This window comes from Nocardiopsis sp. N85, assembly GCF_028882275.1.
Classification (GTDB): Bacteria; Actinomycetota; Actinomycetes; order Streptosporangiales; family Streptosporangiaceae; genus Nocardiopsis; species Nocardiopsis lambiniae.
The window spans coordinates 1-56817 of record NZ_JARBUT010000016.1 but is presented as its reverse complement, the minus strand read 5'-3'; the positions used below and the strand labels follow the sequence as shown (position 1 = coordinate 56817).

Genomic DNA, 56817 nt, shown 5'->3' with positions numbered 1-56817 from the left:
CCGATCTGGGTGGTGGCGGCGATGGCCACCTCGTCGATGCGCTCCGGGGGCAGATCCGGGTTGCGGCGCATCAGTTCGCGAATGACGCGGACGACCATGTCGTCGGCGCGCGTCTCGGCGTAGAGGCCCTTGCCTGACTTGCCGAACGGGGTACGGACCCCGTCGACGAATACGACATCGCGGGCGGTTCGCGGCACGATGGCCCCTCCTTCTCCAAAGCGTGGGATGGACTGTCAAGCCCATGCTACTCGTCAGTAACAAATTGTGCGAGCGCCGGGCCCGGCGTTGTCGCGCGGATTTCCCGGGGGTGTCGGTCCTCGCTGCCGTCCCCGGTCCCCGGTGGGCGTCACCACCGGTGCGACGTGCGCGAACGCGAGGCGCTCCCGCCCCGGCGGACACCGGGGCGGGTTCGAGTATGTAACGGACGCCGCCCCGGACGGGGGAGGGCGCGGTCCTCGCCGGGCGGGCGTCGACGTCCGGGGCGCGTCCCGCTCCGGCCGCTCCCACGACTCCCGCCCTTCGGCGCGTCCTCGCCCGTCGTCCCGCCCCGGCCGCACCGCGCGGTACGGGCGCACGACACGCCTCCGGGCCGGGACCCGAGGGGGTCCCGGCCCGGAGCGGCGGACGGTGCGGTGCGATCGAAGGCCCGGAGGGCGACGACCGGTCAGAACAGCGCGTCGGCCTCGCGGTGCCGGCCCGCCGCGCTGTAGGCGCCCGCCAGGTCGCGGCGCAGCCGCAGGGTCAGCCGGCGCACCTCGGGGTCGCCCGAGGAGTTGAGCGCGGACCGGTAGGCCTCGCGCAGCGTCTCCACGGCCTCCTCCGTGCGGCCCGCCTGGGTGTAGGCGCGGCCCAGCCGGTGGTGCACGGTCAGGGTGTCCAGGTGACCCTTGCCGATCCGACGGCGTCGGGCGGACAGCACCATGCGCAACTGGCGGACGGCGTCGTCGTAGCGGCCCGCCATGCTCTGCGCCGCGCTCAGCCCCAGCCGCAGGTCCTCGCAGCGCTCCGCGCCGGTCACGTCCTCCAGGGCCCGCTCGTAGTGGGCCATGGCCGCGTCCAGTCGGCCGCTGCGCCGGTAGCACACGGCCAGCCGGGTGCGCGCCTCCACGGTGTCCTCGTCGGAGGGGCCGAAGGCGCCCTCCCGGTCGCGCAGCAGGACCTCCCACTGCGAGGCGGCGTCGGCGGGCCGCCCGGCGTCCTCATAGGCCCAGGCCAGGTTCTCGCGGATGATCTCGGTCCGGGGGTGCTCGGTGCCGAAGACCGCGATGGCCTCGGCCAGCGTCAGCTCGAACTGCTGCACGGCGGCCTGGCGGCGGCCCATCTGCGCGTACTTGGTCGCCAGATTGTTGCGGGCGGTGATGGTGTCGGGGTGTTCGGTGCCCAGCCGCTCCACGAGGGACCGCAGGGTGCGCTCCAGTGAGGCCGCTCGCATCCCCGCGGTGGACGCGGGCGGGGAGGAGTCGAACACCGGCGCGAGCGCCGCCACGGGGATCGGATCGCTCATCACGCCCGCCGTGGCCGGGACCCGCGAAGGGAGGGGAACGGAGGGTTCCACCACGACCCGGTCGGGTGTCTCGGGCACGGGCACGGACTCGTCGAGCGAGGGGACGACCTCGTCGGCGGCACGCGCCCGGTTCACGCGCGCCCGCCCGGTTCCGCCCAGCAGCGAACGCCAGAACGACAGCAGACTCACCCTATTTCCCTGATCGCATCCTCGTCGCACCCCGGATCGGACCACCGGTGCTCCCGGTGTGCACTCACACCGTCGCAATGTTCCCTCTCACCCGTCAAGAGGTCACGGAACCTGGAAGTTCCAGGGCACGTTTCCATAACTTAATCGGACACGAGGTGATGGAACAGGCGGTTTGACCTCTGGATGCATAGTGACTTCGGACACATGGGATTCGGGACGTTTGAAGTGGGTAAAGGTTTACCCCTCTTCTGCTGATTTCAGGGACCTCGCCAGGGGTTCCGCGGTCAGTCCGATCTGCCACTCCCGGGCCCCGCGCTCGCGCAGGAACACCCCGATGGAGTCCGGGTCCACCGTCGCGGGCGGCGCCCACGCCAGCCTGCGCACGGTGTCGGGCAACAGCAGGTTCTCGGTCGGCATCACCACGTCCTCCGCGATGCCCGTCACCGTCGCCCGTGCCGCCTCCAGTCGGCGCGCCGCCTCCGGGGCGCGGTCGGCCCACCGGTTGACCGGCGGCGGACCGTCTCCGGGGGCGTTGGGGCGGGGCAGGTCCGACTGCTCCAACTCCCGGACCCGGTCGATCGCCTGCATCCACGTGCTCACGTACCGCCGCGCCAGCTTGATCCCGAACTGGCGGATCCTGGTCAGGTCGGTCGTGGTGCGCGGCATGGTGGCCGCGGCCTCCACGATCGCGGCGTCCGGCAGCACCCGCCCGGGCGAGATGTCCCGCTCCTGCGCGATGCGGTCGCGCTCGTACCACAGCTCCCGCACTGCGGCCAGGGAACGCTGATTGCGCACCCGGTGGATGCCCGAGGTACGACGCCACGGATCCGGACGCGGCTCCTTGGGCGGGGCGGCCAGCACCGAGGAGAACTCCTCCAGGGCCCACTCCAGTTTCCCCGCCTCCTCCAGCTCCACCTCCAGGGCGTCTCGGAGCTCGATGAGGATCTCCACGTCCAACGCCGCGTACCGCAACCAGTCCTCGGGCAGGGGACGCTGCGACCAGTCGACGGCCGAGTGCTCCTTGGCCAGGCGCACGTTGAGCATCCGCTCCACCATGAAACCCAGCCCCACGCGCTGGTAGCCCAGCAGCCTGCCGGCCAGCTCGGTGTCGAACAACCGGCGCGGTCGCAGGTTGACCTCGGTCAGGCACGGCAGGTCCTGGTGGGCCGCGTGCAGCACCACCTCGATGTCCCGCACGGCGTCGTCCAGCCCGCTCAGGTCCGGGCAGGCGATCGGGTCGATCAACGCCGACCCCGCCCCCTCCCGGCGCAACTGGACCAGGTAGGCGCGTTGCCCGTAGCGGTACCCCGACGCGCGCTCGGCATCGACCGCGATCGGTCCGCTGCCGGCGGCGAGGGCGGCGATCACTCCGGCCAGGGCGTCATCGTCGGAGGTGACCTCCGGCAGGCCTTCGCGCGGTTCCCGCAACAGGGGCGCCTTCTCGGCGTCGTCGTCACCTGGATCGCGGGGTTCTGTCTTCGAGTTCAACGCGTTCGCCACACCACTACGGTATGCGCTGCCGACACCGTACGCGGATTCGGTCCGGTCACGAACGAGGTCCCCGGACCCGCGCGGGCCGGGCACCTCAGGGCCGTGAACGCTGTCGTGCGATGTCGGCGACATCGGCGGGCGGCAGCCCCGCGGCCGCCGCCAACAGGGTCTGCCAGGCCGCGCTGTGCGGGAGCAGGTCGTCCTCCTCCGGGGTCCACGAGGCGCGCATCTCCACCTCCGTCGTCGACCCCTCGCCGGCCTTGGTACCGAACCCCTCGGTGGTGGCACGGGTGACCGTGCCGCTCAACGTGTGGTGGGAGGCCCCGCACGCGGCCAGGGCATCGGTCAGCCAGCTCCAGGCGACCCGCCCGAGCAGCGGGTCGGTGGCGATGTCCGACTCCAACTCGGAGTTGATCTGACAGACGACCCTGAAGGGCCCGGGCCACTCCCGGGTCCCCTCGGGGTCGTACAGGACGATGAGGCGCCCCCAGGCGATCTCTTCGCCGTGTACGGTGACCTGCGCCGACACGGCGGCGGTATGGGGGGCCAGACGGGCCGGGGCGGGGATCTCCCGGACGGTGATCTCGGACCTGAGGGAAGGGCTGTTCAGGGCTTCGATCGCTCGTCGGAACGTTTCGCCGGCGTCCGCGGCGCTACCGACATCGGGCATGGTGGAAACGTCAGCCTTCATTGTGTGTGATCGCGCGCTGGCGGGGTGTCGCTCGGAAGGGGACGGCTCTCCCCATCGCGGGCAGGAGGGTGGGCACGGAACCGACCGTGGCACGAGTCACGGCCCCGTGGTCGTAGATCCCCCGGCGTGTCGGGGTTTTGTGATGATCTTGGGACCGCTCCGCCACCGGACGGCGCCCTTGCGAGCCTTTGTGCGCCTTTGTGGGCCCTCCCGGGCCGGGGCCCGGCGACGGCCGATCCCGCCATCCGCGTGAGAGCACCGGGCGGGGCATGGCACGATCGGAGGGTGACGCTGCAAGAATCTCCATTCCTTCGCGCCTGCCGGCGCCTGCCCGTGTCCCACACCCCGGTGTGGTTCATGCGCCAGGCCGGGCGCTCCCTGCCCGAGTACCGACGGGTCCGCGCCGACGTGCCGATGCTGGAGGCCTGCGCCCGTCCCGACATGATCACCGAGATCACGATGCAACCGGTCCGCCGGTACGACGTCGACGCCGCCATCTTCTTCAGCGACATCGTCGTTCCGCTCAAGGCCATCGGCATCGACCTGGACATCAAACCCGGTGTCGGCCCCGTGGTGGCCGACCCGATCCGCGACGCCGACGGCGTCAAGCGGCTGCGGGACATCGAGCCCGACGACCTGTCGTACGTGACCGAGGCCGTGGGCATGCTCACCGGAGAGCTCGGCGACAGGCCGCTCATCGGCTTCGCGGGCGCCCCGTTCACGCTGGCCTCCTACCTCATCGAGGGCGGGCCCTCCAAGAACCATGAGCACACCAAGGCGCTCATGTACGGCGAGCCCGAACTGTGGGACGAGCTGATGCGCCGGCTCTCCGCCATCACGCTCGGTTTCCTGCGCACCCAGATCGAAGCGGGCGCCAGCGCGATCCAGCTGTTCGACTCCTGGGTCGGCGCGCTCGGCGCCGAGGACTACCGCGCCTCCGTGCTGCCCTACACCTCGTGGATCTTCGGCCAGCTCAGCGAGTACGAGGTGCCCCGCATCCACTTCGGCGTGGGCACCGGTGAGCTGCTCGGCCTGCTCAGCGAGGCCGGGGCCGACGTGGTGGGCGTGGACTGGCGGGTGCCCCTGGACAAGGCCGTCCAGCGGGTCCAGCCGGGCACGGCGCTTCAGGGCAACCTGGACCCGGCCACCCTGTTCGCACCCTGGGAGGTCGTGGCCGAGCGCACCCGCGACATCCTGTCCCGGGGCCGGACCGCCGACGGCCACATCTTCAACCTGGGCCACGGCGTGCTTCCGGAGACCGACCCGGACATGCTCCAGCGCCTCACCGCGTTCGTCCACGAGGAGACCGCGGTCTGATCCGCGCCTCCCCTGATCGCCGACGGCGCCCGGTCCCCGGTGGGGGCGGGCGCCGTCGGCGTCACGGTGTCAGCGGCCGCCGGTCGGCGGCCCGTCCGTGTCGGTGTCCCGGCCGTCCTCGGGCACCTCGCCGGTCCCGGCGGCCTCGGGCGTCCCCTCGCGCTCGGGCGTGACGGCGCCCCCCTCCGGGACGGGCGTCCCGTCGGCCCCCGCGGTCCCGGGGCCCGCGGCGCCGGTGTGGACCGGTACCCCCGGGTGCGGGTGCGGGTGCGGCGCGGCGGCGCGGCGGCGCCGGACAAGGGAGCGCAGCCACCACGCCAGCGCGGTCACCGGCACGGCCAGGACGGCGAGGAACGGCAGCAGCCAGCCCAGCGCGACGGCGAACCCCTCGAAGACCGAGACCAGCGCCAGCCAGCCGCGCTCCAGGCCGCCCAGGAACCCGATGCTCTCCTCGGAGGGCTCCTCGATGTAGGTCTGCGGCGGCATCAGCACGAGGTGGACCGTCGAGTACGAGATCTCGTTCTCCAGGGCCTTCTGCCGCGCCTGGAGCGCCTCCAGCTCCGCCTGGCGGTCCTGGATCTCCCGCTCGACCCGCAGCAGGTCGTCGACGTCCTCGGCCTCCTCCAGGTACCCGCGCAGGGTCTCCAGGGCCGTCTCGGACGACGCGATGCGGCTCTCGACGTCGGCGACCTCCTCGGTGACGTCCTGCACCGATCGGTGCAGGTCGGACCGGTCGCCCAGGTCCGCCAGCTCCTCCAGCGCGCCCTCGTAGTCGTCGTTGGGGATGCGCAGCGTCAGGTACGCCTCGGGAGTGCCGCCCTTGGGCGTGGACAGCGACTCCGAGGAGACGTAGCCGTCGGCGGCCAGGGTCAGCTCCTTGGCGCGCTCGGAGGCCTCGGAGACGTCGTCCACCCGCACGGTGAGTTCGGCGGTGTGGATGAGCTCGCGATCGGAGATCACGACGTCGGAGTCGATGCCCGACGCGCCCCCCTCCTGTTCGACCGCACCGTCCTCGGCCCGGCCCGCCTCCTCGGAGAACCCCCCGTCCTCGACGGTGCCCGGGACGGCGTACTCCGCGGAGGACCCGGCGGAGGAGTCGGAGGAATGGAGGGTCGCCCCGCACGAGGTGACCATGAGGGCCGTCAGGCCCGCGCACATCACCCCGGCGAAACGCCGCACCGGGGTCGAACCTGAGATAACCATGCTCCTTCGACGTGGCCCGCACCACACCCGTTTCGACCCATTGGTAACGAGCCGACAACGGTCCGAATCGGGTCGAAAGGCTCTACGGGACGTTCCCGACGCCCCTCCGGCACCGGATGTCCGATCCTGGAGGGGGAGGGTCGCGACCCCGGTCGCCAACGGGGGCGGCGGGACGCTGTGATCCACGGCATCTGGGAAGCTGGGAGCATGCCTGAAGCACCGCACGTCGTCGTGGTCGGGGGCGGCGTCTCCGGACTCACCGCCGCGCACCGTCTCACCGGGCTCGGCGTCGCCGTCACCGTGATCGAGGCCGCCGACGCGCCCGGCGGCAAGCTGCGGGCCTCCCCCGTGGCGGGTGTGGAGGTCGACGCCGGTGCCGAATCCGTGCTGGCGCGCCGCCCCGAGGCGCTCGATCTCATCGCCGAACTCGGGATGACCGACCGCGTCGTCCACCCCGGTCCCGGCACGGCCGCCGTCTACAGTCGCGGTCGCGTCCGCCCCCTGCCCCGGGGACAGCTCATGGGAGTCCCCGGTGACCTGCGGGCGCTGGCCCGCAGCGGCGTGCTCTCCCCCCTGGGGACCGCCCGCGCCGCCCTGGACCTGGTGCGCCCGCGCACCCCGGTGCGCGGCGACCTCCCGGTGGCCTCCTACATCGGGGTGCGCCTGGGCCGCGAGGTCGTCGAGCGCCTCGTGGAACCGCTGCTGGGCGGCGTCTACGCGGGCAACGCCGACCTCCTCTCCCTGGAGGCCACCGTGCCGCGGATCGCGGCCATGGCCCGCGACGGGGGATCCCTGATCCGCGGCGTCCACGACGCCCTGGGCGGCGCCGGGGCCGCGTCGGGACCGGTCTTCGCCTCCCTGCGCGGCGGCATCGCCGGTCTCACCGGGGAACTCGCCGAACGCCACGGCGGGGACCTGCGCACCGGAACCCGTGTCCGTTCCCTGGAACGCCTCCCCGAGGGCTGGCGCGTCCACCTCGACGGCGGCGACCGGGTCGAGGCCTCCGCCGTCCTGCTGGCCTGCCCGGCCCCGGAGGCGGCCCGCCTCCTCACCGACCACGTCCCCGAGGCCGCCCGGGACCTGCGCGGCATCGAGTACGCGAGCATGGCCCTGATCACCCTGGCCCTTCCGGCGTCGGCGCTGCCCGCCCCGCTCACCGGGACCGGCTTCCTCGTCCCGGTGGGGGAGGGCGGCCTCACCATCAAGGCGGCCACCTTTTCGAGCAACAAGTGGCCCTGGATCGCCGAGGAGCTCGCCGCGACCGGCGAGGACCTGGTCATGGTGCGCTGCTCCATCGGCCGCTTCGGCGAGACCGGTGTCCTGGACCGCTCCGACGAGGAGCTCGTCGCCACCGCCGTGACCGACCTGTCCGAGGTGCTCGGCCCGATCGGCCGCCCCGCCCAGACCCGGGTGACCCGCTGGGACGACGGTCTGCCCCAGTACGCGGTCGGGCACACCGCGCGCGTCGCCCGCGTCCGCGAGGCCCTCGCCCGCCACCATGGACTGTCGGTGTGCGGAGCGGCCTACGGCGGGGTGGGCGTACCGGCGTGCATCGCCGACGCGGATCGCCAGGCCCGGGACCTGGTCTCCGCCCTCCAGACCGACAGTCGCACCAGCCGCGGCGACGGAGCCGACGGCACCAACCAGCAAGGAGTCAACCCGTGACGGGCCAGCACAACGACGCCACCGGCCAGGGCGGCACCGACCTCAACGCCCTCATCCGCTACACCATGTGGTCGGTCTTCAAGGTCGACACCCTCGAAGGCGTCGACCGGGCCGCCGCAGCGGACGAACTCCAGGGCCTGCTCGACAAGGCGGCCGAGCAGGGCGTCACCACCCGCGGCGGCTACGACGTGCAGGGCTTCCGCGCCGACGCCGACATCATGTTCTGGTGGGTGGCCGACACCCACGAGCGGCTCCAGGACGTCTACGCCGCGTTCCGCCGCACCGCGGTCGGCCGCGCGGCCACCCCGGTGTGGTCGGTGATGGGCCTGCACCGGCCCGCCGAGTTCAACCGAGGCCACGTGCCGGCGTTCCTGGCGGGCGAGGAGCCCCGCGACAACCTCTGCGTGTACCCCTTCGTGCGCTCCTACGAGTGGTACCTGCTGCCCGACGACGAGCGTCGGGCGATGCTGGCCGAGCACGGCCGGATGGCCGCCCCCTACCCGGACGTGCGCGCCAACACCGTCTCCTCGTTCGGTCTGAGCGACTACGAGTGGCTGCTGGCCTTCGAGGCCGACGAGCTGCACCGCATCGTCGACCTCATGCGCCACCTGCGCGGCGCCAAGGCCCGGCTGCACACCCGCGAGGAGATCCCGTTCTACACGGGTCGTCGCAAGAGCGTCGCCGAGCTGGTCGAGTCCCTGCCGTAACCGGCCCCGGACGGCGAACGGCGCCCCGGCGGATCTCCGCCGGGGCGCCGTCGCGCGTTCGTCCCGCCTACTCCTCGACGGGGTCGGCCGGTCGGGCCGGCTCCTCGACCGCGTGCCGGGTGGCCAGGACGTAGAAGGGCACCGTCACGATGAAGGCCAGGACCAGGGCGCTCATCAGGTAGACCAGCCACTGTCCGGCGGGCAGGCCCAGACCCCAGGACACGATGAGGGCCACACCGGTGCCGAGCACGCCCAGGACCGCGTACGCCTTGCGGCCGCGCGGTTTGGGGTACTCGACGCGGCTCACCATCAGCCAGGAGATGAACAGCACCGCCACCGCGGCGATGGCCGGCGGCGGGTTCAGCAACACCACGGTGACCACGGCCATCGCGCCGAACGGGCACGGCAGACCGGTGAAGTACCCCGTGCCCGGGGCCTGGAGGGAGAAGCGCGCCAGACGCACGATCACCGCGAGCAGCACCGCGCCGCCCGCCATGATCGTCAGTGTCCCGGCTCCGCCGCTCTGGGTGCCCCAGACGACGAACAGGAACGCGGGGGTGAACCCGAAGCTGATGACGTCGGCGAGGTTGTCGAGTTCGGCGCCCATGCCGCTGCCGCCGAGTTTGCGGGCCACCCGCCCGTCGAGCACGTCCAGCGCGGCGGCCACCAGCATCAGCCCCACGACCATGGCCATGGCGCTGCGGGGCAGGGGCCCCGTCGCGCCGGTGGCGATGTGCGTCGACAGGGCGGAGACCAGCGCCAACACGGCGAGGAACCCGCACAGGGCGTTGCCCAGCGTCAAGTAGTCGGCCAGGGCCAGACGAAGCCGGGGGGTACCGTCGGTGACGGGTGAGGCGAGGGGGCCCTCAGTCGGCGTCAAGGCGGGTTTCCCCGGCGCGGACCCGCTGGCCGACCTCCACCGCCGGGGTGACACCGGCCGGAAGGTAGACGTCGACGCGGGAGCCGAACCGGATGAGCCCGATCCTCTCGCCTTGTTCGACCTTCTGCCCCGCAGCGAGATACGGGATGATACGCCTGACCATCGCGCCGGCGATTTGAACGACCGTGATCTCACCGATCTCGGTTTCAAGGGTCCAGATGACGCGTTCATTACGCTCGCTGTCCTTGTCGAATGCGGGGCGAAAGCCCCCGGGGCGGTGTTCGACACCGGTCACCACACCGGCGAGGGGGGCACGATTGACGTGCACGTTGAGGGGGTTCATGAACACCGCGATCCGGGTGCGGCCATCGGATCGGACATCGATGCTCTGCACGACGCCGTCTGCCGCGGACAACACCCGACCGGTCGCCGGACCCCGCTCGGGGTCGCGGAAGAACCACGTCATCCCGGCGGCCAGGGCCACCACCGGCACGGCCACCGCCGTGCGTGCTCGGGAACCGCGGGCGGCCAGGGCCGCGACGCCGGCGGCGCCGAGCGCCGGCAGCAGCCACGGGGCGGAACCCTGGGCCATGCCGAACCGAGGGCGTGCCGGTGGCCGGTGGGAGACGGATGTGGAAGGTGAGTCGTCGGTCATCGAGCGCTTTCGTCGCGGGTGATTCGGTGTGTCGCGGGCCGGCGGGGGAGCAGGCCTTCGGCACACCGCATGCGATTATCCCTGATCCGCCGAGGGCGGTGATCAGGTGAACACCGGGTCGCCCTCGGGCGACCCGCAGGCGTACGCCCGGAACCAGGATGGTACGCCAACCTACTCCGTCGGCTCCAGGGTAAGGGCGACCGAATTGATGCAATAACGGTCGTCAGTGGGCGTGGCGTACCCCTCACCGTGGAAGACGTGCCCCAGATGGGAGTCGCAGGTGGCGCACCGTACCTCGGTCCGCACCGTGCCCAGGGACCGGTCCTCGTGCAGGACGACGGCGTCGGAGTCGGTCGGGTCGTAGAAGCTGGGCCAGCCGCAGTGGGAGTCGAACTTCTCGTCGGAACGGAACAGTTCGCTCCCACAACCCCTGCAACGATAGACGCCCCGGGTCTTCGTCTCCACATAGGCCCCGGTCCACGGGCGTTCTGTGCCGGCCAGGCGCAGTACCGCGTACTCCTGGTCGTCGAGCCGCTCGCGCCACTCCCGGTCGGTCTTCGGGATGTCGGTCCCGCCGGGCGGGGTCCGGTCCGCTGTGTCAGCCATACCTTCGACGTTATCCGGAAACGGATGCCGGTGTCGCCCCCGGGCGGACTCGGGGCGCGTTCACTCTCCGGCGTGGTAAATCCTCCTTGGCCGTGACATACCCCTAACTTCACCCTCGGTGGCGTTCGGTGGTCACCCGTGCGGGTAGGGCAGCGGGCAGGGTTCGAAGATCGAGGGCGCACGAGGCGGGTGACATGGCCGTTGCAGCGGAACAGTCACTGAAAGTGACTAAAAGAACACGAAGAGTGGGAAGGGTGCGGTACGGGCTGTGGCGGGTCGAACGGGCCACCGCCGGCGCGCGCGGCGGGATCCACGCCTTCACCCGGGTGGCGGCTCGGGAGATACGGGGGGCCGCGGACGCGACCCTGCGCCTCCTCCCGGCCAGGGCGGGCCGTTCCACCGCGTCCGAACCCTGGGACGACCGGACGCTGTTCACCGGGTTGACGGTGTTCTCCGTGGTGGCGGTGGCCGTCTCCCTCCTCCTGGGATTCGGCGTGGCCGAATGGATGCGGACCGAGCCCGAGGCGCTGCTCATCGCCGGGTTGGGCGCCGTGGTGGTCGGGGCGGTGCTGCTGCCCCTGGGCCACCTGGTGTTCACCTCCAAACGGAGGCGTCGCGCCGTGGCGGAGGAACGGGAGTGAACATCCCGGTGGGGCGCCCACGCGGGCGCCCCACCGGGATGTTCGACGCTCAGGCCTCGAAGTCGTACTGCAGCACGTAGGCCGAGCCGTCCATCGTGATCTCGTTGAACTCCACGGGCCGGTGATCGGCGGTCAGCGCGGTCCGCGCCACCTCCAGCACCGGGGTCCCCGGGGCCAGTCCCAAGGCCTCGGTCTCCTCCGGGGTCGGCATGCGGCCGCGGATCTCCTCGGTGAAGCGCGCCGGGGCCAGCCCTCGTTCGGCCAGGCGCGCGTAGATCCCACCGGGTCCGGTGTCGCCGTCGCGGAAGCGCGGTTCGTCGCCGACCAGGGCCAGGGGCAGGTGGGAGAGGGCCGTCTGGACGGGCCGGCCGTCCACCAGGTAGCGCCGGGAACGCAGCAGCACCCCCTCGCCCTCGGTCAATCCCAGGACGCGGGCCACGTGATCGCGCGCCGTGCCCTCCTCCACCCGCAGGCGGTCCACCTCGTAGCCGCGATCCTCACCATCGGTGTCGGTCTGCCAGATGGCCCGTCCGTTGCCCCACAGCTCTCTGGACAGGCGTCGGGCACCGTGTCTTCGTATCGGGCGGAACAGGCGCACGTAGACGCCGGACCCCCGCACGGCCACGGCCAGCCCCTCGTTGATGAGCACGGACAGCGCCTGCCGTGCGGTCGCCCGCGCGACACCATGGCGCTCCATGATGACGTTCTCCCCGGGAAGGCGGTCGCCGTCGGCGTACCGTCCGGAGCGGATCTGCTCGCGTAGTTCCTCGGCTATCTCCCTGTAGACCGGCGGAGGGGATCCGTTTTCGGACGTCGGCACCACGTTCTTCCTCTCGGCCGGGGGCCAGGCCCGGTCAGTCCCGTCGATGCGGTGTGTCCACTGGATGGCACATCTCGGGTATGTCCGATTGCGGGAGGGTTCATGCGTGATTGAGTGGTGGCCGAAATCGACCGGTTATGGTCAGGGTTCGCGGGTGTGCGCCATCACCGCACGTAGCGCGCGAACAGGGCACCTTCCGCCGCCAACAGGTGCGCCATCCGCACGGGTGTGCTTTGCGTCGAGACGTGTTCGCGCGTCCCGGGGGTGCCCGGACCGCCGGAGACGATGCGCGGCGCCCCGGCGCCCAACAGGCGCGGGCTCAGGGTCAGGCACAGTTCGTCCAGCAGCCCGGCGGCGGTGAACTCGGCCAGCAGGTGCGGGCCGCCCTCGGTGAGGATCCGGTGCAGCCCCCGGCCGGCGAGCGCGTTGACCACGTGAGCGGGCGTGACCGATTCCCCCTCGACCACCACCAGGTCGGCGTGGCGGGCCGCGTGCGCCCTGCGGTCGGCCGGAGCGCCGGCCGTGGTGAACACGATGGTGCGCGCGTGCCCGGGCGCCTCGGCGAGGAGCCGCTCGGGCAGGTCCAGCGTGCGTGAGACGACGGCGACGGGAGGGGTCGAGGGGCGCCCGGCCCGCAGCGCGGCCCAGGAGGTCCGGGCCTTGACGGGGCCGTAGCCCTCCACCCGGGCGGTGTGCGCGCCCACCAGCACGACGTCGCACAGTCCGCGCAGGACCCCCATCACCCGGCGGTCGGCGGATGATGACAGGTCGCGGCTGCGCCCGGAGGGACCGATGGCCCCGCCGTCGACGCTGGCCACCATGTTGGCCCTCACCCAGGGGCGGTCGAGGCCGACCGGATGGGCGTAGGCGGCGACCAGGTCCACCTCCACGTCAGGGGAGGGGAGGAGCGCACGGAAGGTCACGTTCACATCGTTGCCGGACATGGTGCACCAGCGTAGGGCCTTGCCGTGGCGGGGCCCCTCCACACCCGGCCCGTGTCGCCCCGCCCGACCCGGCGGCGCGGTCGTCGCGCCGCCGGGTCGGTGCCGATCAGCCCTCGCCCTCCATCAGTCCTCGCCACCGGTGCGGTGGGACACCCGGCGCAGTACGACCAGCGCCCGGTCGATGACCCGGATCGGGCCGCCCGCCGCCACGAAGGGCCGGTCCGCCACGTCCGGTTCGGCGGTGTCCAGCACCGTCTCCCACGCCATGCCGTACTCGGTTCCCGGCACGGTGAAGTCCACCGCGTCCGCGCCGCTGTTGAGCAGCAGCAGGAAGGAGCTGTCTCGGATGCGCCGCCCCCGCGGATCGGGCTCGGTGATGGCGTCCCCGTTGAGGAACACCCCCAAGGCCCGGCCGGGGCGGTTCCAGTCGCCCCCGTCCATCGGCCGACCGTCCGGGCGCAACCAGGCGATGTCGGGCAGCCCCTCCCGGTCGCCCGCCTTCGTGGTCCCCCCGCCCTCCACCGGGCTGCCCCGGAAGAAGCGCCGACGCCGGAACACCGGGTGCTCCCGGCGCAACCGCGCCAGCTCGCGGACGTAGTCCAGCAGGTCGTTCTCGGGTTCCTCCCCCTCTTCGAGACCGGCCGCCTTCCAGTCGATCCAGGAGATCTCGTTGTCCTGGCAGTAGGCGTTGTTGTTGCCTCCCTGAGTGCGTCCCACCTCGTCGCCGTGGGACAGCATCACCACCCCCTGGGACAGGTACAGGGTGGTGAGGAAGTTGCGGACCTGGCGGCGTCGCAACGTGATGATCGCCGGATCCTCGGTCGGCCCCTCCGTCCCGTGGTTCCAGGACCGGTTGTCGTCGGTGCCGTCCCGGTTGTCCTCACCGTTGGCCTCGTTGTGCTTGTGGTCGTAGGCGACCAGGTCGGCCAGGGTGAAACCGTCGTGGCAGGTGATGAAGTTGATCGAGGCCACCGGACGGCGACCGTCGTCCTGGTACAGGTCGCTGGAGCCCGACAGCCGCGACGCCAACTCGCCCATCACGGGCTCGCCCCGCCAGTAGTCGCGCACGGTGTCCCGGTACTTGCCGTTCCACTCCGTCCACAACGGCGGGAAGTTGCCCACCTGGTAGCCGCCCGGACCCACGTCCCAGGGTTCGGCGATCAGTTTGACCTGGGAGATCACCGGATCCTGCTGGACGATGTCGAAGAACGTGCTCAGCCGGTCGACGTCGTGGAACTCCCGGGCCAGCGCCGACGCCAGGTCGAACCGGAACCCGTCCACGTGCATCTCCAGGACCCAGTACCGCAGCGAGTCCATGATGAGCTGCAACGAGTGCGGATGCCGGACGTTGAGGCTGTTGCCGCACCCGGTGTAGTCGAGGTAGTAGCGCTGGTCCTGATCGCTGACCCGGTAGTAGCTGAGGTTGTCGATGCCCCGCAGGGACAGCGTCGGTCCCATGTGGTCGCCCTCGGCGGTGTGGTTGTACACCACGTCGAGCAGCACCTCGATGCCCGCCTCGTGCAGCGACTTCACCATCGCCTTGAACTCCTGGACCTGTTGACCGCGCGAACCGCGCGCCGCGTACCCGCTGTGCGGGGCCAGGAAGGAGAGGGTGTTGTACCCCCAGTAGTTGGTCAGCCCGCGCGCCACCATGGCGTGCTCGGGCACGAAGTGGTGCACCGGCATGATCTCGACCGCCGTCACCCCCAGCGAGGTGAGGTAGTCGATCATGGCCGGGTGCGCCAACCCCGAGTAGGTGCCCCGTTGATGCTCGGGGATGCCGGGATGGCGCATGGTCAGGCCGCGCACGTGCGCCTCGTAGATCACCGTCTGGTGGTACGGGGTGCGCGGTCTGGACTCGTTGCCCCAGTCGAAGAACGGGCTCACCACGACGCACTTGGGCACGTAGGGCGCGCTGTCGGCGGTGTTCTTGCGACCGGGATCGGCGAAGTGGTAGCTGAACAGCGATTCGTGCCAGGTGAGAGTGCCGTTCAGCGCCTTGGCGTAGGGATCGGTGAGCAGTTTGTTCGGATTGCAGCGCAGTCCGTGCTCTGGTGCGTAGGGACCATGGACGCGGTACCCGTACTGCTGACCCGGACCGATGCCCGGAAGATATCCGTGCCAGACGAATCCGTCGTATTCGGTCAGAGGTATGCGGGTCTCCTCGCCGTCGTCGTCGAACAGGCACAGATCGACCCGTTCGGCGGCCTCGGAGAAGAGGGAGAAATTGGTACCGGACCCGTCGTAGGTCGCACCCAGAGGATAGGAACTACCTGGCCAGACTTCCACCATGGACGTTATCGGTCTCTTGATCTCGGGGCCTTCGGAGGGTATCGTCCGGGCCGTCCGTGAGCGCTCCCATTGCGGTCGGGTGCGCGGACGGTCCTGCGATGGTCCGAAAGCGGGCGGTCGTGTTCATGACGACTTCTTCCTTCCGCTCTGACCGTAGAAGTATGCAGAACTGGGCCGATGATCATTCATCGGCCACCCCGGATCGAGGATCGCGACCCCGAAAATGATGATTTCCAGGGATATACGAGGCGCGCGGATGAGACGAACTTCGACCGCGCTTCCCGCATTCGGTCCACGCAAATGACCACAAGAGTCACACCGGCCCCTCCCGCCACAGGAGGGACCGGCCGGGAGCTCACTGCCGGGGCCGGGCCCGGTCCAGGATCAGACCGGTGTCCACACCCCGGGGCAGGGTGCCGAACACGTGCCCCCACTCACCGCCCAACCGGGACGCGGTGAACGCCTCGGCCACGGGCGTGGGCGAGTGGCGCAGCAACACCGACGCCTGGAGGGTGAGCGCCATCAGCTCCACCACCGAACGCGCCCGGTACTGGATCTCCTCCGGGTCGCTCAGGACCTGCTCCAGCCGTTTGAGCGCAGTGTCGTAGTGGTCGTCCACCCCCCGGGCGGTGTCCAGTTCGGCGAAGAACGCCTCCACGGTCTCGGGGCCGCGGCCCATCGCGCGCAGCACGTCCAGGGCCGCCACGTTGCCCGACCCCTCCCAGATGGAGTTGAGCGGGGAGTCCCGGAACAGCCGGGGCATGCCCGACTCCTCCACGTACCCGTTGCCGCCCAGGCACTCCAGGGCCTCGGCGGCGTGCGCGGGCTGGCGCTTGGTCACCCAGAACTTGCTCACGGCCACCGCCAGCCGGCGGAAGGCCGTCTCGGCCTCGTCACCGCGCACCGACCGGTCCACCGCCCCGGCCAGCCGCGTCATCAGCGCGGTGGCCGCCTCCGACTCCAACGCCAGGTCGGCCAGTACGTTGCGCATGAGCGGCTGGTCCACCAGGACCTTGCCGAACGCGGACCGGTGCTCCGCGTGGTGCAGGGCGTGGGTGAGCGCCGCGCGCATGCCCGCCGCCGAACCGATGACGCAGTCCAACCGGGTGCTGTTGACCATCTCGATGATGGTCGGCACGCCCCGGCCCGCCTCGCCCACCAGGTGGGCGACCGCGCCGTCGTACTCCAGTTCCGCCGAGGCGTTGGACCTGTTGCCGAGCTTGTCCTTGAGCCGTTGGACGTGCAGCCGGTTGCGGGTGCCGTCCTCCAGCACCCGGGGCACGAGGAAGCAGCTCAACCCCTCGGGCGCCTGGGCCAGGGTGAGGAAGAAGTCGCTCATCGGCGCGGACGTGAACCACTTGTGCCCGGTGAGCAGGTGATGCCCGTCGTCGGTGGGCACCGCGCGGGTGGTGTTCGCGCGCACGTCCGACCCGCCCTGCTTCTCGGTCATGGACATGCCCGCGAGCAGGCCGCGCTTGGTGTGCGGCGCGCGCAGCCCGAAGTCGTAGGTGCGGGAGGTCAGGAGGGGTTCGTACCGCCGCGCCAGTTCCGGGGCGTGGCGCAGCGCGGGGACCACCGCGTAGGTCATCGAGATCGGACAGCCGTGCCCGGCCTCGGGCTGGGACCACAGGTAGAACTTGGCGGCGCGGGCCACGTGGGCGCCGGGCCGCTCGTCGCCCCAGGGCGCGGCGTGCAGTCCGAACTCCACCGCCTGGTCCATGAGCACGTGGTAGGCGGGCTGGTAGTCGACCTCGTCGATGCGGTGGCCGTAGCGGTCGTGCGTGCGCAGCACGGGCGGATGGGCGTTGGCGGACTCACCCCAGGAGCGGACCCGTTCCGTGCCGGCGGCGTCACCGACCTCGCGCACCTCCGCCTCGGCCCAGCCGGCGTCCTCGCGCCGTACGCCCTCCAGGAGGGCCGGGTCGTCGGCGGCGTTGTGGTCGCCGAGCGGGGCGGCCTGGTTGAACACCTCGTGTGTCGGGGGCATGGCGTGCTTTCCGTTCCTGTTCGCAGGCGGCCGGGGTGCCGCGCATCCTACTCCCGTACCGAGCCACGACACTAGAACCGGGTTCTGTTCCGATCCTGCCCCGCCGAGGCGTCCACCCGGGTCCTCAGGCGGCTCCGTGAGGAAACGGCCGCCCGTGCCCAGGAGCGGACCGGCGTGACCGCCCCGTGGGGACCTCGTCCGTGACGGCGCGCCTTCCGTCCGTGTGGGTGGCCGGAGCCGTCCGTCGTGATCGTGCGCGGGCCTCCCGGGTCGGCGTGAACGTCCCCGTGGGGGCCTGGTCCGTGAGGGCGCGGCCCCCGCCCGTCGTGCTCTCCCGGGGCCTCCCCGGATCAGCCGCCGGTGCCCAACGAGAAGCCGCCGTCGGTGCTGATGACCTGACCGGTGATCCAGCGACCCTCGTCGGTGGACAGCCACCCCACGAGCCGGGCCGGGTCGTCCGGGCGCCCGAACCTCCCGAAGGGGGTGGCGGCCAGCACCCGTGCGATGGTCTCCGGGGCGCGGTCGGTGGACTCCGGGTCCAGGTAGCCGGTGTTCACCGGACCGGGGTCGATCGTGTTGAGGACGATGCCGTACGGCAGGAGTTCGGCGGCGACGGTCGGGGTCAGCCCGGCCAGCGCCGCCTTGCTCGCGGCGTAGGCCACCTCGCCCACCATGGGGCCGTGGATCTGCCCGGAGGTCGTCCAGAACACCCGGCCGGTGGCGTGCTCGTCCAGCGGCGCGGAGAACGCCCGCCGGTCCCCGGGGCGGGCCGCCGGCGCCTCCCGCACCCCGGCGAACGCCCTGGCGAAGTGCGAGGTCAACAAGAGGGTGGAGCGGGTGTTGACCGACCAGTGGCCGTCGAGCCTCTCGGCGGTCATGTCCAGGATGGAGCCGTCCCCGCCCGAACGCGCGTGGTTGCACACGAGGACGTCGAGCGAGCCGGTCAGGCCCCGGGCGGCCGTGATGAGCCGTTCGGGGGCGTCCGGGGCGGCCAGGTCCAGACCCATGTCCCCGAACGCGGCACCGGGGCGCAGGGCCGCCCTGACCCCGTCGCGCACCGGCCCCAGGTCGTCGGCGCCCCAGGGCTGGTCCGCGTCGTGCGCCCGGTGGTGGTGGACGAACAGGTCGGCGCCCAGCCCGGCCAGGCGGACGGCGATCGCGTACCCGATGCCCTTGCGCCGGGAGACCCCGGTGACCAGCGCGGTCCTGCCCTGCAACGGAAGGTGTGCGGAGTTCGTCATCCGGCGATCCTAGGAAGCGGGATCCGGGCGCGCACGGGCTTTTCCCGCACGGTGCGGCCGCCTGGGCATCCGGCGGGCCCGGTGAGAGCAGGACCCGCCCCGGTCGGGGGCGAACCGGCGCTCCGGCCACCGGACCTCCGCCGCCCGGGGTTCCACACCCGCCTCCGAGAGGTCGGGGGGTCCCGTGTCAGGGCCAGAGCAGGCCGCGCTCCCAAGGCCCCTCGGGCTTCTCGCGCAGGTACCGCAGGCGTACGTGGCGACGGTCGGGGGAACCCTGCCAGAACTCCACCTCGGCCGGGCGCACCAGGTACAGGCCCCAGTCGTCGGGCACCAGGGACGGATCGGCGATCAGTCGGGCGCGGTTCTCCTCCGCCGCCCGCCCGACCTCGGCGGGGTCGGCCAACGGGGAGCTCTGCCGGCCCTGGAATCCGGCGACCCGCGACTCCAGCGGCCGGTGCAGGAAGTCGGCGGCGCACCGCTCGGGCGAGGCGAGCCCGGCGGTCCCGCGCACCCGCACCTGACGCCCCTGCTCGCGCCAGTGGAACAGCAGCGCCGCCCGCGGCTCCACGGCCAGCTCCCGCCCCTTGCGCGAGGTCGTCGTGGTCGCGAACCACCAGCCCTCGGGGGTGAGGTCCTTGAGGATCACCACCCGGGCCGACGGCGCGCCGCTCTCGTCGGCGGTCGCGACCGTCATGGCGTGCGGCTCGGACACCCCGCTCGTCACGGCCTCCTCGAACCAGGCGACGAACAGCGCGATCGGGTCGTCGGGCGCGGTGGACGGATCGAACTCGGGCAGATCTCCCGCGAACACGGGCAGACCGCGCAGCAGGTCCCGGATGGACATGGGGCTCCTCTCGGATCGGCGGAGCCCACGATACGGGCCGGACTCCGACCCGGTCGGAGGAAGGGCGCGCCAAGAATCCCCAAAACTCCCGGGACACGGGTGTTCCACCGGCCCGTCCCGGGCAGTGGCACCACGCGATGGCCCGATGGAGAGGAGACACGGTGGAGATCGGATTCAAGCTCATGGCCGAGAGGTACGAGGCCCCCGAACTGGTGCGCCAGGCGGTGCGCGCCGAAGAACTCGGGTTCGACTTCGTGGAGATCAGCGACCACTACCACCCGTGGCTGTTCAGCCACGGCCATTCGCCGTTCGCGTGGTCGGTGATGGCGGCCATCGCCCAGGCCACCGAGCGCATCCGCATCGGTCCGGGGGTGACGTGCCCGTCGATGCGGTACCACCCGGCGATCGTCGCCCAGATGTCGGCCACCACGGCGGTGCTGTCCGGCGGACGGCACTTCCTCGGAGTGGGATCGGGGGAGCGGCTCAACGAGCACGTCGTCGGTGACGCGTGGCCGTCGGTCACCGTGCGGCACGCCATGCTCAGGGAGTCGCTGGAGATCATCCGGACGCTCTGGACCGAGGGCTACCACTCCTACGAGGGCGAGTACCTGACCCTGGACGACGCGCGGGTGTTCGACCTGCCCGAGACCGCGCCCGAGATCATCGTCGCGGCCGGCGGGGAGCGGGCCGCCGCCCTGGCGGCCGAACTCGGTGACGGGCTGTTCGCCACCGAGCCCAAGCCGGAACTCGTGGAGGCCTACACGGCCGCCGGAGGTGACGGGCCACGGTACGTGGAGGTGCCGCTGGCCATCGCCGACGACGTGGACACCGCCCTCCAGAACGCCTGGGAGGGGTTCCGGTTCGGCCTCAGCGGGTGGAAGGTGATGTCGGAGCTGCCCAACCCGATCAACTTCGAGGCCGCCACCGCCCTCACCAGGGCGGAGGACATGCGACAGATGGCGTCCGTCGGCCCGGACCCGCAGGAGCACCTGAAGCAGGTACGGACCTTCTCGGAGGCCGGGTTCGACCACCTGGTCCTGATGAACGCCGGGGCCGACGTGGAGGACTTCTTCGCCTACGCGGAGGAGAACCTGCTCCCGGAGCTGCGGTCGGACGCCTGATCCCGGTCGGGTGCGCCGGGGCGGGCGACCGCTGCCCGGGGGCGTCCCGCCCTCCGGCGGTCCATCAGCACTCCAGGGGGTGGCCGGTGGTGGCGTCGACGTGGTCGGGGATCTCCTCGTGGCGCTCGCCCACCGTCAGTGTCCCGGTGGGCTCGAACAGCAGGATCGAGGCGCCGCCGTCCGACTCGGGCCGGTGCTCGACCCCGCGCGGCACCACGAACACCGAGCCCGGTCGCAGGGTCACGGTGCGCTCGGGGGCGTCGGCGTCGTCGCGCAGTCTGATGCGCAGATCCCCGTCGAGCAGCAGGAAGAACTCGTCGGTGTGTTCGTGGGCGTGCCAGACGTAATCGCCGCGGACCTTGGCCACCCGGACGTCGTAGTCGTTGACCCGGGTGACGACGCGCGGGCTCCACAACTGCTCGAAGGAGGCCAGCGCGGTCGCCAGGTCGATGGGTTCCTCGCTCATGGACGCCATCCTCTCGGTGGTGCGCGGGCCACGGAAGTGCTAGGAATCGCACATGCCGCAAGATTCCTCGCACCGGGTGGCGCTGATCGTCGACTCCGGGTCCAACCCTTTCGAGATGGGGGTCGCCACCGAACTGTTCGGGCTGCGCCGACCCGAGATCGATCGGGCGTGGTACACCCTCGCCGTCTGCTCGGCCACCCCGTCGGCGCCCGTCCACCTGGGCCTGTTCACCCTGTCCGACCTGGCGGGGCTGGACGCGGCGGCGGAGGAGGCGGACACGGTGATCGTGCCCAACCGGCCCGATCCGTGGGTGCCGCCCCGGCCGGAGGTCATCGAGGCGGTGCGCGCCGCGTCCGGGCGCGGGGCCCGGCTGGTGAGCTTCTGCACGGGTGCCTTCACCCTGGCCGCGGCGGGGGTGCTGGACGGCCGCCGGGCGGCCACCCACTGGCGGCACGAGGAGCTGTTCGCCCGTCTGTACCCGAGGGTGCGGCTGGAGCGCGACGTGCTGTTCGTGGACGAGGGGGACGTGCTCACGGCGGCGGGCAGCGCAGCCGCCCTGGACCTGGGGCTGCATCTGATCCGGCGCGACCACGGGGCGGAGGCGGCGGCGTCGGTGAGCAGGCGTCTGGTGTTCACCGCGCACCGGGAGGGCGGGCAGCGCCAGTTCGTGCCCGTCCCGGTCCCGGAGAGCACCGACGTGTCCCTGGCCCCGCTCCTGGAATGGGCCCGCGAGCGTCTGGGCGACCCAATCACCGTGGCCGACCTGGCCGTCCGGATCGCGGTGAGCCAAGCGACCCTGCACCGCCGCTTCCGCGCCGAACTGGGCACCACCCCGCTGGCGTGGCTGCGCGCCGAGCGGGTGCTCGCGGCCCGGCGCCTGCTGGAGGGCACGGAGCTGGACCTGGCCGCCGTGGCCCGGGCCAGCGGTCTGGGCACGACGGCGAACCTGCGCCAGGCGGTCCGCGCCCACACCGGCCTCAGTCCGTCGGCCTACCGGTCCGGGTTCCGACTCACCCGACCCACCGCGCCGTCACCGACTCCACGCGCGGGAGACCGGGGCCCAACGGGTCACCCGCGCGTGTGATACCCAGGTTCCGTGACGAGTGGGAGAAGAGGTCGTTCGGCCGTGATCGCGGTGATGGTCGTCGTCATCCTGGTCCTGATCCCGGCGGGACTCCTGTGGGCCGGGCAGCGATCGGTGATCTACCTGCCCTCGGGCGGTGTCCCCCCGGCCGCCGCCGGGGTCCTTCCGGGAGCCGAGGACGTACGCCTGACCACGGAGGACGGCCTCGAACCGGGCGGCTGGTTCGTTCCGCCCCTGGGCCGGGACCGTGAGGCCGCCGTGCTGGTCGCCAACGGCAACGCCGGGAACCGGGAGAGCCGGGCGGCCCTGGCCCGCGCGCTGGCCGCCGAGGGTTTCTCGGTGCTGCTGTTCGACTACCGCGGCTATGGAGGCAACGAGGGCTCGCCCTCGGAGCGGGGGCTGGCCGCCGACGCCCGCGCCGCCGCCGACCATCTCGCCGAACGCGGCTTCGGCGCCGACCGCACGATCTACTTCGGGGAGAGCCTCGGCGCCGCCGTGGCGACCGGTCTGGCCGCCGAACGCCCGCCCGCGGCGCTGTTCCTGCGCTCCCCGTTCAGCTCCCTGGCGGACATGGGGGAGCGGCACTACCCGTTCCTGCCGGTACGGATGCTGTTGTGGGACCGCTACCCGGTGGCCGAGCGGGCGGCGGAGGTGGACGTCCCGACCACGGTGGTGATCGGGGACGCCGACCGTGTCGTGCCGCCGGAACAGAGCCGCGCGGTGGCCGGGGCGAGCGCGCACCTCTTCGAGGAGGTGGTCCTGCCGGGGGCCGACCACAACGACGCCGAGCTGGTGCACGGCCCCGAGGTGGTGGAGGCGTTCGTCCGACTGGCCGACCACGTCCTCTGAGCGGTCCGCCCGGCCGGCGGTGTCGTCAGCCGTGCGCGGTGGCGGTGCGCAGGAGGGCGGCCCACTCGGCGGCGGGGATTTCGAGGTGCCCGAGGTGCCTGTTCTGGGTGTCGCGGACACCGATCCGGGAGTGGGCCGCCATGCTCCGCGCCTCGACGCAGTCCCCGCCCTCACCGTTGCTGTAACCGGACTTGGTCCAGTGCTCGCTGATCATGGAGCCTCTCCTCGAATCTCTTCCAACCGGGCACGGGAGGCGGGGAGGGGGAGAGCGGCGCTCCGCAGCTCTCCGAAGACTCGCTCGTAGCCCTGGACGATCTCGGGCTCCTTGATCGTCAGACCCGCTCCACGCCCCTCGATGTAGGCGAAATCGCCGCTGTCGGGGACTGCGAGCAGTTTAAAGGAGCCGTCCAGGCCGGGATGTTGCTCGGTCAGCATCGGGACCAGCTGGATGGTGATCCGCGGGCGGTACGAGAGTTCGAGCAGCCGGTTGATCTGGGCGTACATGATGTCCGGGTCGCTGAACGCGCGCATGACCGTGCTCTCGTCCAAGAGGATGACGCACATCGGCGGATGCTCGCGGTCCAGGATCGACTGCCGGTGCCGGCGGGCCTTGACCATGGCCTCGATCTTCTCCGGTGAGGCGTGCGGGGATCCCATCCGGCTGATCACCCGGGCGTAGCCCTCCGTCTGGACCAGCCCTGGAACGACGCCGAAGCCGTACTGCCGGATCTCCGTGGCCGTCTGCTCCGCTTCGGCCACCTCGCGAAAGTAGTCGATCATCCCGTGTGGCGCGAAGTGGGCGTCCCAGGAGTTCACGAGTGTGCCATTGGCGGTGAGGGCCGCGTCCAGCCGTTCCACCTGCTCCCTTTTCGTCCCTTTTTCTCCGCTCTCCAGGGAGCTGACCGTGCTCTGGGAGAGAAACGCGGCCCGCGCCATCTCCTGTTGCGTCATCCCCGCCCTGAGTCGGTGATTGCGCAACAGGAGTCCGAACCTCCTCCTTGAGGAATCGCTTGCCACCACCATTTTACCGCCTTTATCGCTGACGAACCGCCGGCTACCGCAAGCCATGGGAATAAGACCGTATTGCGGAATGAGTGTAGAGCGGGGCGGAGAGAAAGGGCAGGCTTTTCCACAACGACCCTCCCGCCTGCGAAAACGCGGACGGACCTGGCCACCCGGTCGTTCCGGTGCCTGTCGGCGACAGCTCCGGGGCGCGGCCTCCGACCCCATGTCATCGGTGGGACACCAACACACGAGGTGAGAGATATGCAGGCCACAACACCCGCACCGGCCCTGCCCCGGCGCATTCCCTTCCCCGACGCCGCCACGACCGGCCTCCTGTGCGGCAGCGATCCCCGGCACGTCGCCGTCGCGCGGCGGTGGATCGAACGCTCTTCCCAAAGCGGGCCCTCGGTGAGTTCCGCCCTGGTGTCGGCGCTCAGCGAACTCCACACCAACTGTTTGCGTCACACTCTTTCCGGAAAACCCGGCGGTACCGTTCGCATCGTTCTCGAACGCCAGGAATTCGTGCACATCCTCTACGTCACCGACAACGGCCCCGACACTTCCGTGCCTTTCGGTGTTCCCCTCGCCCTCCCGCCCGCCCCCGACGGCGAGCTCCCCGCCGTCGGCGGACACGGACTGCGCCTGCTCGAATCCCTCTCCCTGTACTGGGACTGGACGGGTGAGGCCGGAGGCCCCCTCACCGTGCGCGCGGTCTTCAGCCGCGCCGCCGACCACCGGATCCGCCGCCCCCGGTGACCGCGTACAGCCGGGACGGTCGGCTCAACGCGCCTCGTCGCCCGTCCCCCCGGCCGTCTCGGCCATGAGCTCGATCAGACGCTTCAGCACGCGCAGCTGCGCCGGGTTGTACAGTTCCGCCGCCGCGTCGGCCATCGCCCGCGCCGCCTGCCGAGACCCCTGCGGGGAGTCCGAGGTCGGATCCCTCGACCAGGGACTCCTCTCGCGCGCACGGAGGGTTCCCGGCACCAGGCGCTCGGCGAGGTCGGCGATCGAGGCGTCGTCCGCGTCCGGGGGAAGCGCCTCGAATTCCTGCTCCGTTGCGTCCGGCTCGCTGATGAGCGCGCGGAGCTCCTCGGTGGACTTCTCGCTGAGGACGGTCGAGTAGACCGCCAGCAGCGACCGCTGCCGCTCGGACAGGTCACCGTAGACCGAGGCGAATCCGGGCGGGGCGTGCGCCGGGGCGCGGTGGCGCAGGATGTCGGCGAGCTCCTCCCGTACCCGGGTCAGCCGGTCGATCTTCGCCTCCAGTTCCGCGTCGAGCACGCGGATCGCCTCATCCGGCTCCCGGTCCCCGTGCTCCATCGCCGCGATCTCCGACAGCGGGACCCCCAGTTCGCTCAGGCGCCTGATCTGTACCAGCCGGATCAGGTGTGAGACCCCGTACTGCTTGTAGCCGTTCGCCGTCCGTTCCGGTACGTCCAGCAACCCGATCTCGTGGTAGTGCCGCACGGCCTTCAACGTCGTTCCGGCGAGTTCGGCGACCTGCCGGGTACTCCACGCCATGTGCCCCTCCTCCGCTTCCGCGCACAGCCCACATCCTGACCCCGGCACCGGGTCAAGCGTTCCCACGGTCGAACCCGCGCCGGGCTTGACCATGCCCCGAGGGCATGGTCTGAAGTGGTGATGACCGTCCGGACCCCACCATGGAAGAAGACACATGCGCCGCCTTCACGAGCCCTTCCGGATCATCCGCGCGAACCTCCGCGCCTACCTCGCCATGAACGCGATCGTATTCGGCCTGTTCTTCATCGGTGTCGCGGCGGCGCTGGTCTTCCCCGACCTGCACACGGCGCAGACCGCGTCCCTGGAAGAGGACGGTACGGCGGACCTGGTGGGGATACTGCTCGGGAACGTCTGGCTGTTCGGCCTGACCATCCTCGCGGTGAACGTGCTGACGGTCGCCCTGCCGATGATCCTGCTTCCCTCGATGGTCGTGCCGTTCGCGGGCATCGTCCTCTTCTCGTACAAGGCGTTCACCTTCGGGGTGGTCCTGGCCCCGGTCGACGCGACCATGGCGAAGATCCTGATCCCGCACTCGGTGACGATCCTCATCGAGTTCCAGGCCTACATCCTCGTGATGCTCGCCGCCCACGTCCTGGGCCGGGCCTGGCTGCGCCCCGCGACGGTCGGCGCCGACAGCCGCCGCCAGGCGTACGTCCACGGACTGAAGCAGGTCGGGTGGCTGAGCCTGCCCGCGCTGGCGCTGTTCGTCATCGGCGCGCTCTACGAGGCCTTCGAACTCGTCTACCTCGTGCCCCGTCTGGTCGCGGGCTGATGCCGCTCCCTTCCCCCGCGTCGGGCAGAATGCGGGACATGCTGAACATCGGATCCGTCGTGCTGGGCGTCTCCGACGTGGCCCGCGCGACGACCTTCTGGGCCGCGGCCCTGGGTTACGTCCCCCGTGAGCCCGGCACCGACCGCTGGGTCGTCCTGGTGCCCGCCCGAGGGCCCGGCGTGCAGGTCGCGCTCGGCCTCAGCGACGTCCCCCTCCAGGAACACCCCCGAGTCCACCCGGACCTCTACGCCCGCGACGCCGCCGACCAGGCCGCCGAGGTGGAACGCCTGGTCGCCCTGGGCGCCGAGCGCGTCGACTGGGACCTCTACCCCGAGGACCCCGACTTCGTCGTCCTCGCCGACACCGAGGGCAACCGCTTCTGCGTCATCGACGCGAGCCGCTCCTGACCCGCCCGGTTTCGCCCCTCGTGTCCTCGATACGATGCCCCTGCCGCTCGACGCCGCCGGTAATCCGGTGATCCCGCGACGGGACCCCACCCGGGGCGTCGCGGCGGGGGCACGGTGGGAGGGGGAGGACCATGGCGGAGACGGAGCCTCCGGAGCGCACGCGCCGGCTCTGGGCCCTCCTCGGCAGCGTGGTGCTCACCCACACCGCACTCAACCTCATCCGTCCCCTCATCTCCTACCGGACCATCGCCGTGGGCGGCGACGCCGTCGAGGTCGGTCTCATCACCGCGGCCTACGCGCTCCTCCCACTCGCGATCGCCGTCCCCCTGGGCCGCTTCACCGACCGTTCGGCGCGCATCGCCTGGATCGTCGGCCTGGGCTCGGCGATCCTGGCCGTGGGCGGCCTGCTCCTGGCGGGCGCGGACGGCCTCGTCGGACTGGCCCTGGCCGGCACCGTCGTCGGTGTCGGCCACCTGCTGTGCATGGTCGCCGGGCAGGGCATCATCGCGCGGTACTCGCGCCCGGGGAACCTCGATCGCGACTTCGGCTGGTTCGCCGCCGCCGCCTCCCTCGGCCAGCTCGCCGGCCCCCTGATCTCCGGCGCGATCCTCGCCGACGCCTCCGGCGCGGCCCTGCTCCCGGCCACCTCCACCGCGCTGATCGTCGCGGGCCTCGTCGCCGCCTCGGGCGCGCTCCCCCTGATCCCGCTGCTGCGGCTGCGCCCGGTCCGGCGCACGGCCGAACAGAGGGCCGCCCCGCCGGTACCGGCCCGGGACCTGCTGCGCCGCCGTCGGATGCCCTCCGCACTGCTCAGCAGTCTGGCGCTGCTGTCCGCGGTGGACATCCTCACCGCCTACCTCCCCCTCATCGCCGAGAGCCGGGGGATCTCCCCGATGCTCGTCGGCGTGCTGCTGAGCCTGCGCGCCGGCTCCTCCCTGCTCTCGCGGCTGACCCTGCCGTGGATGCTGCGCCGCTGGTCCCGCACGAGCCTCATCGTCACCAGCACCGCCGTCGCGGGCCTGTCGCTGACCCTGGTCGCCCTGCCCCTGGGCGGTTTCGCGGTGCTGGCCGTGGTCCTGGGCGTCGGCGGCTTCCTGCTCGGCCTCGGCCAGCCCCTCACGATGGCCCAGGTGACCACCCTGGCCCCCGAGGGCGCCCGGGGCGCCGCCCTGGCCCTGCGGATCTGGGGCAACCGGCTGGGCCAGGTCGCCATCCCCGCGGCCGCCGCCGGGGTGGCCGGCGCGGTGGGCGCCCCCGGGGCCCTGTTGTTCTCCGCCGCCGTCCTGCTCGCGGCGGCCGTCACCGCCGGTTGACCGGATCCGTCGGACCCGGCCGGCAGGATGTGCGCGGATCCGTCATCGAGGAGGACCCCGTGCCCACCACCGAGCCCGCCTACCTGGCGGGCATGTACCGGGACGCCTACTTCCCCGACCACCTCGTGGACAAGGGCAGGGCGATCCTGGTGGCCCTGCGCGAGCGCATCGAGACCGAACGCCCGGCCGACCTGCCCGCCCTCCACGTCCTCACCAACGCGGCGGTCGAGGAGTTCAACGCCCTCCAGGAGGAGTTCTGGGCGGCCGACAGTGAGATCGAGACCGTCGCCCGCGACGACATCGCCCTCTCCTTCGAGTACGTGATGGCCGCCTGTGGATTCGCCGACGCCGATCTGGAGGAGGCGCTCGCCGAGCGCGACTGGTGACACGCGAAAAGGGGCCGCTCGCGCGGCCCCCACGGCACAGGGTACGGGCGCCCCCGTCAGACCTCGATCGAGGTCTGCTCGCGCCCGGCGTCGTGGCCGACCGCGATCTTGCGGGCCTTGGAATGCTCGGACACCGGAATGCGCAGGGTGAGCACGCCGTCCGCGTGGTGCGCGGTGACGCGCTCGGTGTCCAGGGTGTCCCCGAGGAGGACCTGGCGGGTGAACGTGCCGCTCGGCCGTTCGTTCACGATCGGTTCCAAACCGTCGCGGCGTGGTGCGGGACGCTCCGCCTTGACGGTGAGCACGTTGCGCTCGACTTCGAGGTCGATGCTCTCGGGGGAGACCCCGGGAAGGTCGAAGTGGGCCACGAAGTCGTCGCCCTCACGGTAGGCGTCCATCGGCATGACGGTCGGCCTGCCGTTCTCCAGCAGTCGCTGGGTGAACCGGTCGAACTCCCGGAACGGATCGGTGCGCATCAGCATCGCTCGTCACCTCCACGTATCTTCGACATAATCGTCGATGACTTGATGCGGTTAAGCTCAACTTTATTGATCGCTTCGAGCTTGTCAAGTCTCGGACCGGTGGAGGGCCGGGCTCTCCGGAGGGACTCCGCCCACCCCGTGGCCCGCCCGATCGGCGCTTCCGGGGGCCCGCCCCCGTGAAAGGTGCCGGGCCCCGTGACGTTTGGCGCAACGTCACGGGGCCCGGGGTCCGATGGACGGTGCCCTCACCAAAGGTGTTCGGGCACCAGTCTCCGTATCTCCGGCGAGGCGGCGTTCAGGACCGTCTCGAACCACACGGAGAACTCCGTCTCCTTCTGGAGCCCGCGCAACCCGTCGGGGGTCACCAGGGTCGTCTCGGCGACCTCCTCGGGGTCGGGCCGAGGGGTGTCGGCGACCCGGCCCACGAACAGGTGGTTGAACTCCCGTTCCACCAGCCCCGAGCGCGGGTCCTCCAGGTCGTAGCGGACGGTGCCCGCCGGCCGCAGCGACCAGGGCGCGACCCCCAGCTCCTCGACGGTGCGCCGGGTCGCCGCCAGGAACGGCGGCTCCTCCGGCAGGGGGTGGCCGCAACAGGTGTTCGACCACACGCCGGGGGAGTGGTACTTGCCCTCGGCGCGGCGCTGCAACAGCATCCGTCCGTCAGAGGAGAACAGGAACACCGAGAACGCCCGGTGCGGTTCGCCCGGCGGCCGGTGCGCCGCGAGTTTCTCCCGTGTGCCGATCGTCGCCCCGCCGCCATCGACCAGTTCGACCAGGACCGTGGACTGCCGGGTCTCCCGCCCGGCGCTCTGGGACACGGCCGCTCAGCCGGAGAACGTGCCCACGAGCGGGTACTTGTCCCCGACGATGAGGTCGCCGGGGCCGAACCCCAGGTCCTCCTCGGAGAAGCCCGCGTCGGGGTCGAACCGGGTCTCGGCGTCGATGTACACCGTGCCCAGCGACAACCGGTCGGAGCCGCTCAGGTTGGCCCCGGCCATGTGCACGACCCGCTCGTTGTGGAAGGTGCAACCGCCGGCCCGCAGCGGCACCGTCACCCGGGGCCGCCACGTCAGCTCCGGGTACTTGGAGAAGATGTCCCAGTCACCGGGTCCGGGCGGCGGGATCTTGTTCGAACCGGGGACGAACGACATGCACCCCCGCTCCACGGGCACGTCCACCAGGGCCACCCACGCGGTCATCGTGACCCCGCCCTGCCACGGCCAGTAGGGCTCGTCGATGTGCGGCGGGGTGGCCGCCGAGTTGTCGCTGGGCTTGCGCAGGATCTCGGAGCGGAACATCCGCAACGGTCGGCCGGTGATCATCTCGGCGATGGTGGTGACCCGGGGGTGCAGGGCCAGGCGGCGCAGGGCCTCACTGCGGGTCTCGGCCTCCTCCAGCCACTGCATGACGGTCGCGCCCTTGTCCTTGACCATCTCGTCCACCGAGTCGTCCCACACACCCCCCTTCTCCTCCTCGATGAGCTTCTTCGCGTCCGCGTAGCACTCGGCGACCTCCTCGTCCGTCAGGACCCGGGGAATGTGGAGGTACCCCTCTTCCTGGTACTTGCGGATCGCCTCCTCCGGCAGGTTCTCCGGAGTCGTCAGTTCCGTGTCGTCGATCACGGCCGTTCTCCCTTCCAGGCGTCAACCCCGTTCTAACGCCCGGTGCCCGCGGCCACGGAAACGCGGCGATCACTATGTCATGTCGTGATTTCCGGGGGACGGGACGACATGACAAACCGGATTCGGGCCCCTTGTCGGCCCCTTCGGCCGGGGCCACCCTTGGCTGCGTTCTCATCTGCCGCAGAAAAGTGAATTCCCATGCGCATTCTCTTCATTCCCGGGAACAGTCCCTCGCCGATCTTCTCGCACGCGGCCCTCGCCTACGCCGCGCGCGGCGCCGGGCACGAGGTCGTGGTCGGCGGCATCGAATGGGTCGTCCCCGACATCGCCGCCATCGGCCTGACCCCCCTCACGATCGCCCCCGTCACCGGGGCCGACGTCGCCGAGTTCATGGGCAACGCGCCCGCCGACCCGGCCGAACAGGCCGTGGCCGTCGGCCGCATCTACGCCGACATCGCCCTGCGGAGCCAGCCGGCCCTGCTCGACCTGGCCGCGCAGTGGCGGCCCGACCTGGTGGTCGGCGGCTCCATGTTCTACTCCGCCCCGCTGCTGGCCCACACGCTGGGCGTGCCGTCCGTGCGGCTGGAGTGGGACCGCACGGACTCCGCCATCTACGCCCCCGGCGCCCGGGACGTCCTCGCCCCCGAACTGGAACGGCGCGGCCTGGACGCCGTCCCCGACCCCGACCTGTGGATCGACATCTGCCCGCCGGACCTGCGCACCCCCGGCCAGGAGGCCGGGCGGCAGCCGATGCGCTGGCTCCCGGTGAACCCCCAGCGCCCCCTGGAACCGTGGATGTACACCAAGGGCGACCGCCCCCGCGTCTACATCACCGCGGGGGCGCGGGTGCCCGACCCCCGGGCCCTGGTCCACATGGCCCGCGGCGTCGCCGACCTCGGCGTCGAGGTGGTGATCGGGGTCGCCGAGCACGTCGCCGCCGAGGTGCGCGGCGACCTGCCCGAAGCCCACGTGGGCTGGGCCCCCCTCGACGTGGTCGCCCCCACCTGCGACGTGATCCTGCACCACGGCGGTGGCGTGACCGACATGGCCTCCCTGCGCGCCGGGGTCCCCCAGCTCATCGTCGAGCAGGACGTCTCGGCCGACGCCATGCGCCGCCTGGCCGACTACGGGGCGGGGCTGCTGCTCGAACCGGGCGCACAGCGGACCGAGGACATCGCCGCGGCCTGCGGCCGGATCCTCGCCGACCCCGCCTACGGCGACCGTGCCCGTGCGCTGTCGGAGCAGATGGCCGCGCTGCCCTCGCCGGCGGAGGTCGTCGGCCTGCTGGAGAAACTCGCCCGGTGACCTCGGCTCCCCCCTCCGGTCGAGGCCGGAAGGGGGAGCGCCACCGTGCCCGGCGAAGGAGGAAACAGGAGTGAGGACGACATGACCATCCGCGTATGGGACTACCTGCCCGAGTACGAGAAGGAGCGCGACGACGTCCTGGACGCGGTGCGCACCGTCTTCGCCTCGGGAAGGCTCATCCTCGGCGAGAGCGTGCTCGGCTTCGAGCGGGAGTTCGCCGCCCGCCACGGACTCGCCCACTGCGTCGGCGTCGACAACGGCACCAACGCGGTCGCCCTCGGCCTCCAGGCCCTGGGCGTGGGTCCCGGTGACGAGGTCGTCACCGTGTCCAACACGGCCGCCCCCACCGTGATCGCCATCGACGCCGTCGGCGCGACCCCGGTGTTCGTGGACGTCCACGAGAGCGACCACCTCATGGACACCGGGCTGCTGGAGGCCGCGGTCACCGAACGCACCAAGGCCCTGCTGCCGGTCCACCTGTACGGCCAGTGCGTGGACATGGCCGCGGTCCGGTCCGTCGCCGACCGCCACGGCCTGGTGGTCCTGGAGGACTGCGCACAGGCGCACGGGGCCCGTCACCACGGCCGACCGGCCGGGACCATGGGCGACGCCGCCGCGTTCTCCTTCTACCCCACCAAGGTGCTCGGGGCCTACGGGGACGCGGGGGCCGTGGTGACCGACGACCCCGAGGTCGAACGGGCGCTGCGCCGCCTGCGCTACTACGGCATGGAGGAGGTCTACTACGTCGTTCGCACACCCGGGCACAACAGCCGTCTGGACGAGGTCCAGGCCGAGATCCTGCGGCGCAAGCTGACCCGCCTGGACGCCTACGTCGAGGGCCGCCGCGACGTGGCCCGCCGCTACGTCGAGGGCCTGGGCGACCTCGTCTCCCCCGACGGCCTGCGGCTGCCCGTCACCACCGAGGGCAACGAGCACGTCCATTACGTCTACGTGGTCCGTCACCCCGAGCGCGACACGATCATCGAGCGCCTGCGGGAACACGACATCCACCTCAACATCAGCTACCCCTGGCCGGTCCACACCATGTCCGGCTTCGCCCACCTGGGGATCGAGCGAGGGTCGTTGCCGGTGACCGAGGCCCTCGCGGGGGAGATCTTCTCCCTGCCCATGTACCCCCACCTGCCCCGGGAGCACCAGGAGCGGGTCATCACCGTGCTGCGCAAGGTCCTGGACGAACTCTAAGGAGAACAATGACCGAGACCCATGAGGACCGCCTCACCGCGATCTACCGTCGCGCCGAGATCTACGAGGCCGTCTACCGAGGCCGGGGCAAGGACTACGAGGCCGAGGCGGCCCAGATCACGGCCCTGGTGCGCGAGCGTCGGCCGGACGCCTCCTCCCTGCTGGACGTCGCCTGCGGTCCCGGCACCCACCTGGGCCACCTCTCCGGATCCTTCGAGCGGGTCGAGGGAGTGGACCTGGCCGAGGACATGGTGCGACTCGCCGCCGCCAACCTGCCCGGCACGCCCGTCCACCAGGGCGACATGCGCTCCTTCGACCTGGGCCGCCGCTTCGACGCGGTCATCTGCATGTTCAGCTCCATCGCCCACCTGTCCGAGGCGGCCGAGGTCGAGGCGACCCTGGCCCGCCTCGCCGCCCACACGGAGCCCGGCGGCGTGATCGTGCTGGAACCCTGGTACTTCCCCGAGAGGGCCACCGAACGCCACGTGTCCAGCGCGCTCGTCACCGTCGAGGGCCGCACCATCGCGCGCGTGTCCCACAGCCTGTACCGGGACGGCGCCCACCACATGGACGTGCACTACACCGTCGCCTCCCCTGAGGAGGGCGTCGAGCACTTCATCGACGTGCACGTGCTGGCCGTCCACCGGCGCGAGGTCTACGAGAAGGCGTTCGCCGCCGCCGGATGCTCGGTGGAGTACATCCCCGGCCCCGGCCCCGGCCTGTTCGTCGGTGTGGCGGGAGGCCCGGCGTGACCCTCCGGGCCCGCCCCCTCGGCATCGAGGGGGCCTACCTGCTGCCCTACGAGGTCTTCGACGACGAACGCGGCCTGTTCGCCACACCCCTCCAAGGCGCGGAGCTGCGCCGTGTCTCGGGCCACGGGCTCTTCCCCGTGGTGCAGACCAGTTACAGCGTCTCCCGCCGGGGCGTCGTGCGGGGCGTGCACTACACCCAGGCCCCGCCCGGGATGGCCAAGTACGTGCACTGCCCGCGCGGTCGGGCGCTGGACATCGCCGTCGACCTGCGCGTCGGCTCGCCCACCTTCCGCCGGCACGAGAGCGTCGTGCTGGAGCCGACGGCCCCGGTGGCGCTCTACCTGCCCGTGGGGGTCGGCCACCTGTTCGTCTCGCTGGAGGACGACACCATCGTCACCTACTCCCTGTCGGTGGAGTACGACCCCCGCAACGAGCGGGCCCTGCACCCGCTGGACCCGGACCTGGGGCTGCCCCTGCCCGAGGACGTGACCCCGATCCTGTCCGAACGGGACCGGGCCGCCCCCGGCCTCGCGCAGGTCATGGAGGAGGGCGGGCTACCGGACCACCGCACCTGTGTCGAGCTGGAGGAGGCGTTGTGGCGGCAGGGGACGCCGGTATGACCGGGGAGGGGACCGGGACGGTGGTGGTGCTCGGCGCCACCGGGTGGATCGGCCGTCACGTACTGGCCGCCCACGCCCGCACCGGCCGCCCGGCCGTGGCGGTGGCACGGGAGCCGGCCCCGCACCTCGGAGGGCACCCCTTCCACCGCCTCGACCTGGCCGAGGCCGGCCCGGAGGAGGTGGCGCGGCTGCTGGAGGCGCACGATGCCCGGGTGGTGGTCAACGCCACCGACGCCGCCAACTCCCGCGACGGCTGGCACCGGCCCGAGAGCGAGCTGGAGAAGGGCAACGTCGGGGCGGTCGCCACCCTGGTCGATGCCGTCGAGGCCGTGGAGCGCCCGCCCCGGCTGGTGCACCTGGGCACCCTCCACGAGTACGGTCCGGTCCCCGACGGGACGGCCGTGCACGAGGACACCCCGCCCCGCCCGGCCAACGCCTACGCCCGCACCAAGCGCGCGGGGTCGGACACGGTCGTCCGAGCCGCCCGGGAGGGACGCGTCGACGCCGTGGTGCTGCGCGTGGCCAACGTCTGCGGGCCGCACCCCTCCCCGGCGTCCTTCCCCGGCGTCCTCCTGGAGCGGTTCCGACGGGCCGTCGCGGGAGAACGGGTCTCCCTGCGGGTGACGGGGGACCGCCGCGACTTCGTCGACGTGCGCGATGTGGCCCGCGCCGTGGTGCTCGCCGGAGACCGGCCCGGTGTTTCGGGGCGGATCCTCAACGTCGGCGGCGGCCGGGCGGTGGGCATCGGGGAGATGGTCGCCTGGTTGCGCCGGGCGTCCGGTGTCGCCCCGGACCGGGTGCAAGAGGTGCTCGAACCCGTCGCGGGGATGGGCGGTGGCTGGATGCTCGCCGACATCGCGGCCGCCGAACGCCTGCTGGGCTGGCGTCCCGTGGTCCCGGTCAGCGACTCCCTGCACGACATGTGGTACGCCTGAGCCCGGTGATCGTCGGCGGACGACGATCACCGGGCCCGTCCGTGTCCCGGCGCCCCGGCCGGGCGGCCGTCGATCGCGCACGACCGCCGACCGGGGCGCCCGGCCGGAACACCTACGAGGCGCCCAGGATGCTGCGGGCGGCCCGGATGCCCGAGCGCATCGCGGCCTCGGTGGTGGGGGAGCTGAAGTGGTCGCCCGCGAACACCACGGGCGGCCGTTGGCCCCGGGTGGCGGCCACCGAGGCCCGGTAGCGGCCCGGCGAGGGGATGGGGAACCCGTAGGGCCGCTCGGCCACCTGGAAGGGTTCGGGGTCGCGGGGGAAGTCCGGCCACAGCCTGCTCAGCAGCGGGGTGACGGTGGCGTACTGCTCCTCGGGGCCGCGCCCCAGGAGACGACGGGTGACGGCCCGTCCCGGGTAGGCGAACACCAGCAGCCGGTCGCGGACGGTGCCGTCGGCGCCGCGCACCCGGCGCGGGTAGGTGATCATGTTCCGGATCGGCGGGTCCTGCGCGCCGCCGGCCATGATGTGCGTCTCCGGCGGCAGGGCGTCCGCGTCCACCAGGTAGGACATCGACAGCGCCGGCTCGTACTCCTGGCCCTCCAGGTAGTCGCGCATCCGGTCGCCCACCGCCTCGCGGGGCAGCGACGCGATGACCTTGGCCGCGATCGGCGCGGGCACCGCCACCACCACGGCGTCGAACTCCCCGCCGGCCTCTCCCCCCTCCCCCTGGGAGGAGACGACCACCCGGCCGTGCTCCAGACGCACCTCCGACACCTCATGGCGCAGCAGCACCCGGGCGTCCGCGGCGTTGCGCTCGGCCAGGACCTGCATGCCCTCCCGGAACACGAAGAACTCGGCCCCGCCCATCGTCGCGAGCATCGCCCGGGCGTGCGAGACGGAGATCCCGTCGCAGTCGAAGTTCCAGAACCCCTCGATCTGCGATCGCAGCATGTAGTCGAAGCCCCGGTGCGACATCAGGCTCCGGCCGTACTCCGTGGCCGTGGTGCCGTCGTCGAAGTCGGCCAGACGCTCGGGGTCGAACAGGTCGATCCGGCCCGTGCGCCCGTTCACCAGCATCTCCCGCATCGAGGAGTACAGGAACGCCAGCCGGTCGCGCAGCCGCACGTGCCGGTAGCGCAGGAGCGCCGGAATGGAGTCGGAGGGCAGCGGGGCCACGACGCCGCCGTCGGAGACCAGCAGGTTGCTGGAGATCTTCTCCAGTTCCCCCTCCAGGCCGTACTCGCGGATCATCCCCCACATGGTCGAGTACATGCTGGCGCACATCAGGTTGATCCCGACCTCGGGCTCGATCTCCGGCCGACGCCAGGAGCGGGCCCGCCCTCCCAGGCCGTCGGCCGACTCGAAGAGCACGACCTCCTTCCCCGCCGCGGTCAGTTCCCTGGCGGCGGCGCATCCCGCCATTCCTCCGCCGATAACGGCGATCCTCGTGTGCTCCGGCATGCGTCAGGCCTCCGAAAAGAATGGGAAGGGCGGAGATTTCCCCCGCCCTTCCCATTTTATTTTTCATCGGCGTCCCGATGAATAGCAGGATATTGTCGTCAGCTCTCCTGCGGCTGCTCCTCCCGCTGCTCCTCCTCGGCCTCCTCGGGGACGTCGCGCAGGAACAGGAAGGTGATGAGGGCGACGCCGAGCACGATGGCCACCCCGGTGTAGCCCACCACGGACAGGCCGGTCATGAACGCCTGCTCCGCGGCCTCCGACACCTGCGCCGCCAGGGACGGCTCCAAGTCCTCGGTCGCCGCCATGGCGCCGGGCAGGCTGTCGCGGACCGCGGCGGCCTCCTCGGCGGGGACTCCGGTGGGCACGGAGTCGACCATCAGGTAGCGGTAGACGGCGGTCCCCAGCGCACCCAGGGTGGCGATGCCCATGGCCATGCCGATCTCGCTGCACGTCTCGGACATGGACGAGGCCGAACCGCTCTTCTCCTTGGGCGCGGAGGCGATGACCAGGTCGATGACCAGCACCATCAGCGGGCTCAGTCCGAAGGTGACGAGCATGCTGCCCAGCACCGCCGGGAGCGGGCCCGAGTCAGCCCCGCTCAGGGTGAACACGATCAGGCCCACCGCCGCCACCAGCAGACCCAGGGCGATCGTGTTGGCCGCCCGGAGCCGTGCGGCGACGAGCGGGGCGAGCATCGCGCCGGCGATGTTGGCCACCGCGTAGGGGACCATCCACAGGCCGGCGGCGGCCGGCGACAACTCCAGGACCAGCTGGAGGTACTGGGCGAACAGCAGGACGAACGCGCCCAGCACCACGGTGCCCAGCAGCAGCCCGCCCAGCCCCACCGTGAACGGCGGCAGCCGGAACAGGGCCAGGTCCATCAGCGGGCTCTCCAGCCTGCGCTGGCGTCGCACGAACAGCCAACCGAAGACCACACCGGCCACGAGCATGGCGATCACGATCGGGTTCCATCCCTCGGCCGCGGCCTCCTTGATCGCGTAGACGACCGGGAGGATGGCCGCGAGGGACAGGGCGACGCTGAACAGGTCCAGCCGCCCGGGGGTGGGGTCGCGGAACTCCGGCAGGAGCAACGGCGCGGCGATCAGCAGCAGCACCATCACCGGCACGCCCATCAGGAACACCGAACCCCACCAGAACCACTGGAGCATGACGCCGCCGACCATCGGGCCGATGGCCCCGCCCGCGGAGAAGCAGCTCAGCCACACCGCCACCGCCACACCCCGCTGCTTGGGGTCGTGGAACATGTTGGTGATCAGGGACAGGGTGGAGGGCATCAGCGTGGCGCCCGCCACACCCAGGAGGGCGCGGGCGGCGATGAGCATCTCGGCGCTGGTGGAGTAGGCCGCCAGCAGGGAGGCCGCGCCGAAGGCCACGGCACCGATCATCAGCAGCCGACGTCGGCCGATGCGGTCCCCCAGCGTGCCCATCGTGATGAGGAACCCGGCGATCATGAAGCCGTAGATGTCCAGGATCCACAGTTGCTGCGCGCTGGTGGGCGCCAGGTCCGCCGCCAGGTGCGGCAACGCCAGGTGCAGGACCGTGAAGTCCAGGGCGAGCAGAATGGTCGGCAGTGCCAGGACGGCCAGTCCGAGCCATTCGCGCAGCCCCGCCTTCGCGGCGGGGGCGGAGGTCGTTTCGTCCGGGGACATGGGTGGTGTCCGTCCTTCCAGGGTCGTTGTGCCGTGACGCGAGCATGACTCGACCACCACCATCGCCCCCCGGCGTTCCGAAAAGGCTCCGATCGTGATCCGACCACGCTCCGGACCCTCCCCTTGCACTACGGTGATCCCATGCGCTTCGGGATTCTCGGCCCGCTGGAGGTGTGGGGCGACGGCGAACCGGTCCGCGTCCCCGAAGCCAAGGTGCGCGTGCTGCTGGCCGCACTGCTCCTGGACGAGGGACGGCCGGTCACCGCCGACACCCTCATCGACGACCTGTGGGGCGAACACCTGCCCGCCCACCCCACACGGGTCCTGCGCGCCAAGCTGTCCCAGCTCCGGGGCGTCCTGGACAAGGCCGAACCCGGAGCCCGCGACCGGGTGCTGCGCACCCCCGGCGGCTATCGGCTGCGGGTGGAACCCGACGAGGTGGACTCCACCCGGTTCCGCGCCCTGGTCGAGCGGGCGCGCGGCACCGACGACCGGCGCGCGGCGGCGGTCGCCCTCAACGACGGGCTGGCCCTGTGGCGCGGGGACGCCCTCGCGGGCCTCACCGACACCCCCCGCCTGGCCCGCGCCGCGCTCCGCCTGGACGAGGAACGCCTGTCGGCGTTCGAGGAGCTCGCCCTGGCCCGGTTGGACCTGGGCGAACACCACCTGTGGGTGGAGGAACTCGGCGAGCTGGTCGACCTGCACCCGCTCCGCGAGCGCCTGTGCGCCGCCTACATGAGGGCGCTGTACCGTTCCGGCCGCCAGGCCGAGGCGCTGGGCGTCTTCGACCGGCTGCGCCACCGCCTCAAAGAGGAGCTGGGGGCCTCGCCCGGCCCCGAGACCGCCGAGCTGCACGCCCGGATCCTGCGCCAGGACACCACCCTGGACCCGGCGGACCCCGGTCCGCTCCGGGCGGTCCTGCGCCCGCGCACCAACCTCCCCGCCCCGGTGGACGACACCATCGGCCGCGAGGCGGACGTCGAGCGGATCCGCGCCCTCATGGAGCGCGCCCGCCTGATCACCCTCACCGGCGCGGGCGGTGTCGGCAAGACCCGGCTCTCCCTGGAGGTGGCCGCGGGCCTGGACGACCGTCACCCCGACGGACTGTGGTTCGTGGAGCTGGGCACGGTCCCCCCGGAGCAGGGGGAGGACCCGGGCGCGGCCGCCCGGGTGGCCGAAGCGGTCGTGGCCGTCACCGGCGCCCGCGATCTCGTCCAGGCGTTGAGCGCCACCCGCACCCTCCTGATCCTGGACAACTGTGAGCACGTCGTCGAGTCCGTGGCCGCGCTCTCCCGGGAGCTGCTGCGCGCCGCCCCGCACCTGCGCCTGCTGGTGACCAGCCGTGAACCCCTGGGGATCGACGGCGAGCACCTGTACGAGGTCCGCCCGCTCGGCTTCCCCGATCCGGCCGACCCCGCCGACGCGCGGTCCTACCCCGCGGTGCGCCTGTTCGCCTCCCGCGCCTCGGCGGGCGCCCCCGGTTTCACCCTGGGGGAGGACACCGCCTCGACCGTGGCGTCGATCTGCCGCCGCCTCGACGGCCTGCCGCTGGCCCTGGAACTGGCCGCCAACCGGGTGCGCGCCCTGGGCGTGCGCCGCCTCGCCGACGGACTGGACGACCGCTTCCGTTTGCTGGCGGTGGGCAGCCGGGGCGCTCCGGGACGCCAGCGCACCCTGCGCGCCGTCATCGACTGGAGCTGGGACCTGCTCGGCGAGCCCGAGCGGACCGTGCTGCGCCGCCTGTCCGTGCACGCCGAGGGCTGCACCCCCGAGGGCGCCGAGGCGGTGGTGGGCGGTGACGGCATCGAACCCGACGAGGTCGTGGAGATCCTGGCGCGTCTGGTGGAGCGCTCCCTGGTCATCGCGGTCGAGGGCTCCGACGGGATCCGCTACCGACTGCTGGAGACCATCGCCGCCTACGCCCGGGAGCGTCTGGAGGCGGCGGGCGAGGCCGACACGGTGCGCCTGCGCCACCTGCGCCACCTGGCGTCGCTGGCCGCCACGGCCGATCCCCTCCTGCGCGGTCGTCGGCAGCACCTCTGGTTGCGCCGTCTGGACGAGGAGAACGCCGACCTGCGCGCGGCCGAGGACACCGCGGCCCGTGCCGGTGACGCCGACACCGCCCTGCGGCTGGCCTTGGACCTGGTCTGGTACCGCTACCTGCGGGGCCGCCCCGGCGAGGCGCACCGCTCCCTGTCCCGGGCGCTGGAGCTGCCGGGCGGCACCCCCGCCCTGCGCGCCCTCGCCGGGGCATGGCGGGTGGGCATGGCCCTGATGGTCAACGAACCCGAGGACCCGGTGGCGCTGGTGCGGGCCGCCCTGGCGGACCGCGCGGACCCGGTCCCCGAACGCGAATGGGCCAGGGTCGAGTGGTTCCTGGGCACCGCCCTGCTGGACTTCGGCGAGCTTCAGGTGAGCGGCGACCTCGTCGAGCGCTCCCTCGCCGTGTTCCGCCGCGAGGACGACCGCTGGGGGACCGCGGCCGCCCTGTGCACCCGCGCGTGGCTGCTCAAGGCCCGGGGCCGGATGGCCGGGTTCGAGGCCGACGGCAGGCTCTCCTTGGAGCTCTTCGGTGAGATCGGGGACCGCTGGGGCCGGTTGCAGGCCATGCCGGCCCTGGGCAGCCGTGCCGAGATCGACGGCGACTACCCGGAGGCGGCCCGGCTGCACCGGGAGGGTCTGCGTCTGGCGGAGGACCTCGGATTGTGGTCGGAGGTGTCCTACCGGCTCTCCGAGCTGGGACGCAACGCCCTGCTGCGCGGCGAGCACCGCCAGGCCGAGGACTTCCACGAGCGCGCCCGCCGCCTGGCGGTGGAGCAGGGCGACCGGTTCGGCGAGCGCTTCGCCGAGTTCGGCCTGGGCCTGGGCGCCCGCCGCGAGGGCAGGCTCGACCGGGCCGAACGGTACCTGTCGGGTTGGCTGGACCGGGTCCGGGGGATCAACGCCCCGGCGGCGGGGGCCACCGTGCTGGCCGAACTCGGGTTCGTCGCCGAGCAGCGCGGCGACGCCGACACCGCACTGCGCCTGCACGACGAGGGGCTCACCGCCGCGTTCACCACCGGCAGCCCCCGCAAGATCGCCTTGGCCCTGGAGGGCCTGGCCGGTGCCTGGGCCCTGGCGGGGCTGCCGCTGCGGGCCGCCCGCCTGCTGGGCGCGGCCTCGTCCGCGCGCGCCTCGGTGCACACCCCTCTGCCGCCCGCCGAGCGCTGGGACGTCGAGCGGGTGCGGGTGGCGTCGGTGGCCGCGCTGGGGGAGGAGGCGTTCGCCCGTGGATGGGAGCGCGGTGCCCGGGAGCCGCTGGAGGAGACGGTGGAGCGCGCCCGACGCTGGTACGCGCTCCGTCCGGCCCCCGCCGGTCAGCCCGTGCTGTGATCCGGTCCCACCTGGGGGAACTCGTAGTCGCCCTCGGGGAAGCGCTCGGTCGGCATCCGGTCGGGCATCGCCGACTCCCGGCGCGGCGGCGACCAGCGCACGTAGACCGAACGGGCGCGCAGGGCCGACCGCACGGCCCGGGTCAGCAGCGGTGACGCCGGCCGCAGCCCGAAGGCCCGGCACAGGTCGGGGCCCAGCAGCGCGGGCAGGACCGGACCCACGGCGCGGCCCGCCACCCCGTGCAGACGCGGCGGCAACCAGCCCACCAGCACCTCCACGAACAGCCCCCGGGTGGCCCGCCACAGCGCCGCGCCCTCGGGGGAGTAGGCGAACTCGGCGCGCACGTACTCGTCGTGGAAGCGCTCGAACCCCTCGTAGGTGTCGGGGAGGTCCCTGATCCCCATGTGCTCGCCCATCGAACGGAAGTGCAGGTAGGCCGCCCGGCGCTCGGCGTCCCCGAAGGGCCGCCACCCGTGCCGGTCCACCGCCCGGACCATGTTGACCATGACGGCCGCCAGCACGAACATGTACTCCTCGTTCGTGATCGACCACCGGCCCTCACCGTCGAGCCCGTTGACGTGCCGCACCGCGTTGCGGTGGATGCGGTTCATCTGGCGGACCGCCTCCCGGCCCCGGTGCCCGGCGAACCCGTTCCGGAACATCTCCCACATGAGGATGTTGGTGTCGTCCAACCGCCGCTGCGTGTTGTCGGTGAGCTCGCCGGTACGCGCCAGCAGCCGGGCCATCCGGGGCGGGGCCAGGCTGTGGTAGAAGCCCACGCTTCCGCCGACCTGCATGTCCCAGGGGAACTCGTAGGCCATGTCGAGCAGCCAGATCCCGCTGTGGTCCCGCTCGACGTCCATGGCCTCGATCTCGCGCAGACGCGCGTAGCGGCGTGCCCTCCTGCGTGCCCCGAGCATGGTCGGCCCTTCTTCTCGGCGGTCCGTGCACACCGATCATGCGCGACCCCGACGCCGTCCCGGCACCGACCGTCGGCACTGTGTCAAGTCGTCTGACCTGACAGATTTCCGCGATCGCCGTTGCCCGGCACCCGCGAACACACGATGCTTCCGGTGTCCTTGGTCGCGGGATCAGCGTGGATCGGCTCCGAAGGGATAACGACGATGAAGGCTCTGGTTCTGTCCGGAGGGATGGGAACCCGACTCCGTCCTTTCACCCACTCCATGCCCAAACAACTGATGCCCATCGCCAACCGCCCCGTCGTGGAACACGTCCTGGACGACGTCCGCCGGGCCGGAGCGGTCGATGTCGGCGTCGTGGTCGGTGACCACGCGGAGGAGATCGAGCGGGCGGTCGGCGACGGGTCCCGGTTGGGGCTGCGTCTGACCTACCTGCGTCAGGACGCGCCGCTGGGACTGGCCCACTGCGTCCTGCTCGCCCGGGACTTCCTCGGCGACGACGACTTCCTCATGTATCTGGGCGACAACATCCTCTCCGACGGGGTCGCGGGGATGGCGCGCACTTTCGCCGCCGACCGCCCCGACGTGCAACTGGCCGTGCACCGGGTCCCCGATCCCCGTGAGTTCGGGGTGGCGGTGGTCGGTGACGACGGCACCGTGCTCCGACTGGAGGAGAAACCCCAGGACCCGCCCGGTGACCTGGCCGTCATGGGCGCCTACTTCTTCACCTCCGCCATCCACGAGGCCGTGGCCGCCATCCGGCCGAGCCCTCGCGGGGAACTGGAGATCACCGACGCCATCCAGTGGCTGGTCTCGGCCGGACGCCCGGTCCGGGCCGTGGAGCACACCGGGTTCTGGCAGGACGCGGGGGACATCCCGGGCGTCCTGCGCTGCAACCGCTGGGCCCTGGACGGGACGCGGAGAGAGATCCGGGGGTGGGTGGACGAGTCCAGCGTGCTGAACGGCCCCGTGGTGGTGGAGCCCGGAGCGCGGATCGTGCGTTCGCGCATCGACGGTCCGGTGATCGTGGGCGCCCGCACCGTCATCGAGGACGGCCACGTGGGACCGCACACCTCCGTGGGCAGGGACTGCGTCATCCGACGGTCCGGGATCGGCGACTCCATCGTCCTGGACGACGCCGAACTGGTCGGAGTGCCCGGCCTGCACAGTTCCATCATCGGCAGATCCGCCTCGGTCCGGCCCACGGACACCTCGGCCCTCGGCCCCAGCCTCGTGATCGGCGACCACGGCCGGGCGGAGGTCCGGATATGAGGATCCTGGTCACCGGCGCCGCCGGGTTCATCGGATCGCACTACGTCCGGTCCCTGCTGGCGGACGCCGACGCGCCCCGGGTCACCGCCCTGGACCTGCTCACCTACGCGGGCAACCGGGACAACCTGCCGCCCTCCCACCCGCGCATGGAGTTCGTCCGGGCCGACGTCTGCGACGCCCGGGCCCTGGCCGACGTGCTCCCCGGACACGACGCCGTGGTGCACTTCGCGGCCGAGAGCCACGTGGACCGCTCCGTCGCCGACGGGTCGGTGTTCGTCCGCACCAACGTCGTCGGCACCCAGACCCTGTTGGCGGCGGCGGTGGCGGCCGGTGTCGAACGGGTCGTGCACGTGTCCACCGACGAGGTCTACGGTTCCCTGGAACGGGGTGCGGCGCGCGAGGACCACCCGCTCGCCCCCAACTCCCCGTACGCGGCCTCCAAAGCGGGGTCGGACCTCATCGCCCGCGCCTACTGGCGCACCCACGGCCTCGACGTCTCCGTCACCCGGTGCTCCAACAACTACGGGCCGCGCCAGCACCCCGAGAAGCTCATCCCCAGGTTCGTCACCGCCCTGGTGTCGGGCGGTCGCGTCCCCCTCTACGGCGACGGCCGCAACGTCCGCGAGTGGCTGCACGTGGAGGACCACTGCCGGGCCGTCCACCTGGTGCTGACCCGGGGTCGGGCGGGCGGGGTCTACAACGTCGGCGGCGGCGACGGTCTGACCAACCTGGAGATGACCCGGCGCCTGCTGGAGCTGTGCGGCGCCGACGAGACGGCCATCGAACGGGTTCCCGATCGGCTCGGGCACGATCTGCGCTACTGCATCGACGACACCACGATCCGTGAGGAGTTGGGGTATGAACCCCGCGTCCCCTTCGCCCGAGGCCTGCGCGACACGGTCGCCTGGTACCGCGACAACCCCGGCTGGTGGAAACCCCTCGCGGCCTGACCCCTCCGGCCGGCACGACGCCGAGCGGCTGGCGCTCTCCGCCGACGTGCCGTCGGTGCGGGGCCCCGACGGCGCCCCCACCTCCGACGGCCCGGCCGACGTCGTCGCCTGGGCCGCCGAACGCGCCGCCGCCGGCGGGTTCTCCGTCACCCGGGTGCCCTTCGCCGAGATGGACTCCTGGGGCTTTCGGCCCGACACCGGCGACCTCGTCCACGACAGCGGACGGTTCTTCTCCATCACCGGCCTGCGCAGCGTCGTGGACGGCGATCCCGGCACCCTCCGCCACCAGCCCGTCATCCACCAGCCCGAGGTGGGCGTCCTGGGCCTGCTCGCGAAGGAGTTCGACGGGGTCCTGCACTTCCTGGTGCAGGCCAAGATGGAGCCCGGCAACCCGGGCATCGTCCAGCTCTCACCGACCGTCCAGGCCACCCGCAGCAACTACACCCGCGCGCACCGGGGGCGCCCGGTGCGCCACATCGAGCACTTCGTCGGGTCGGGTCGGGGCCGCGTGCTCACCGACGTCCTCCAGTCCGAGCACGGCTGGTGGTTCCACCACAAGAGCAACCGGAACATGATCGTGGAGACCGACCGCGAGGTCGAGCCCCACGAGGACTTCCGCTGGGTCACGCTGGGCACCCTCGGCGCGTTGATGCACGTCGACGAGACCGTCAACATGGACACCCGCACGGTTCTGGCCTGCGCCCCGGTGTCCTTCGGCGCCGACGGATCCGCCCACTCCGACACCGGACTCCTGTCGTGGTTCACCGAGCAACGCGCGTCGAGGACCCTGAGCGCCGAACGGGTCCCCCTGGGCTCCCTGCCCGGCTGGGTGCGCACCCCCGACCGGCTGCACCACGAACAGGACCGCGACTTCGACGTGGTGGCCGTGGCGGTCCGGGCCCGGGCCCGCGAGGTCGCCTCCTGGTCCCAGCCCCTGCTGGCCCCGCGCGGGCCGGGCGTGGCGGCCTTCCTGACCCGTCGGGTGGCCGGGGTCCCGCACCTGCTCGTCCACGCCCGGGTCGAGCCGGGCTTCCTGGACACGGTCGAGCTGGGGCCGACCGTGCAGTGCACCCACGACGAGGCGACCGCGCCCCCGGGGCTGCGGCCGCCCTTCCTGGACACGGTGCTGTCCGCCCCGCCCGAACTGGTGCGCTACCGTGCCGTCCACTCCGAGGAGGGCGGCCGGTTCCTGCACGCCCGCACCCGTTGCCTGGTGGTCGAGGACCCCCGCCCCGCCGGGGCGCCCGAGCCCCCGGGGTACCTGTGGGCCACCCCCGACCAGCTCGTGGCGCTGGCCCGTCACGGCCACTACCTGGACGTCCAGGCCCGCACCCTGCTGGCCGCGCTCACCACCGGGGCGCTGCGCCCGTGAGGACGGCCGCGGCGGCCCCGGTGGGCCTCAGCGCCCCGCCACCTCGGTGATCAGGCGGGTGATGACCCCCACCCCGTCGCGGGTGAGCACCGACTCGGTGTGGAACTGCACCGAGGCGAACCACGGTCCGCGCAGCGCGTGCACCTCCCCGGTGCCGGGGTCGCGGCTCACCTCGACCGCCCCCAGGCCCTCGCAGTGGATCTTGTCCTCCTCGCAGTGGGTCGAGAAGGTGTTGTAGAAGCCCACCAGCTCCTGGTGGCCGAACAGGTCGATCAGGTGCTGCGCCCCCTGGTTGGGGTGCTCCCGGCGCAGTACCGGCAGGCCCAGTTCCAGGCTGAGGGCCTGATGGCTCAGGCACACGGCGAGGAACGGCGACCGTCGTGCCAGCAGGGTCCGCACCCCCGCCCGGACCCGGGCGATCTTGGGGTGGTCCAGGTCGCGCGGATCACCCGGGCCCGGCCCCATGATCACCAGGTCGTACCCGTCCGGGGCGAACTCCTCGGCGAACCCGCGCACCCGCACCGACGCCCCGCACGAGCGCAGCTGGTGGGCGAGCATGGCGGTGAACGTGTCCTCGGCGTCGACGACCAGGATGTCCATCCCGTCCAGGGTCACCTGGGGGGTGGGGCAGGGCCGGCCCAGCCAGAAACCCGACAGGCGCGCGTTGCGCGCGGCCAGCGCGTCCAGCACCGTGGGGTCGCCGGCCAGGGCCTTCGAACGGTCGGCGTTCAGCGCGCTCAGCAGCCCGGCCGCCTTCGCCCGGGTCTCCACCACCTCCGACTCCGGGACGGAGTGGCGGACCAGGGTCGCCCCCACCGACAGGCGCAGATGACCCCCCCGGTCGATCTCCGCGGTGCGGATGAGGATCGCCGAATCCAGGGCGGCGGCCCCGCGGGCGTCGCGGCCGATGAGCGCCAGCGCCCCGCTGTAGTGGCCCCGCCCCAGGGTCTCGTAACGCGCGATCACCCGGCAGGCGTTCTCCAGCGGGCTGCCGGTGACGGTGGGCGCGAACATCGTCTCGCGCAGGATCTCGCGCGGGTCCCGGTCGCATTCCCCCTGGATCAGGTATTCGGTGTGCGCCAGCCGGGCCATCTCCTTGAGCCGGGGACCCACCACGCGCAGCCCGGAGTCGCAGATCCGGGCCATCATCTTCAGTTCCTCGTCCACCACCATGTACAGCTCGTCGGCCTCCTTGCGGTCGGCCAGGAAGTCCACCATCCCGTTCAGGGTGGGGCCTCCCGCCGGGTACCGGTAGGTGCCGCTGATGGGGTTCATCACCGCCGTCCCGCCTTCGAGGCTGACGTGCCGCTCGGGGGTGGCGCCCACCAGGGTGTACTCGGGGGTGAACAGCACGAACGTCCAGTAGGTCCCCGACTCCTGCTCCAGGAGGCGACGGAACAGGCTCAGGGCGCTGCCGTGGCCGAACCCCTCGATCCGCGCGGTGAACGAACGGCGCAGCACGAAGTTGGAGCCCTCGCCGCGGCCGATCTCCTCGGTGATGACCCGCCGCACGGTGTCGGAATAGGTGTCGTCGTCGATGTCGAAGTCGCCGCCGTTCACCGTCAGCCCGGTGTCGGGGACCCGCTCCAACACCCGCTCCACGGTCTCCTCGCGGCACTCGGAGACCTTCAGCGAGATGATCGGCGCGCCGTCGTCGACGCTCGCGAACCCCCGCTCCGAGATCTGCCGGTACGGTACGGCCACCAGTACGTCCCACCCGGGGGGACCGGGCGCGTCGCCGCCCTCCTCCAGCGGGATGTCGGCGAGGGAGTCGTGCAGGGACACCGTCCCGGTCAGCACCTCGATCGCCCCCGGGCCGGACTCGGGACGGTGCACCAGTGCGAACGCGGGCACCGCGCCGGTGACGATCCGGTCGAGCAGGTTCCCGGAATCCGTGTCGTGGGGGTGTGCGGTCATCGTTCCTCCTCCACTTCGACCGGGCTCCGGTCGGCCCCGGGGACGGTCATGCGGTCGAGCAGTCTCTCGGTGGGCGCCACCACGGCGCACCGCGTCGCGGCGTACTCCAGCGCGAGACGGTGGTGTTCGGCGTCGAAGTCGGCGACCGCGTCGGCCGCCAGGAACACGCGGATGTCATGGCTGAAGGCGTCCACCCCCGTCATCAACACGCCCACGTGCGCGTACACGCCACAGAGCACCAACTGGTCGCGCCCCTCGGCGCGCATGCGCTCCAGCAGGTCGGACCGGTGGAAGGCGCTGTAACGCCACTTGGTGAACATCCAGTCGTCCGGTCCCGGGGTGAGCGGTTCCACCACCTCGCGGTCCTCGACGGAAGTGGTCATGCCCGGTCCCCAGAAATCGCGGAGCAGGCCGCGTTCGCCGGGGGTCATCCGTCCCGGCTGGGCGGTGTACGCGACCCGTGCGCCCGCACGCACGGCGTGCTCGCGCAACAGGGCACAGTTCTTCAGCAGCGTTCCGTACGGCTCCTCGGTGGTGGCGAAGGGCCGGAGGAAGAACCGCTGCATGTCATGGACGAGCAGGACCGCTCGGTCGGGATCGAGGTCCCACCGCGCGACGTTGTCGGGCAGTGCGTCGGCGGTCGGCATGGGGTAGTTCCGGATGGGCGGGATGCCTGGCATGGTCGTCCTCCTCCTGCTGGTCGTCCGGTGCGGTCCCCGGTGCGGGCGGGTTCACGCGCCCAGGGTGGCCCCACCGTCCACGGTGAGCGTCTGCATGGTGATGTGCCGGGCCCGGTCGGACAGTAGGAAGACGACCGCGTCGGCGACGTCGTCGGGCTCGGCGATCCGACGCAGGGGTATGCCCACCCGGTAGGCGTCGGGGTCGCCGTCGAGGGTGGCCCGGGGGCCCGCCGCGTCCTTCCACATCGACCGCAGCATCGGGGTGTCGGTGGAGCCCGGGGCCACGACGTTGCAGCGCACGCCATGGCCGGCCAGCTCCAGCCCCAGGCAGCGGGTGAACGCCACGGCCGCGGCCTTTGAGGCGGCGTAGGCGGCCATGCCGGCACGCGCGGTGCCCGCCGCGTTGGAGGCCACGGTGACGATGGCCCCGGTCGAACGCGTCACCATCGTGCGCGCCGCCGCCCGGGACATGGCGAAGACACCGGTGGCGTTCACCTCCAGGCTCTCGTTCCACTGCCGGTCGTCGAGCTCCCAGGCCCCGCCCATCCTCAGCACCCCGGCGGCGTTGACCAGGTGGTCCAGTGATCCCAGCAGGTCCTCGGCCTCGGCGACCACCCGCTCGGCCTCCCCGGCGGCGGCCACGTCCGCCGTGATCGCCACCGCCCGCACCCCGTCGTCCGTGAGCCCGGCGGTGACCCGCTCCAGGCCGGGGCGGTCCCGGTCCACCAGGGCCACCATCGCGCCCCGCTCGCCCAGAGCGCGTGCCACGGCCGCCCCGATACCGCTCGCGGCCCCGGTCACCAGGGCCACCTTCCGCTCCATCGCGGACTCCTCTCGTTCCATGGGGGTCCTCACGCGGTCCACGCCGACGCCACCGCGACCGCCTGGGCCGGGTTGAGCCGGGGATCGCACAGGCTGGTGTACCGGTCGGCCACCCGGTCGACCCGGGAGGCGTCGGACACGCACTCGGTGACCGGCTCGTGGGTGGCCTCCAGGTGCAGGCCCCCGGCGATGCCGCCGGCCGCGCGCACCGCCGCCTGGAACTCCCGCACCTCCCGGACGATCGCCGACACGTAGCGGGTCTTCAGACCCGAGGGCGTTCTGACGGTGTTGCCGTGCATCGGGTCGCTCATCCAGATCGCCGGGTGGCCCGCGGCGCGCACGGCCGCGACCAGGCGGCGCAGCGCCTCCGTTCCGCCCACCCCCTGGCGGGAGATGAGGGTGAGCCGCCCCGGCCGCCGCTCGGGGTCCAGCCGGTCGCACACCTCCAGCAACTCCTCGACGGTCGCCGAGGGGCCGACCTTGCAGGCCACCGGGTTGGCGACACCGGACAACAGGGCGATGTGCGCCCCCTCGGGGTGGCGGGTGCGGTCTCCCACCCACGGCCAGTGCGTGGAGGTCAGCAGGGTGCGCCCGTCCGGGGTGCGGCGCAGCGCGGGGACCTCGTAGTCGAGCACCAGGGCCTCGTGCGCCGTCCACAGCGACGGCGTCCGGGCCGGGCCGGTGGGACCGGACCGCCGGCCCAGGTGCTCCAGCACGGTGCGCGCCGCGTCGTGGCACGCCAACAGACGCTCGGGGTCGTGCGCGCGCCCGGTCGGGGTCGGTTCCGGGGCGTTGACCAGATGGCCCCGGTACACCGGCAGTTCGCGCCCCTCGACGATCTCGGTGGGCCGCGAGCGCGGTTTGGCGAACTGTCCGCCGATCCGGCCCACCCGCACCACCGGCCGACCCGTCGTCGCCTCCAGCACCTCGGCCAGGGCGCCCACCAGGAACTCCTGCGCGCCGACCGCCTCGGGCCCGCACCGCTCCGGGTCCTCGGCGCAGTCGCCGGCGGTGACCACACGGGCCTCGCCCGACGCGACCCGCGCCAGCAGGCCGCTCAACCGGTCCACGTCCTCGATCCGCACCAGTCCGGGCCGGGCCCGGAGCCGTTCGCGGACCTCGGGCAACCGGGGGTCGTCGCCCCAGTCGGGCTGCTGGAGCGCGGTTCGTCGGCGCAGGTCGGGCGACTCGGTCTTCACGGCTGCTCCATGATCCGGGTGCGTCGGTGCGGCACGAGAGGGTCGCTCGCGTACCGCGGACCGTTCGAGTGTGCCGAGGTCTCGGGCTCGGCCATGGGAAGTCGGCTGTACTTCGTCATGTCGCGGCGGGGACGGTCGTGGGCCGTGCCCGCGCCTCCGCGACCGGCGACAGGGCGCGGAAGGTGTGCGCGACCGAGGCGAGTGTGATGTGGCGGTGCCACCCGTTGAACGACCGGCCCGCGTAGTCGCGCATGCCCACCGGGTCGCCGAACCGCGCGAAGGACCGCTCGACCCGGTCCACCAGCCGGCTCGCCCACAGGGCGGCGGGGCCCGCGTGGGACTCCGGTGGCCGGACCAGCCACAGTTCCTGGGGCCAGGGGCGTCCGCCCCGGCCGATCCCGACCAGCAACAACTCCTCCTCGGGAGCGGCCCCGGGCGCCGACGGCGCGGCCGAGGGGCGGGTCACCCGCACCGCCGCGACCAGTCGGGCCCGCCGGGCGGGGTCCGAGGGGTCCGGTACCGGTCGGCGCATCTCCTGGCCGGCCCGCATCACCAGCTCGGCGGGCAGTGTCCGCCCCCGGTGGCCGATGAGGGCGGGGTCGGTCACCCGCAGCGGCAGCTCCGGTCGGATCCGCGCCGCCGGGCGCAGCCCGGCCGCGTACAGGCGACGGAACGCGGGCAACGGGTCGGTGTCGTCCAGGTCCAGGATCACCGGGCGAGGGGGCAGCCCCCAGCTCTCGATCATGGCGAGGCTCGCCTCGGCGGCGCACCCCACCAGGGTCTCCGACTGGGCCATCGCCGGAGTGGGGGCGCCGCAGTCCAGCGCGCCCCGCCACCGGCCGGGAAGGTGCAGCCGCCACTCCACCGGCACGCTCAGGTGATCGGAGGCCAGCCACACCCCCACGGCGCGCTGGGCGTTCACGACCTGTCCCAGGTCCGCGGAGAAGTACCGGCTCACGCCCACCGAGTGCCGCCCGACCTTCGGGATGACCAGGGGGCGTACCACCCACGCCTGCGGCGGCGACTCGCGCATCGTGTACCGGGCCAGGGCCCGGCGCACCGGCGACCACTCCCAGGTGGAACTGCACACGAAGTGGTGCAGGCTCTGCCCCGTCCCGGCGCCGCCGAGGGCGGCCGCCATGTTCCGGACCGACTTGCGGCCGGGGGTGCTCAACAGTCCGCGCAGGTAGTCCATCCCTTTACGGCGTTGGTCGCTGCGGGTCAGGGAAAAGAACAACTCGTCGACCAGGTCGTTCAGCAACGGGTCGTCGTCCGCCACTGCGGGCGGCGGGGCGGCGGACGGTGACGGGATCTCGTTCTCCACGGGTTTGATCACGGTATTCACGCGGATTCTCCGCTCCGGTGCACTTCGCTCGGCCCACACGGGGCTAATGTGTTTTCCGATTTCTTTCTGAGGTGGCTCTCACACTAAGAACGGATTCGTCGTTTTGTGAATGACAAGCGACTGACAATGGCCTGTCCAGCAGGTTCTGGTCACATGTAGCTGATTCCTGCTATTTCTCCTGCTCCCGTGTTGACCCGGCGCCGGCTCCGGTTGCAGAGTCGGGGGAGCGCGAACGAAGTCATGGATAACACCGGAGGGCGACCCTCCCGGTGTCCGGAAACGCCGGAGCCGGGTCACTGGAGGTGGCGTTGAGGTGCAGCGAAAGAAAGTGATCCTTGCCGAGCCGCGAGGTTTTTGCGCAGGTGTCCGGCGAGCGATATCCATCATCGAGATCGCCTTGGAGCGGTACGGCCCACCGGTCTACGTGCGCAAGGAGATCGTCCACAACCACTACGTGGTGCGCGTGCTGCGCGAGCGCGGCGCGATCTTCGTGGATTCGGAGGACGAGATCCCCGAGGGAGAGGTCTGCGTCTTCTCCGCGCACGGCGTCTCGCCCGAGGTGCGCCGCAACGCCGGGAGGCGACGGCTGGACGTCATCGACGCCACCTGCCCCCTGGTGTCCAAGGTCCACCAGCAGGCCCTGCGCGTCGCCAAGGCGGACCGGACGATCCTGCTCATCGGACACTCCGGGCACGAGGAGGTCGAGGGCACCCACGGGCACGCCCCCGACCGGACCGTGATCGTGGAGACGGTGGAGGACGCCCGGGCCCTGGACCTGCCGGCCGACGCCCCGCTGGCCTATCTCACCCAGACCACCCTGTCGGTCGACGAGACCCGAGAGATCGTCGAGGTGCTCCGCGATCGGTTCCACGACCTCACCGGGCCGGGCACCGATGACATCTGCTACGCCAGCCAGAACCGCCAGGACGCGATCAAGGCCATCGCCCCCCGCAGCGATCTCGTCCTGGTGGTGGGCTCGCGCAACTCCAGCAACTCCGTGCGCATGGTCGAGGTGGCCAGGCGTTCCGGAACCGCCTCCCACCTGGTACCCGACGTGGGCGAATTCTCCGCGGAGTGGCTCACCGGGGTCTCGACGGTGGGGGTCAGCGCCGGGGCCAGCGCCCCCGATGTGCTGGTCGAGGAACTGCTCGACCTCCTCGCCGACCACGGCTTCCGCGACACCGAGCTGGAGAGCGTCGCCCGGGAGGACATCGTCTTCTCCCCGCCGACGAGACTCGCCCGCACCGGGCCCGGCGACGACCGGCCCGCATCCGCGAAGGGGACCCCATGACGACACCCACCGTCGATGACGTCCGGGACCTGCGCGCCCGACTGCTGGACCGGGTCGAGGACCGGCTCGACACCCTGCTGCGCACCGAACGCGAACGGTGGGCGAGGGTCGACCCCCGCGCCTGTGTGCCGGTGGACGACGTGGCCGCCCTGGTCGCCGCGGGCGGCAAGCGCCTGCGCCCCGCCTTCCTGCTCAGCGGCCACCTGGCCGCGGGCGGGGACCCCGACGACCGGCGGGCCGTCGACTGCGCCGCCGCCGTCGAACTCGTCCACGTCGGTGCGCTCCTGCACGACGACGTCCTGGACGACTCCGACCTGCGTCGGGGGCGTTCCACCGCCCACGTGCGCCACCTGCGCGACCACCTCCACCACCAGTGGAGGGGCGAGGCCCGCCGCTACGGCGAGGGGGTGGCCGTGCTCTCCGGGGACTTCGCCGACATCCTGGCCGACCGGCTCACCACCGAGCTGCCGCCCGACGTGCGCACGATCTGGAACGCCTTCCTCACCGAGATCGTCATCGGCCAGCAATTGGACGTCGCCGTGGCGGCCCGCTCGGTCGTCGATCCCGAGCTGTCCCGGTGGATCGCCGTCTGCAAGTCGGGCCGGTACAGCATCCACCGCCCCCTGCTGCTGGGCGCCGCCCTGGCCGGGCGCTCCGACCTGGCACCGGTCTTCGAGAGGTACGGGGAGTCCCTGGGCGAGGCGTTCCAGCTCCGGGACGACCTCATCGACCTGTTCGGGGACAGCGACCACACCGGGAAACCGGTCGGCCTCGACCTGGAGACCCACAAGATGACCCTGCTCCTGGCCTTGGCCGTGCGGCGCGACGCCGAGGTGCGCGCGCTGGTGGAGCAGCCCGAATGGGACGTGCCCCGACTGCGCGACCGGCTCGACGCCCTGGGCATCGGCGACGTCATCGAGGAGCGCATCGGCGAACTGGTCGCCGACGCCGTCAACGCGCTGCGCCACCCGTCCCTGGACTCCGGGTGGCGTGACGAACTCGCCGCCATGGCGCACGAGGTCGCCTACCGCAACCGCTGAACGGGTGCCGCCCACCGCCGTAACCCGGACCGCCCCGAGGCGGTCCCGAGGAGTGATCACATGGCCCTGTTGGACACGATCGAAGGACCCGCGTCGTTGCGCGGGCTCTCCGACGAACGGCTCCGGGAACTCGCCGGGGAGATCCGCGAATTCCTCATCGACCGGGTCACCGCCTCCGGTGGTCACCTGGGCCCCAACCTGGGGGTGGTGGAACTGACCATCGCCCTGCACACGGTCTTCGACTCCCCGAAGGACCGGCTGCTCTGGGACACCGGGCACCAGTCCTACGTCCACAAGCTGATCACGGGGCGCCGGGCCGGGTTCGACCGGCTCCGCAAGGCGGGCGGCCTGTCCGGCTACCCCTCCCGTGCCGAGTCCGAGCACGACCTGGTGGAGAACTCCCACGCCTCGACCGCGCTGTCCTACGCCGACGGTCTGGCCCGCGCCGACGCCCTCACCGGGACCACGGACCGGGCGGTGGTCGCCGTCATCGGCGACGGGGCCATGACCGGCGGGATGGCCTGGGAGGCGCTCAACAACATCGGTGGCGGCCCCGACCGCCCCCTGGTCATCGTGCTCAACGACAACGAGCGCTCCTACGACCCCACCCTCGGCGGCTTCGCCGACCATTGCGCGCGCCTGCGCGGCGGCGACGCCGACCTCAGCGTGTTCGAGCAGCTGGGGCTGACCTACCTGGGGCCGGTGGACGGCCATGACATTCCCGCCCTGCGGGAGGCGCTCACCCGCGCCAGGCGGACGACCGGTCCGGTGATCGTGCACGCCGTCACCGAGAAGGGGCGGGGGTTCGCCCCCACGGAGGAGAACGACCTGGACCGGGGGCACGCCATCCGCCCCATGGACCGTCGGACCGGACGAGCCCTGTCCACGTCCTCCGGCCCCTCCTTCAGCGCGGTGTTCGGCGAGTGCGTCACCCGTATCGCCGCCGAGCGCCCCGACGTGGTGGCCGTCACCGCGGCGATGACCGAGCCCACCGGCCTGCTGCCGTTGCGCGAGCGCTTCCCCGAACGCGTCATCGACGTCGGCATAGCGGAACAGCACGCGGTGACGATGGCGGCCGGGCTGTCCATGGGCGGCGTCCACCCGGTGGTGGCCATCTACTCCACCTTCGTCAACCGCGCCCTGGACCAGCTCCTCATGGACGTGGCCCTGCACCGTCGGGCCGTCACCTTCGTCCTGGACAGGTCGGGGGTCACCGGTGACGACGGGCCCAGCCACAACGGCATGTGGGACATGTCCGTCCTCCAGGTGGTGCCGGGCCTGCGCATCTGCGCCCCCCGCGACGGGGCCAGGCTGGCCGAACTCCTGGACGAGGCCGTCTCCTGGGAGGAGGGGCCCACCCTGGTGCGCTTCCCCAAGGGGGCCACCGGACCCGACATCCCCACCGAGACCGTGTTCGCCGGGATGGACGTCCTCTACCGCCAGGGCGCCCTGGACGTCCTGGTGGTGTCGATCGGCGCGCTGGCGCGCGTGGCCCTGGGCGTCGCCGACCGCCTCACCGACCTGGGCCACGGCGTGACGGTCGTGGACCCGCGCTGGGTCTCGCCGGTCGCCCCCGGTCTGTGCGACATGGCCCGCCGTCACCGCCTGGTGGTCACTGTGGAGGACAACAGCCGGGTGGGCGGGGTGGGTTCCACCATCGCCCAGGCGCTGCGCGACGCCGATGTCACCACACCGCTGCGCGAGTTCGGCATCCCCCGCCGCTTCCTGGACCACGGAGGCCGCGCCGACGTGCTCTCCCTGTGCGGGCTGACCATCGAGGACATCTCGATGGCGGCGGCCGAGGACATGGCCGTGCTGGACGGCCGCGAAAGGGACCCGGAGTTCGCGGCCGGTCTGCGCGGCCTCACCGGCGGCGCATCGGCCTCCACCGTTCGTTCCGACACCGAGGGGAAGGTATGACCACCGTCGATCTCGGCATTCCCGCCACTCCGCCGCGCCCGCTGGCGACGCGGCGCAAGACCCGG

General features: G+C 72.1%; 53 protein-coding genes (1 of these 53 only partly in view). 24 read left to right on the top strand and 29 right to left on the bottom strand.

The features are described from left to right. The 4 genes from PWG71_RS20770 to PWG71_RS20755 form a co-directional block, all read right to left on the bottom strand. Positions 1–197, bottom strand: the start of a protein-coding gene (locus PWG71_RS20770) for a thiolase family protein (RefSeq protein WP_274811591.1). Its footprint begins 1003 nt before the window's first position; the window shows 197 of its 1200 coding nt (coding positions 1–197); it begins with the start codon at positions 195–197; the stop codon falls past the left edge of the window. Positions 198–664: 467 nt separating this feature from the next. After that, positions 665–1684 carry a tetratricopeptide repeat protein gene (locus PWG71_RS20765; RefSeq protein ID WP_446725069.1) on the bottom strand — a complete coding sequence of 340 codons (1020 nt, stop codon included), beginning with the start codon at positions 1682–1684 and terminating at the stop codon, positions 665–667. A 246-nt stretch (positions 1685–1930) separates the two neighbouring features. Continuing rightward, positions 1931–3193 carry a ribonuclease D gene (locus PWG71_RS20760; RefSeq protein ID WP_274811590.1) on the bottom strand — a complete coding sequence of 421 codons (1263 nt, stop codon included), beginning with the start codon at positions 3191–3193 and terminating at the stop codon, positions 1931–1933. A gap of 85 nt (positions 3194–3278) precedes the next feature. Next, positions 3279–3854, bottom strand: coding sequence for a DUF3000 domain-containing protein (locus PWG71_RS20755; RefSeq protein ID WP_274811589.1), 576 nt, complete (start codon positions 3852–3854; stop codon positions 3279–3281). Positions 3855–4166: 312 nt separating this feature from the next. On the opposite strand from PWG71_RS20755, the gene hemE reads away from it, so the two are divergent. After that, positions 4167–5192, top strand: coding sequence for a uroporphyrinogen decarboxylase (gene hemE, locus PWG71_RS20750; RefSeq protein WP_274811656.1), 1026 nt, complete (start codon positions 4167–4169; stop codon positions 5190–5192). Positions 5193–5261: 69 nt separating this feature from the next. On the opposite strand, the gene PWG71_RS20745 is transcribed toward hemE, so the two are convergent. Further along, positions 5262–6395: a DUF4349 domain-containing protein gene (locus tag PWG71_RS20745; protein WP_274811588.1), complete on the bottom strand. Its 1134-nt coding sequence runs from the start codon at positions 6393–6395 to the stop codon at positions 5262–5264. 207 nt (positions 6396–6602) lie between these two features. On the opposite strand from PWG71_RS20745, the gene hemG reads away from it, so the two are divergent. Both hemG and hemQ read left to right on the top strand, forming a co-directional pair. After that, on the top strand, positions 6603–8060 hold the full coding sequence (hemG, locus tag PWG71_RS20740; RefSeq protein WP_274811587.1) for a protoporphyrinogen oxidase: 1458 nt from the start codon (positions 6603–6605) through the stop codon (positions 8058–8060). Next, on the top strand, positions 8057–8767 hold the full coding sequence (gene hemQ / locus PWG71_RS20735; RefSeq protein WP_274811586.1) for a hydrogen peroxide-dependent heme synthase: 711 nt from the start codon (positions 8057–8059) through the stop codon (positions 8765–8767). Before hemG ends, hemQ begins: the two co-directional genes overlap by 4 nt. 67 nt (positions 8768–8834) lie before the next feature. On the opposite strand, the gene pssA is transcribed toward hemQ, so the two are convergent. From pssA to msrB, 3 genes are all read right to left on the bottom strand, one after another. Further along, a complete protein-coding gene (gene pssA / locus PWG71_RS20730) occupies positions 8835–9647 on the bottom strand; it encodes a CDP-diacylglycerol--serine O-phosphatidyltransferase (RefSeq protein ID WP_274811585.1) in 813 nt (270 codons plus the stop codon). Continuing rightward, on the bottom strand, positions 9634–10302 hold the full coding sequence (locus tag PWG71_RS20725; RefSeq protein ID WP_274811584.1) for a phosphatidylserine decarboxylase: 669 nt from the start codon (positions 10300–10302) through the stop codon (positions 9634–9636). Before PWG71_RS20725 ends, pssA begins: the two co-directional genes overlap by 14 nt. 171 nt (positions 10303–10473) lie before the next feature. Further along, the gene (gene msrB / locus PWG71_RS20720; protein WP_274811583.1) at positions 10474–10908 is read right to left on the bottom strand and encodes a peptide-methionine (R)-S-oxide reductase MsrB; all 435 of its coding nucleotides are present in this window, start codon (positions 10906–10908) and stop codon (positions 10474–10476) included. A gap of 245 nt (positions 10909–11153) precedes the next feature. Between msrB and PWG71_RS20715 the strand changes: the two genes are divergently transcribed. Continuing rightward, positions 11154–11549, top strand: a complete 396-nt coding sequence (locus PWG71_RS20715) for a hypothetical protein (RefSeq protein ID WP_274811582.1) — start codon at positions 11154–11156, stop codon at positions 11547–11549. A 49-nt stretch (positions 11550–11598) separates the two neighbouring features. On the opposite strand, the gene PWG71_RS20710 is transcribed toward PWG71_RS20715, so the two are convergent. The 6 genes from PWG71_RS20710 to PWG71_RS20685 form a co-directional block, all read right to left on the bottom strand. Next, a complete protein-coding gene (locus PWG71_RS20710) occupies positions 11599–12369 on the bottom strand; it encodes a GntR family transcriptional regulator (RefSeq protein WP_274811581.1) in 771 nt (256 codons plus the stop codon). A gap of 164 nt (positions 12370–12533) precedes the next feature. Further along, on the bottom strand, positions 12534–13313 hold the full coding sequence (locus PWG71_RS20705) for a pyrimidine reductase family protein (RefSeq protein WP_274811580.1): 780 nt from the start codon (positions 13311–13313) through the stop codon (positions 12534–12536). Between the two features lie 123 nt (positions 13314–13436). Then, positions 13437–15605 carry a glycogen debranching protein GlgX gene (glgX, locus tag PWG71_RS20700; protein WP_274811579.1) on the bottom strand — a complete coding sequence of 723 codons (2169 nt, stop codon included), beginning with the start codon at positions 15603–15605 and terminating at the stop codon, positions 13437–13439. Positions 15606–15960: 355 nt separating this feature from the next. Beyond that, positions 15961–17592, bottom strand: coding sequence for an acyl-CoA dehydrogenase family protein (locus PWG71_RS20695; protein WP_274811578.1), 1632 nt, complete (start codon positions 17590–17592; stop codon positions 15961–15963). Positions 17593–17942: 350 nt separating this feature from the next. Next, positions 17943–18833 carry an SDR family oxidoreductase gene (locus PWG71_RS20690; protein WP_274811577.1) on the bottom strand — a complete coding sequence of 297 codons (891 nt, stop codon included), beginning with the start codon at positions 18831–18833 and terminating at the stop codon, positions 17943–17945. Between the two features lie 187 nt (positions 18834–19020). After that, entirely contained in the window at positions 19021–19677 is a 657-nt protein-coding gene (locus tag PWG71_RS20685) for a pyridoxine/pyridoxamine 5'-phosphate oxidase (RefSeq protein WP_274811576.1), read from the bottom strand. Positions 19678–19838: 161 nt separating this feature from the next. Here PWG71_RS20685 and PWG71_RS20680 point away from each other — a divergent pair, with 161 nt between their 5' ends. Then, positions 19839–20798, top strand: a complete 960-nt coding sequence (locus PWG71_RS20680; protein ID WP_274811575.1) for a TIGR03557 family F420-dependent LLM class oxidoreductase — start codon at positions 19839–19841, stop codon at positions 20796–20798. 64 nt (positions 20799–20862) lie between these two features. Here PWG71_RS20680 and PWG71_RS20675 read toward each other — a convergent pair whose 3' ends face one another. Then, positions 20863–21264, bottom strand: coding sequence for a cupin domain-containing protein (locus PWG71_RS20675; protein WP_274811574.1), 402 nt, complete (start codon positions 21262–21264; stop codon positions 20863–20865). Between the two features lie 52 nt (positions 21265–21316). On the opposite strand from PWG71_RS20675, the gene PWG71_RS20670 reads away from it, so the two are divergent. Continuing rightward, positions 21317–22348 (top strand): helix-turn-helix domain-containing protein, encoded by a 1032-nt coding sequence (locus PWG71_RS20670; protein ID WP_274811573.1) that lies wholly within the window; start codon positions 21317–21319, stop codon positions 22346–22348. A gap of 42 nt (positions 22349–22390) precedes the next feature. Beyond that, on the top strand, positions 22391–23197 hold the full coding sequence (locus tag PWG71_RS20665) for an alpha/beta hydrolase (protein ID WP_274811572.1): 807 nt from the start codon (positions 22391–22393) through the stop codon (positions 23195–23197). Positions 23198–23222: 25 nt separating this feature from the next. Here PWG71_RS20665 and PWG71_RS20660 read toward each other — a convergent pair whose 3' ends face one another. After that, on the bottom strand, positions 23223–23411 hold the full coding sequence (locus tag PWG71_RS20660) for a DUF397 domain-containing protein (RefSeq protein ID WP_274811571.1): 189 nt from the start codon (positions 23409–23411) through the stop codon (positions 23223–23225). Next, positions 23408–24220 carry a helix-turn-helix domain-containing protein gene (locus tag PWG71_RS20655; protein ID WP_274811570.1) on the bottom strand — a complete coding sequence of 271 codons (813 nt, stop codon included), beginning with the start codon at positions 24218–24220 and terminating at the stop codon, positions 23408–23410. Before PWG71_RS20655 ends, PWG71_RS20660 begins: the two co-directional genes overlap by 4 nt. Positions 24221–24463: 243 nt before the next feature. Here PWG71_RS20655 and PWG71_RS20650 point away from each other — a divergent pair, with 243 nt between their 5' ends. After that, complete coding sequence (locus tag PWG71_RS20650; protein ID WP_274811569.1) at positions 24464–24958, top strand: ATP-binding protein; 495 nt, start codon at positions 24464–24466, stop codon at positions 24956–24958. A gap of 24 nt (positions 24959–24982) precedes the next feature. Here PWG71_RS20650 and PWG71_RS20645 read toward each other — a convergent pair whose 3' ends face one another. Continuing rightward, the gene (locus PWG71_RS20645; RefSeq protein ID WP_274811568.1) at positions 24983–25723 is read right to left on the bottom strand and encodes a MerR family transcriptional regulator; all 741 of its coding nucleotides are present in this window, start codon (positions 25721–25723) and stop codon (positions 24983–24985) included. Positions 25724–25877: 154 nt separating this feature from the next. Between PWG71_RS20645 and PWG71_RS20640 the strand changes: the two genes are divergently transcribed. The 4 genes from PWG71_RS20640 to PWG71_RS20625 all read left to right on the top strand — a co-directional run bounded on the left by PWG71_RS20640 (position 25878) and on the right by PWG71_RS20625 (position 28601). Beyond that, complete coding sequence (locus PWG71_RS20640) at positions 25878–26495, top strand: stage II sporulation protein M (protein ID WP_274811567.1); 618 nt, start codon at positions 25878–25880, stop codon at positions 26493–26495. Positions 26496–26533: 38 nt separating this feature from the next. Then, on the top strand, positions 26534–26902 hold the full coding sequence (locus PWG71_RS20635; protein WP_274811566.1) for a VOC family protein: 369 nt from the start codon (positions 26534–26536) through the stop codon (positions 26900–26902). Positions 26903–27033: 131 nt separating this feature from the next. Next, on the top strand, positions 27034–28215 hold the full coding sequence (locus PWG71_RS20630) for an MFS transporter (protein ID WP_274811565.1): 1182 nt from the start codon (positions 27034–27036) through the stop codon (positions 28213–28215). A gap of 59 nt (positions 28216–28274) precedes the next feature. Beyond that, positions 28275–28601 carry a DUF5713 family protein gene (locus PWG71_RS20625; protein ID WP_274811564.1) on the top strand — a complete coding sequence of 109 codons (327 nt, stop codon included), beginning with the start codon at positions 28275–28277 and terminating at the stop codon, positions 28599–28601. 56 nt (positions 28602–28657) lie between these two features. Here PWG71_RS20625 and PWG71_RS20620 read toward each other — a convergent pair whose 3' ends face one another. From PWG71_RS20620 to PWG71_RS20610, 3 genes are all read right to left on the bottom strand, one after another. Further along, positions 28658–29083 carry an Hsp20/alpha crystallin family protein gene (locus tag PWG71_RS20620; protein WP_274811563.1) on the bottom strand — a complete coding sequence of 142 codons (426 nt, stop codon included), beginning with the start codon at positions 29081–29083 and terminating at the stop codon, positions 28658–28660. 245 nt (positions 29084–29328) lie between these two features. Further along, positions 29329–29901, bottom strand: coding sequence for an isopentenyl-diphosphate Delta-isomerase (idi, locus tag PWG71_RS20615; protein WP_274811562.1), 573 nt, complete (start codon positions 29899–29901; stop codon positions 29329–29331). 6 nt (positions 29902–29907) lie between these two features. Beyond that, on the bottom strand, positions 29908–30705 hold the full coding sequence (locus PWG71_RS20610; RefSeq protein ID WP_274811561.1) for a phytanoyl-CoA dioxygenase family protein: 798 nt from the start codon (positions 30703–30705) through the stop codon (positions 29908–29910). Between the two features lie 198 nt (positions 30706–30903). Here PWG71_RS20610 and PWG71_RS20605 point away from each other — a divergent pair, with 198 nt between their 5' ends. The 5 genes from PWG71_RS20605 (at position 30904) to PWG71_RS20585 (ending at position 35520) form a co-directional block, all read left to right on the top strand. Beyond that, positions 30904–32010, top strand: coding sequence for a nucleotide disphospho-sugar-binding domain-containing protein (locus tag PWG71_RS20605; protein ID WP_274811560.1), 1107 nt, complete (start codon positions 30904–30906; stop codon positions 32008–32010). 81 nt (positions 32011–32091) lie between these two features. After that, a complete protein-coding gene (locus PWG71_RS20600) occupies positions 32092–33213 on the top strand; it encodes a DegT/DnrJ/EryC1/StrS family aminotransferase (protein WP_274811559.1) in 1122 nt (373 codons plus the stop codon). A gap of 8 nt (positions 33214–33221) precedes the next feature. After that, entirely contained in the window at positions 33222–33965 is a 744-nt protein-coding gene (locus PWG71_RS20595) for a class I SAM-dependent methyltransferase (RefSeq protein WP_274811558.1), read from the top strand. Further along, a complete protein-coding gene (locus PWG71_RS20590) occupies positions 33962–34585 on the top strand; it encodes a dTDP-4-dehydrorhamnose 3,5-epimerase family protein (RefSeq protein ID WP_274811557.1) in 624 nt (207 codons plus the stop codon). The genes PWG71_RS20595 and PWG71_RS20590 overlap by 4 nt, the downstream gene beginning before the upstream one ends. Further along, entirely contained in the window at positions 34561–35520 is a 960-nt protein-coding gene (locus PWG71_RS20585) for an NAD-dependent epimerase/dehydratase family protein (RefSeq protein WP_274811556.1), read from the top strand. The genes PWG71_RS20590 and PWG71_RS20585 overlap by 25 nt, the downstream gene beginning before the upstream one ends. Positions 35521–35632: 112 nt before the next feature. Here PWG71_RS20585 and PWG71_RS20580 read toward each other — a convergent pair whose 3' ends face one another. Beyond that, the gene (locus PWG71_RS20580) at positions 35633–36982 is read right to left on the bottom strand and encodes an FAD-dependent oxidoreductase (protein WP_274811555.1); all 1350 of its coding nucleotides are present in this window, start codon (positions 36980–36982) and stop codon (positions 35633–35635) included. Positions 36983–37080: 98 nt separating this feature from the next. Further along, positions 37081–38652, bottom strand: coding sequence for an MFS transporter (locus PWG71_RS20575; protein ID WP_274811554.1), 1572 nt, complete (start codon positions 38650–38652; stop codon positions 37081–37083). 141 nt (positions 38653–38793) lie between these two features. Between PWG71_RS20575 and PWG71_RS20570 the strand changes: the two genes are divergently transcribed. Next, a complete protein-coding gene (locus PWG71_RS20570; protein WP_274811553.1) occupies positions 38794–42024 on the top strand; it encodes a BTAD domain-containing putative transcriptional regulator in 3231 nt (1076 codons plus the stop codon). Here the strand turns inward: PWG71_RS20570 and PWG71_RS20565 are convergent. Beyond that, positions 42009–42944 carry an oxygenase MpaB family protein gene (locus tag PWG71_RS20565; protein ID WP_274811552.1) on the bottom strand — a complete coding sequence of 312 codons (936 nt, stop codon included), beginning with the start codon at positions 42942–42944 and terminating at the stop codon, positions 42009–42011. The genes PWG71_RS20570 and PWG71_RS20565 overlap by 16 nt on opposite strands. Before the next feature lie 144 nt (positions 42945–43088). Here PWG71_RS20565 and PWG71_RS20560 point away from each other — a divergent pair, with 144 nt between their 5' ends. The 3 genes from PWG71_RS20560 to PWG71_RS20550 are packed head-to-tail and all read left to right on the top strand — an operon-like array spanning position 43089 to position 46538. Then, positions 43089–44216 carry a glucose-1-phosphate thymidylyltransferase gene (locus PWG71_RS20560; RefSeq protein WP_342455996.1) on the top strand — a complete coding sequence of 376 codons (1128 nt, stop codon included), beginning with the start codon at positions 43089–43091 and terminating at the stop codon, positions 44214–44216. Continuing rightward, the gene (rfbB, locus tag PWG71_RS20555) at positions 44213–45166 is read left to right on the top strand and encodes a dTDP-glucose 4,6-dehydratase (RefSeq protein WP_274811550.1); all 954 of its coding nucleotides are present in this window, start codon (positions 44213–44215) and stop codon (positions 45164–45166) included. The genes PWG71_RS20560 and rfbB overlap by 4 nt, the downstream gene beginning before the upstream one ends. Before the next feature lie 55 nt (positions 45167–45221). Next, positions 45222–46538, top strand: a complete 1317-nt coding sequence (locus tag PWG71_RS20550) for an NDP-hexose 2,3-dehydratase family protein (RefSeq protein WP_274811549.1) — start codon at positions 45222–45224, stop codon at positions 46536–46538. 27 nt (positions 46539–46565) lie between these two features. Here PWG71_RS20550 and PWG71_RS20545 read toward each other — a convergent pair whose 3' ends face one another. The 5 genes from PWG71_RS20545 to PWG71_RS20525 form a co-directional block, all read right to left on the bottom strand. Continuing rightward, positions 46566–48455, bottom strand: coding sequence for an anthranilate synthase family protein (locus tag PWG71_RS20545; protein WP_274811548.1), 1890 nt, complete (start codon positions 48453–48455; stop codon positions 46566–46568). After that, positions 48452–49135 (bottom strand): isochorismatase family protein, encoded by a 684-nt coding sequence (locus PWG71_RS20540; RefSeq protein ID WP_274811547.1) that lies wholly within the window; start codon positions 49133–49135, stop codon positions 48452–48454. The genes PWG71_RS20545 and PWG71_RS20540 overlap by 4 nt, the downstream gene beginning before the upstream one ends. A gap of 51 nt (positions 49136–49186) precedes the next feature. Beyond that, positions 49187–49978 carry a 2,3-dihydro-2,3-dihydroxybenzoate dehydrogenase gene (locus tag PWG71_RS20535; protein WP_274811546.1) on the bottom strand — a complete coding sequence of 264 codons (792 nt, stop codon included), beginning with the start codon at positions 49976–49978 and terminating at the stop codon, positions 49187–49189. 8 nt (positions 49979–49986) lie between these two features. After that, entirely contained in the window at positions 49987–51156 is a 1170-nt protein-coding gene (locus PWG71_RS20530; RefSeq protein WP_274811545.1) for a 3-deoxy-7-phosphoheptulonate synthase, read from the bottom strand. 115 nt (positions 51157–51271) lie between these two features. Beyond that, positions 51272–52501, bottom strand: a complete 1230-nt coding sequence (locus PWG71_RS20525; RefSeq protein ID WP_274811544.1) for an IS701 family transposase — start codon at positions 52499–52501, stop codon at positions 51272–51274. Positions 52502–52814: 313 nt separating this feature from the next. On the opposite strand from PWG71_RS20525, the gene PWG71_RS20520 reads away from it, so the two are divergent. Genes PWG71_RS20520 through PWG71_RS20510 form a run of 3 tightly spaced genes read left to right on the top strand, consistent with a single transcriptional unit; the run spans position 52815 to position 56752 of the window. Then, complete coding sequence (locus PWG71_RS20520) at positions 52815–53792, top strand: 4-hydroxy-3-methylbut-2-enyl diphosphate reductase (protein ID WP_274811543.1); 978 nt, start codon at positions 52815–52817, stop codon at positions 53790–53792. Beyond that, entirely contained in the window at positions 53789–54832 is a 1044-nt protein-coding gene (locus PWG71_RS20515) for a polyprenyl synthetase family protein (RefSeq protein ID WP_274811542.1), read from the top strand. Before PWG71_RS20520 ends, PWG71_RS20515 begins: the two co-directional genes overlap by 4 nt. A gap of 60 nt (positions 54833–54892) precedes the next feature. Then, positions 54893–56752 carry a 1-deoxy-D-xylulose-5-phosphate synthase gene (locus tag PWG71_RS20510; RefSeq protein ID WP_311512157.1) on the top strand — a complete coding sequence of 620 codons (1860 nt, stop codon included), beginning with the start codon at positions 54893–54895 and terminating at the stop codon, positions 56750–56752. Positions 56753–56817: the final 65 nt, after the last annotated feature.

Coding starts and splice junctions, on each gene's coding strand:
- PWG71_RS20600 (WP_274811559.1), top strand. CDS start 32,092: ATGACCATCCGCGTATGGGACTACCTGCCCGAGTACGAGAAGGAGCGC.
- PWG71_RS20560 (WP_342455996.1), top strand. CDS start 43,089: ATGCTTCCGGTGTCCTTGGTCGCGGGATCAGCGTGGATCGGCTCCGAA.
- PWG71_RS20575 (WP_274811554.1), bottom strand. CDS start 38,652: ATGTCCCCGGACGAAACGACCTCCGCCCCCGCCGCGAAGGCGGGGCTG.
- PWG71_RS20685 (WP_274811576.1), bottom strand. CDS start 19,677: ATGTCCATCCGGGACCTGCTGCGCGGTCTGCCCGTGTTCGCGGGAGAT.
- PWG71_RS20640 (WP_274811567.1), top strand. CDS start 25,878: ATGCGCCGCCTTCACGAGCCCTTCCGGATCATCCGCGCGAACCTCCGC.
- rfbB (WP_274811550.1), top strand. CDS start 44,213: ATGAGGATCCTGGTCACCGGCGCCGCCGGGTTCATCGGATCGCACTAC.
- PWG71_RS20675 (WP_274811574.1), bottom strand. CDS start 21,264: ATGAGCGAGGAACCCATCGACCTGGCGACCGCGCTGGCCTCCTTCGAG.
- glgX (WP_274811579.1), bottom strand. CDS start 15,605: ATGGTGGAAGTCTGGCCAGGTAGTTCCTATCCTCTGGGTGCGACCTAC.
- PWG71_RS20690 (WP_274811577.1), bottom strand. CDS start 18,833: ATGACGAACTCCGCACACCTTCCGTTGCAGGGCAGGACCGCGCTGGTC.
- PWG71_RS20570 (WP_274811553.1), top strand. CDS start 38,794: ATGCGCTTCGGGATTCTCGGCCCGCTGGAGGTGTGGGGCGACGGCGAA.
- PWG71_RS20705 (WP_274811580.1), bottom strand. CDS start 13,313: ATGTCCGGCAACGATGTGAACGTGACCTTCCGTGCGCTCCTCCCCTCC.
- PWG71_RS20695 (WP_274811578.1), bottom strand. CDS start 17,592: ATGCCCCCGACACACGAGGTGTTCAACCAGGCCGCCCCGCTCGGCGAC.
- PWG71_RS20670 (WP_274811573.1), top strand. CDS start 21,317: ATGCCGCAAGATTCCTCGCACCGGGTGGCGCTGATCGTCGACTCCGGG.
- PWG71_RS20545 (WP_274811548.1), bottom strand. CDS start 48,455: ATGACCGCACACCCCCACGACACGGATTCCGGGAACCTGCTCGACCGG.
- PWG71_RS20620 (WP_274811563.1), bottom strand. CDS start 29,083: ATGCTGATGCGCACCGATCCGTTCCGGGAGTTCGACCGGTTCACCCAG.
- PWG71_RS20645 (WP_274811568.1), bottom strand. CDS start 25,723: ATGGCGTGGAGTACCCGGCAGGTCGCCGAACTCGCCGGAACGACGTTG.
- PWG71_RS20655 (WP_274811570.1), bottom strand. CDS start 24,220: ATGGTGGTGGCAAGCGATTCCTCAAGGAGGAGGTTCGGACTCCTGTTG.
- PWG71_RS20725 (WP_274811584.1), bottom strand. CDS start 10,302: ATGACCGACGACTCACCTTCCACATCCGTCTCCCACCGGCCACCGGCA.
- PWG71_RS20540 (WP_274811547.1), bottom strand. CDS start 49,135: ATGCCAGGCATCCCGCCCATCCGGAACTACCCCATGCCGACCGCCGAC.
- PWG71_RS20535 (WP_274811546.1), bottom strand. CDS start 49,978: ATGGAACGAGAGGAGTCCGCGATGGAGCGGAAGGTGGCCCTGGTGACC.
- PWG71_RS20605 (WP_274811560.1), top strand. CDS start 30,904: ATGCGCATTCTCTTCATTCCCGGGAACAGTCCCTCGCCGATCTTCTCG.
- PWG71_RS20565 (WP_274811552.1), bottom strand. CDS start 42,944: ATGCTCGGGGCACGCAGGAGGGCACGCCGCTACGCGCGTCTGCGCGAG.
- PWG71_RS20650 (WP_274811569.1), top strand. CDS start 24,464: ATGCAGGCCACAACACCCGCACCGGCCCTGCCCCGGCGCATTCCCTTC.
- PWG71_RS20635 (WP_274811566.1), top strand. CDS start 26,534: ATGCTGAACATCGGATCCGTCGTGCTGGGCGTCTCCGACGTGGCCCGC.
- PWG71_RS20630 (WP_274811565.1), top strand. CDS start 27,034: ATGGCGGAGACGGAGCCTCCGGAGCGCACGCGCCGGCTCTGGGCCCTC.
- msrB (WP_274811583.1), bottom strand. CDS start 10,908: ATGGCTGACACAGCGGACCGGACCCCGCCCGGCGGGACCGACATCCCG.
- PWG71_RS20580 (WP_274811555.1), bottom strand. CDS start 36,982: ATGCCGGAGCACACGAGGATCGCCGTTATCGGCGGAGGAATGGCGGGA.
- PWG71_RS20595 (WP_274811558.1), top strand. CDS start 33,222: ATGACCGAGACCCATGAGGACCGCCTCACCGCGATCTACCGTCGCGCC.
- hemG (WP_274811587.1), top strand. CDS start 6,603: ATGCCTGAAGCACCGCACGTCGTCGTGGTCGGGGGCGGCGTCTCCGGA.
- PWG71_RS20660 (WP_274811571.1), bottom strand. CDS start 23,411: ATGATCAGCGAGCACTGGACCAAGTCCGGTTACAGCAACGGTGAGGGC.
- PWG71_RS20515 (WP_274811542.1), top strand. CDS start 53,789: ATGACGACACCCACCGTCGATGACGTCCGGGACCTGCGCGCCCGACTG.
- PWG71_RS20745 (WP_274811588.1), bottom strand. CDS start 6,395: ATGGTTATCTCAGGTTCGACCCCGGTGCGGCGTTTCGCCGGGGTGATG.
- PWG71_RS20510 (WP_311512157.1), top strand. CDS start 54,893: ATGGCCCTGTTGGACACGATCGAAGGACCCGCGTCGTTGCGCGGGCTC.
- PWG71_RS20755 (WP_274811589.1), bottom strand. CDS start 3,854: ATGCCCGATGTCGGTAGCGCCGCGGACGCCGGCGAAACGTTCCGACGA.